A 49,520-nucleotide genomic window follows, 5' to 3' on the forward strand; every position below is an offset into this window, starting at 1 on the left:
ACCAGCGTGTGGGTGTCGACGTTCTGCAGGGGCTCGGGCAAACCAGCGCGGGTGTCCCCAATGACAAGGGCTCCGGACAGGCCGGCGGAGATCTGGTTCTCCACATCCCCCGGGGTGAATGGCGCCGGGTTCGTGTTGCCCGGCGCGGCCATCCCCAGCATTCCCGTCGTGGCATGCCCGCCGTGCATTCCGTTCATGTCATTCTTCGGGCATTCGGTGGACATGGCGTGGCTGTGGTACCAGTAGGTGCCGTGCGGATGGTCAGCCGGGATAGCCAGCCTGTAGGTGAAGGTCGCCCCGGGAGGGATGCACAAGGAGAGGTTGTCAGAGTCCCCTGAAGGCGAAACGTGCAGACCGTGGAAATGAAGGTTTGTTGCCACTTTCAGACGATTATGCAAGGTAATGGACACCGTCTGTCCCGGCTCGGCATTAATCGTCGGCGCCGTGAAGGAGCCGTTGTAGGACTGCCCCCAAATCTGCTGGCCCGACAGTTCGAAACGCGTCTTGGACGCCTCCAGCGTCACTGCCAGATTGCCATCGAACCCGGCCCCGACCGACGGCGGGTCAACCAGCACCGCTCCGGTATCCATCCCCCGGGTTTGCGCTGCCGCCAGCTCCATATGCCCCGCAGCTGACGAGGTTTTGCTGAGCACCCCCACAAGGCCCAAGGTGGTCAGCATGCTCACGGCCAGGACCACAGCAGGAACGAGCATTCTTAGATTGGGCACGCATTCCCGGCATTCCCCGGAACGGACGCGTGAACGGAAGAAATACATCAAAACTCCTGGACAGGGCCGCCGCGGACCCGGACGGAACCACCACGAGATGCTAACAAAGGTTAGCCTGCCCTTACCAATTCTTCCTTACCGTTCATCCTCCCGTTACCTTGACAAACAGTGAGAGCCGCCCCCGGGCGGCTCTCACTGCGCCTTCAGCAAGCTTGTTGTAGCGCCCGCGATCGGCAGTTCACCATGATTTTCCCCGCCACGTCTCAATCCGCACCTTCGAAGCGATCGGCCACCGTGAGCGTGCGGCCTGAACCGGGACCCGCCCACATCATCTGGCAGGGCGTCGACTCCGCCTCCTTCATCTGGGACTTCAAAGACCGGATCTACCCCACCTGAACTAGGCCCCTGAGAAGCCTTCTTCCGCGCCCTCTCGGCCCCCTAAAATTACGACTTGCCGACCCTCCCAAACCAGCTTCGACGCCACCTTTAGCAACGAGGACAGTGTCAACCCCGGGGTTAGAGCCCCAAGAGCCGGGCCTCACCTTGCGGTTTGAAAACCTTACCTGCGATGTGTATTCACCCCCCCGACGTAACCGGGCACAACCGGTGCGCATCGGATAAGCCGCCGGTCTTGATCAAAACCTGCGCTGACGGCGTCCCGTCCTTGGGGACAGGCTCTTACCTTTGGGGCAGGACACTGCTGCAATGGGGGATGCAGTGCCCTGCACTGTCAGGGTCGGCGCTACGGCGCCACCGACCCTGGCTACAAAAATGTTGCACCCCGGCCCTGCAGGGACGTCAAGAACCGGACGGCGCTGCTGGTTGATCAACCTTTGCGCCTACTTTGATCAGCACTTCATCCTTACTGCTGCAAGGCCGCACACGGAAGGAAGGCCCGAGTCCACGGACCCAGGCCTTCCTTTCGTAATGGGCGGTTCAGACCCGCGACCTGCCACGGACAAAGTGGACAATCAGGACGATGACGGCGACCACCAGCAGGATGTGAATCAGACCGCCACCGATGTTGGCGAGCAAGCCGAGCAGCCAGAGTACGGCGATAATGACGGCTATCCAGAGCAACATGGTGATCTCCCTTGTTCGTCCGCGGCCGCTTTTCTTTAGCCGCTTTTTGTGTGATGTGTTCACCCTAGGCTCGAACAAGGGCGGATAGACGCAACACGGCGGCCACAACGAACTTATTTGCCACACCTTTGCCCCGGTTGGAAGCCGAGTTACAGGCAGCGTACGGCTTGAAGGTGCGCAAGCAAAACAAGGAACAAACGGAACAAGAAAATTCGGGTGAACCCTACCGTGGATTGTCCACTCCTACTGCTGGCAGGAGAGCTATTCAGCGGCTAAGACAGGGGTGGCTTTTGGACACCGGGATGGAGCCATGGAGGAATTCCCAAGCCAGGAACATGATCCCGGCGGCGGCTCAGGCCCCGCGACAAAAAGGCAGTTCGGGTCAAGACCTTCCGGCAGCCTGCCCACAGATGGCGTCCGCTCTGCCGTGACCCAGGGGTAGGTCACAGCGGGTGCTGCGGGCAAGCGGTGTCAACCACGACATGAGTGCGCCAACCGTCATCGGCTCGCCGCACGTCTTGATGTTCGCGGCGCAGCGCGTGCGCCTGGACAATCAAGCTTCCCGGACCAGAGCAGGTTCAAATTCTGCGAGCGTCCGCTCGGCGAGCCCGAAGGACAGGGTCATGCCTACCCCGGAGGTAACTGAAACGACCGTGAGACCCGGTTCCACTTCACGCACGAGGTAGGACCCGACGTCGGAGGACGCATAGATGCCTTGCCACCGCTGGATGACCTTGAGGTCGCGGCCTAGGATCACCGATTGTTCATCCAGGAGGAGCTTGCTGGTGTCCTCATCCAGGAACGGGATCGCGGTGGGTGAGTAGGCGTGCGAGTCGCCCACTATCAGCGTTCCATCGGGTCGCTGGGTACACATGACGTTCGCCGCGATGTCCAGCAGTTCAGGACGGGTTGCGAGGACCTCGTCGTGAAGGCGGGCTGCGGAGGGCATGTCCCTGAAGGCCGGGTAGCGGAGCATGGAGGTTGCCGTCAGGACAGCCGGAGCCAAGTCAAGGCCCTCCGGTGCCGCGGTAAGGGCCATCTGCAGAGAGCAGCGCCGGATCTGGTGCTCGGCCGCAAGCGCTGGCCATAGGTAGTCCACGTCGTGTCCCACGCAGATAATCGCCCTGAGGGCTCGCAGGATCCCTCGCGACGTGCGGACGGTGACCGCTCCGCCGTCGTGGCTTGCTTCAAAGCCGATTGCCGCGGTGTTCCACCGCACGCTCCCGTCCTCATGGGCGTGGGCCCACTCGGCCAGCTTGGCCACGGTAGTGCGCGGATCCACCCGGAGATCATCCCGTAGCCACGCACCGCCGCGGATGCCTGCAGCATTGGGCCGCCCCGTCCTGCGTGCGGTCTCGTCCGCGTCAAGAAGCACCACCTGCCCCGGCTCGCGCGAAGCCGAGAGTTCTTCGAGCACGGTGAGCTCGGTCGTCGTGCGTGCAATCACCACAGCCCCGGCCTCGCTGGCCCAAAAATTGGCCCGCGCCGCCATCGCCAGCCAGTGGCGGCGTGATGCCTGGGCTATGTCGTAGAGTTCGCCGGACTGGGCAGTGATGCATGCGTGGCCAAAGTTGCGCACGGAGGCGCCGACGGCCTCGTAGTCGCGGTCAATGACGATGACCCTAAGGCCGGAGACCAGTGCCAGGGAAGCGTGCGCTAGCCCGACGATTCCGGCACCAACCACCACTAAGTCAGCATCGAGCCGTGATTCTGGAGCGGAAGCAGGGAGGATCGCCTCTGGCGGCATCTGCGCGTTCATACCCTTGACATTCTGGCGTTACCGGCGCGGGATCAAGCCTGCGCTAATGCTGTTGGGCAAAGTTTGGACAGGATTTTCCTTGGAGTCACGCTGTTCATGGACTATTTGGGTCTTCGTAGCCTGTGCGCGGTCCCCATGTGACGCCCAACGAATAGCATCAGGTTGTGGGTGCCCGGCCCAAACCCGCCCGCGTCGAACGACGGGCCCAACAGACTATTCCGGATGGCCGGGCCAGTCCGGCCGGGTACTGTCGAGCGAAAGAAGACACCATGAGCATCACCCTTGTCGTCTGCGACATTGCCGGCACCACGGTTGATGAACACGGGTCCGTGTACCGGGCCCTTGCGGACGCCGTTGGCGAGGTCGCCGGAACACGCCCCAACGAGTCTCAGGTCCAGGATTGGATGGGCGCCGACAAGACAGAAGCCCTCGCTGGCCTTACCCGTGTTGTGGGCGGGGAACCGACAACTGAACTCGTCGAGCGCGGCGTCGATCACTTCAAATCTTTGCTGTCCCGCTACTATGCAGCCCGCCCGCCCGTCGCCCTCCCCGGCGTCGAGGAAACGCTCACCGACCTCCGGGGGCGCGGGATGAAGATCGCCCTCACGACGGGGTTCTCCCGTGACGTGGCCTGCCCGCTCCTGGCCAGCCTCGGCTGGGTTGTCGCGCCACTGGAGGAAACGGACGACGCCGGACCGGCCAGCCTCCTGCTCGACGCCGTTGTGTGCTCCGACGAAGTCGCGGCCGGCCGCCCCGCGCCATACATGATCCACCGTGCCATGGAACGCACGGGCGTCCAGGACGTCAGGCAGGTCCTCGCCGCGGGCGACACCGTCAACGATCTCCTCGCCGCGACCCGCGCCGGCGTGACCGCCGTCGGGGTCCTGACCGGCAAGCTGGGGCGCAAGGATCTCGCGGCCCACCCCCACGACCACATTGTCAGCGGCGTCCAGGACATCCCCGAATTACTCAGCTGACAACCCACCTCGGGGGCGCGTCACGGGGTGCTTGACACAGTTGCCGGGCGCTTGCCACGCGGCGCCGGGCACCCGTTTGTAAGAGTTCGATCTTTGTTAACGTTTCCCACCCAAATTCAGTACAAAAATTTCCCGCCCGCGGAACAAAGTTTGCGTGTACCCGACACATATCCCGGAAGGCACCCCCATGTCACTCGCCACTGCGAGCCGCGCCGTCAAGGCCTCGGCCATTGCGCTGACCGCGATCCTCGCCCTCAGCGCCTGCGCCACCTCTGCCGGAAACACGGCCACACCCGGGGCCGGCACGTTCGCCAAGGACTCCAGCACACTCATCATCGGCATGGTTCCCGACGAGAGCTCCGCAACCTCCACCTGGCAGCCCGTTGCCGACTACGTTGCCAAAGTGACGGGCAAAAAGGTTGAGGTCAAGGAATCCTCAAATTACGCCGCGCTGATCGAGGCCAGCGTCGCCGGCCAGGTGGACGTCGTCTCGTTCTCGGCCTTCACCTACCTCCAGGCCAAGGCCAAGGGCGCACAGTTCACACCGGTAGGCGCCACCGTGGACGCCAGTACGCACCAGCCCGGCTACTACTCAAACGCCATCGTTCCGGCCGCCTCGGATATCAAGGACCTTGCCGGGTTTAAAGGCAAAAAGGTTTGCTTCGTCAACGAAAACTCGACGTCCGGCTACCTGTTCCCGCAGTACCTTCTCCACAAGGCCGGCCTCACGAAGGGTGACTACACGCCCGTGTTTGCAGGCAAACACGATGTCTCGGCACAGAAGACTGCACAGGGCAAGGAGTGCGACGCGGGCTTTGCGCAGGAAATCACCGTCACCACCACCGGGCCGGCCGCTGGCCTGTTCAAGGCCGAAGACCTCAAAGTGGTTGATAAGGCCTTCGTTCCCGGTCCGCCCTTCTCAGTAGGCGACGCCCTCCCGGCCGACCTCAAGTCCCAGCTGAAGGAAAAGTTGTCCACCGTGACAACTGCTGACCTCAGGGCCGCCGGCATTACCACCTCGCCGGCATTTGAGAAGTTCTTCGGCGAAGGCTACAAGCCGGTTGACGACGCGTACTACAACAACCTGCGCGACCTCTGCAAGACGCTTCCCGACGTCAAAACCTGCGAAGGCGTCTGAACATGTCCAACGCTCATGCCGTCGAAATCGACGGACTTGTCAAGCTCTACGGCGGAACCCGCGCGCTCGACGGTGTGAGCCTCACGGTCGGGGAGGGCGAAATCGTTGTCCTCCTCGGCCTGTCGGGATCCGGCAAATCAACCCTTCTGCGCCACATCAACAAGCTCGATGTCCCCACCGAAGGCCACATCCGCGTCCTGGGCGAGGACGTCGCTTCGCTCCGCGGCAAGGGGCTGCGACACCTGCGCTCCCGCATCGGCGTCGTGTTCCAACAGTTCGAGCTCGTCGGCTCACTTTCGGTACTCGAAAATGTCCTCACCGGTACCCTTGCACGTCTCAGCGGACCTCGCTTGGGCACCTGGATGTACCCTAAGGAACTCCGTACCGCAGCGCTCGGCCACCTCGACCGCGTCGGCCTTGCCGGCCGCGAGCACCAGCGGTCCGACACACTATCAGGGGGCCAGCAGCAGCGCGTCGCGATCGCGCGGGCCCTGATGCAGTCCCCCGAGATCCTCCTTGCCGACGAGCCCGTAGCATCACTGGACCCCGAGTCCTCACAGCAGGTCATGGACCTCATCCGCGAGATCGGCCGGGAGCGGGGCCTCACGGTCCTTTGCAGTCTCCACCAGGTGGAGCTTGCGATGTCCTGGGGCGACCGCCTGGTTGGACTGCGCGCGGGCAAGGTGGTCCTGGACACGCCCGCCTCGGGCGTCGATAGAGATTCCGTCATGCAGATCTACAGCGCGGTCGCGCCCGGGGTGCCGGCCGAGCTGGCGGCGCTGGACGCAACCGTCCCGCATCTCCGGCAGGCGGTATCGTGACAACCCTCGCCACTCCCCAGGCCCAAGCCAAGATTCCACGGGTCGGTGGCGGACCTGGCCGTCGCCGGGCGGCCTCACTTACCATCGCGGGCGTGCTGGGTTTCTTCGCTGCCGCCGCGATCGTGGCGTTCGCGACGCTGGATTTTTCAGGCGTCCGATTTCAGAAAAGCATCACTTCTGCCCAACGCTTCTTCGCGCGCATGTTCCCCCTCGACTTCTCCGAGCCCGGGGAACTGCTCCGACTCACGGTCCTAACCCTCGCCATTGTCATCTGCGGGACCGTCCTGTCGGCCATCATCTCGGTACCTGTCGCCTACTGGGCGGCCCGAAACACCAGCCCGCACCCAAGCCTGCAGTGGGTCGGACGTGCCACTACCGTGCTGGCACGCGCATTTCCCGAACTCATCCTCATCATCATTCTGGCCACGATGTTCAGCCTCGGCTCTCTTCCCGGCATCTTGGCCATCGGCCTGCACTCGGTCGGCATGGTCGCCAAACTTTTTGCCGATGCGATTGAGCAGATCGACGAGGGCCCCCGAACCGCTATCCGTGCAGCCGGGGGGACAAAAATGCAGCAGTTCGTCTCCGGCATCCTCCCGCAGGTGACGCCCAGCTGGATCGCTACGATCCTGCACCGCAACGACATCAACCTGAGGGCATCGGCGATCCTCGGATACGTCGGCATGCCCGGGTTGGGCTACGAGCTCTCTGCAAGCATCCAGCGGCTCGATTACAAACGTGCTATGGCTGTTGCCCTGCTCCTGTTCCTGCTCTGTGCTGTCATGGAGATTATCTCGGTCTTTATACGCCGGATGGTCCTGAACAGCGGGCACACGGCATCGGCGACGCCCACCCCATGGGAACGTGCCCGCGGGGCCCTAATGGGCTGGACCGCGGTCGCGGTAATTGCCGCCTCTGCATGCATAGCCCAGCCCAACTGGAGCGACTTCCTCACCATTTGGGCTGTCCTGCCCGAGCGCATCGCATACTTCTTCCCGTTCTCCACCGGCGAATACACCTGGCCCCAGGCCTTCGCCATGCTGTGGGACACCACCGCGATCGCACTCGCAGGCACGCTGATCGGCGTCGTTTTCTCCAGCATCATCGGTTCCCTTGCAGCGCGGAACGTGGCAGCCAGCAGCCCCGCTCGCGCCGGTGCCCGACTCCTCCTGCTGATGGTGCGAGGCATCCCCGAACTAATTCTCGCCATTGTGCTGATCCTCGTGACAGGCCTTGGCGGCAGCGCTGCGGCACTCGCCCTGGGCATCGGCACAGTAGGCCTGCTCGGCAAGCTTCTGGCAGACTCGATCGAGGAAGTCGACCCCGGCCCCGAACGTGCGCTCAAAGCGGTCGGGGCTTCCCGGCCGCAGGTATACTTCTCATCCACCATGCCGCAGGCATCGCCCGCGTTCATCGGACATATGTTCTACGCCCTGGACACCAACGTCCGCGCGGCAACTGTCCTTGCCGTGGTCGGTGCCGGGGGCGTTGGCCAAGCGATGTTCAACGCCGCCCAGCTGAGCAAATACAACGTCGTGGCCACCTTCACGCTGCTGGTCATCGCCGTGGTGCTCAGCATCGAGGGACTGGCAGTGTTACTCCGCAAATTGCTCTCCTACTAGCGCGTATCTTCAGACCTCCAGGCCCGGGAAATTCTATGTGTGACGATCACCCTTCCGACACCAGTCGACGCGCTGCACTCGGTTTCCTTGGGGCATCCCTGGCGACTGCACTGGCTGCATGTTCGACCCCCGGAACCACGTCCGCGAAAGATCCGGCCTCGGGAGCCGTCAGGACTGAGTCGTCGGCTGGCCCTGACGGGCCGGCAACGAGTCAGGCAGCAAGCCCCGCAGGATCGACCAAGGGCCCCCGGGGCTCCTTCGTTCCGGACTATTCTTTGCCTCCCATCCAAGGTGGCCTTGCTCCGGTGATCACCAGGATCCCGACCAAACAGCCCGTTGTGTTCCTCACGATTGATGACGGAGCGGTGAAATCCCCGGATAGCGTCCGACTCCTCGCCGAAAACGACTTTCCTGCGAGTTTGTTCCTGACGAGCAACACGGTCCGGGACAACCCGGCGTTCTTCAAGGCCTTCATGGAACAAGGCAGCCGGATCGAAAACCATACCGTCAGCCATAACGTGAACATGACCACGCAGTGGGGCTACCAGCGGCAACTCGACGACATTATTGGGATGCAGGATTTCGCCATGCAACAGTACGGCCGCAAACCCGCCTTGTTCAGGCCCCCGGGAGGCGCCTACTCCACGACCATGCGGCAAGCAGTCGCAGCCGCCGGACTCAAAGCAGTTATCACCTGGGAAGCCAAGGCCAACGCCGGCCGCATGGACTACCAATACGGCAACACCCTAAGGCCCGGCGACATCGTCCTGATGCACTTCCGACCCGAATTCCCAGCCGATTTCGCCGCTTTCCGTGCAGCACAGGACGCTGCCGGCCTGCAAGTTGTGCTGCTGGAGGACTTCCTCGGCGTAGCGTGATGCTCCCGCGTAATCCGATGCGGCACTCCGTCGCCGTTGCGGTTATTTAGGTTCCGGTGGGCACGCGAGGGCTGGGACGGGGGCGATTCGAGGGCCAGCCGCATGCCGACTAAGCAAGCACTTCCATAACCGTGGTGACCATCCAGTCCCGGAACGCCTACTGGACTCCCGCTTGGGAAAGAGTTTTTTCGCGTCCCGGGATTGGGCCGGCCCAGAGACCCGGACACACCGGTGAGCCGACGGGCGGTAACGTCCGCTTTTTGTTCCATGGCGGTTCATTGTTCAGTTCCCGTTGCGTCATGTTGTGCCCGGAAGGTTGGAATCTTGGTGACCCGCCAAGGGCCGTTCAGGTCTACCTGAAGTTGGGAGTTACCTTGAAGACGATCCTCCAAGGCAAGACCGCGGCGGCATCCAGGACCGCGGCATCCCGGGGCACGTCCGGTCTGCGGTCACCGGTGGCGTATCTATTTATCCTCCCGGCCATGCTGATCTTTCTGGTCTTCACCATCGGGCCGACCATTTTCACCTTTGTCGTCAGCACTTTCAAGTGGAACTGGTTGAACCCCGACCAAAACAAATTCGTGGGCGTGGCCAATTACCAAATGCTGGTGGACGGCTCGCAGGATCCACCGTTTGCCGCCACGTTGCTAACCTCTGGCTACTTCGTTAGTGCCATGGTGGTGGGCGGAACGGCAATTTCACTGGGACTGGCCATGCTGCTACGCCAGGCAAGACGAATCAACGTTGCCGCCCGCACCGCCGTCTTCCTGGCCCACGTAACCCCACTGGTGGCAACATCCATTGTTTGGGTCTGGATTTTCAATCCACGTTTCGGCTTGGCCAATCTGGTCATGAGTTGGTTTGGGATCCCCAACATTGACTGGCTCGGCAACTCCCGCTTTGCCATGCCGGCGGTGATCATCTACTCACTGTGGCACGAAATCGGGTTCACCACCGTGATCTTCCTCGGCGGCCTGACCACCATATCGACTGAACTGTCCGAGGCGGCCCGCCTCGACGGATGCAACGCCTGGCAGGAATTTTGGAACGTCACGTTCCCGCAGCTTCGACCCGTCGCCATCTTCGTCATCGTGGTCTCCTCCGTGGCTTCTCTGCAGGCTTTCACGCAGTTCTTCATGATGACCGGAGGCGGCCCCGGGTTCGACACGGCAACGCTGGGCTTCCAGCTCTACCAGCAGGCATTCGTATTCAGAAAAACCGGCTACGCCGCCGCGCTGGCCGTAGTTCTCTTCAGCATCACGGTGGCGCTCTCAATCCTGCAGCTGCGAACGACCCGCTCCCTTGGCCGGACTGTCTGAGACGTTGCGGCAAAACCCCTGCTCTACCACTCACTTCACCATCACTTGTAGGAGAACAAAATGACGCAGAACACGAAACCTCTGTGCACGGGCGGCCGTGGCCGGCTCCTTGCCACCTCAATCTTTGTTGCCGCTGGGCTGACGCTCAGCGCCTGCGGCGCCAACACGAGTGCCGGCACGGGCACAGACAGCACTGTGCCAGCCGACACCGGGGCGCCTGCGACCGTCACCTTCATGGAGGCAATGTCATCAGGCGCACAGAAAACCGCACTGGCTAAGATGACCAAAGACTTCATGGACAAAAACCCGAACATCAAGGTCGAGTTACAGGACCAGCCCGACTACGGAACTCTGCAGACGAAAATCAACGCCCAGACGGCCGCGGGAACGCCCCCGTCGATCGCGCAGGTGTACGGAAGCTGGGCCGATGAATTCGCCACAAGCGAAGTCATCGTCCCGCTGGACGACTACGCGGCAAAAAGCGATCAATATCAGAGCTTCTTCGCTGGCATCAAGAAGGACATGAAACTCGCGGACGGCAAAACCTGGATGTGGCCGTTCAACAAATCCGTCGTAGTCCAGTACTACAACCCGGCCATGGTGCCGGCGGCGCCCAAGACCTGGGACGAGTTCGCCGCAACCGCGAAAACAGCCTCCACAGGCAACACTGTTGCCCTGTCGATCGACCCGGGCAGTTCCTCAGGACCTGCCGGTGGCACCGCATTGTTTGAAATCCTGGCCGAATCGATGGGCGAACCAGTCTTCGCCGCCGACGGGACACCACAGTTCACCAAGGACGGCGCGGCCAAGGCGATGGACTATCTGGTCCGAATGAAGAAAGAGGGGTCCTTGGTGCTGGGGACCAACTACCCCGGCCAGGCCGCACTGGGCGGTGGCACCGGGGCGTTTGATGTCTCCACCGTGGCCAGCTACCCATTCAACCTGAAGGCAGTAGGGGACAAGTTCAAACTCGGTGTCGCCGCTCTGCCCTCAGGCCCCAAAGGCCCGGCCAACCAGTTGGCCGGCACCAACATTGCCCTCTTCGCCAAGAGCTCGGACGCCGAAAAGGCCGCCGCATGGAAATATATGCAGTTTCTGACCTCGCCGGAGGAAATGGCCTACTGGTCCGCTACAACGGGCTATCTGCCGGTCAGCAAGGACGCCATGGACCAGCCGGCGTTCAAGGACTACGCCGCCAAGACTCCGTTCGTGACCGACGCCACCAACCAGCTTGACGCAGCCACTCCGCTCCCCCCGAAGTCCTGGGTCAACAAAGCCTCCGGTGCCCTGGCCCAAGCCATCCAGGCCGCCGTGAACGGATCATCAAGTTCACAGGATGCCCTGGCCGCAGCCCAGGACTCGGCCATGAAGGCCATGAAGGGTTCCCAGTAACGGCTGTGGAAACAAAAACGCCCACGATGACCCCAAGCACAAGAACGCAAACGAACGCCTCGGTAGGACGCGCGGGCTGGCGCCCCGGGCCACCGCGTATCAGCAGGGGACCAGCAGGGCGCACCCCTGGCCGCCACAACGGCCGGGTGGGGCGGCTGCTGCAGCCCGGTGCCGCCATCGCCGTGGGACTCATTTTCCTGGTTCCCATCTTTTGGATGCTGATCACCAGCGTCGCATCGGACGCGGACGTCTTCACGTTCCCGCCCAGACTCTGGCCGGCCTGGGACTTTTCCAACTATGCCAAGGCCTGGGGCAAGAGCCCGTGGCTGACGTACTTCGGAAACACGGTGCTGATCGCAGGCAGCGTCGTCCTGCTGGTCCTGATCACATCGCTGCTGGCAGGGTTCGCGTTCGCCCTCATGCGGTTCCGCGGCAAGGGGGTCCTCTTCTTGCTGGTAATGAGCGCCATGATGGTGCCCCAAACCGTGCTGCTCATACCGAACTTCATCATGGCCCAAAAGCTGGGATGGTACGACACCTATCTGATCCAAATCGTCCCCTGGGGCGCATCGGTATTCGGCATCTTCCTGCTCCGCCAGTTCTTCCTCACGCTGCCCAAGGAACTTTTCGAAGCAGCCGAAATGGATGGCGCCGGCCCGCTCCGGATGCTGTTCTCGGTCGCTGCGCCGCTTGCCGCGCCCAGCCTCGTTTTAGTGGCGCTGAACTCCTTCATGGGTTCCTGGAACGCGTTCGTCTGGCCCTACATCATGACCAAATCCGACGCTGTCCGGCCCATAGAAGTAGGACTTCAAGCCTTTTACGGGACAGAGGGAACCGACTGGACAGGGCTCTGCGCGGCAGTCTCCTTCACGACGCTGCCCATCATCGTGCTCTTTCTGTTCCTGCAAAAATACTTCGTCACCGGCGTTTACGGCACACAGGGCAGTGTCCGTGGCTGACGAACCACAACACGATCAACACCCACGAACGGGACCTGGCATGACAACGATTGAATTCTTTGGCGGGATCGGAGTGATCGGATCCTCCAAAATCATGGTCTCCACACCCACCGCGCGCGTGCTCCTGGACATGGGCCTGGACATCCCGTCCGACCAGGACCTGTTCCGCGCCCCGGTGCGTGAACGCCCCGGCTTCGAACTGCGCGACCGCCTCGCCGTCGGGTATGCACCCGCCATGCCCGGCATCTATGACCCCGCTCAACTGGACCCGGGCGCAACCCTGGCCTGGTCCGATGACCGGCTGACCGCCGTGTTCCTGTCCCACGCCCACCTGGACCACGACGGTGCCCTCGGCTTCCTCAGGCCCGACATCCCCGTCTATGCGCACCCCGACACCGTACTGCTCGAAGCGGCCATATTCGCCTCCGGGACGTCCGGGCCCGGCAGCCAGCCGGAATTGACCCCCATGACCGGGACGGTCGCCGTCGGGGACATCACCGTCGAAGCTGTCCCGGTGGACCACGACATCCCGGGCGCCTGCGGATTCCTGGTCACCACACCCGACGGGACACTGGCGTACACCGGCGATATAAATTTCCACCGCGACGGCGCCAAACGCAGCCGGGGCTTCGTGGACCGGGTCGCCGGCGTGGACATGCTGGTCACCGAAACAACCATGCTCTCCTTCGACATGCCAGCCGACGCCCCCGCCCTGGAACCCCGAAGCGAAGCAGAAATACTCGATCTGTCCGCAGAAGCCATGACGCGCGCACCCGGGCTGGCCCTGCTGAGTATGTACGTCCGTGATGTGGATCGCGCCAGACGCCTGATCGCCCACGCAACCGCCCACGGCCGTGTTCTGGTCTGGCCCGGGCAGTCAGCGGCGCTACTGCACCACTTCGGCGTCGAGGGCGTCACCACCTGGGACCGCTCCCGTCCACAGACGCCCGGTCACGCCCAAGCCGTGGTCCGTGCCGAAGCGGCCGTCCCTGGGACAATCCGGACCGTAAGCCTGGACGCCGTACGGGCCTGCCCGTCCTCGTACCTGATCCAACCCGACGTCTCAGACGTTCCCAGCCTCCTGGACCTGCCGCTGACCGCCCCGCATCGGCCGCCGGGAACATTCGTACCGTACATCCACGCCCAAGGCGAACCACTGGGACCCTTCATGGCCAACTGGCACACCTACCTGGAATGGCTCGACCGGCTCGACATCACCTTTGTCAGCATCGGCTCCACCGGCCACGCCACCGGCGAAGCGCTCCACAAAATGGTCACGGACATCCACCCCGGCGTCGTCGTGCCCATCCACGGATTCCGTCCCGAAGCCCTCCAAGTGGACGTTCCCAGGCTCCTCCCCGAATACGGCGCCTCCTACACCCTTAAAGGCCAGAGGATCCGCTAGACGTGGCACCGCCTGGCGGAACCCTGTGACGGACCGGCGGACCCCGCAGCCAGGCCGCCGCTCCCCACCCACACACTCAGCGATGATCGAAAGTCTCCCATGAACCTCCTCCCGCCACCCCAGGCCAACAATGCCGCGGTCTTTGATTCACCGCTGCCACTGCTCGTTCTGGACTTCGACGGCACCATTTGCCTCGGAGACGGCCCCGTACACGCGTACGCCGAAGCCGCCGCCCGCAGGCTCCCCGCAGCAACCAGCGGACCTCTGCTCGAGGCCTTGGAACACTTCCTCAGCAACGGCCCGGGCTGCAGGCCCTATCCGGACGGTTACGCAGCCGTCGCGGACCTGTTCGGCCCGCACCTTCATGCCAATCAACTCAACGCCGCCTTCACCGAAAGCCGTCAGCGCCTGGCCTCAGGCGACGTGGCAATAACACCACCGCCCGGCCTCGCGGACTTCCTTGACAACCTCACAGGCCGTGCACTCCGGGTCGTCGTGACCAACGCGCCCTCCTCCGGGGTGAACGAAAGCCTCCGGACGCTCGGGCTCCAGGACCACATCGATGTCGTAAGGGCGGACGCCGGCAAACCCGCCGGGTTCAGTGAGCTGCTCCCCCAAATGCTCCGACACCGGGCGCACCACCGCCTGCTCAGCGTCGGCGACATTTGGGAAAACGACCTCCGGCTCCCCCATGAAGCGGGCTGCGCGACAGCCTACATCGACCGTCACAATCACCCAAGCGGCCCAACCACCCTCCACGGCCCCGACTTCCCGTCCCTGTATCCAGCCATAGACGCCTGGGCGGAGAACCCAGAAAGGTTCCGCGAACACCGCCCCACCACCACCGACCCGCAGCGCATCGTCGCGGACCACACCAACCACGACTGACCCATTTTGTCGTCCCGGTTTGGTGTCAGGCGTGCGTGGAGGAGCAGGTAGTGGATCAGTCTTGATAGATTCTTGTGCCCTTCGTGGGCTGCCGTAGCGGGTTGACTCCTACGATGGAGCCAGGAACGTGCCGCTGGGGCAGGGATCCAGCAATGGGAGATCAAGTTGGCGGCAGGAATTCCGGGGCTGGACGTCTGCCGTCCGTCGGCAACCGCGCCTTGGGTAACTGTGAACTCGACCAGCGAGACTCACCGACGCCCAGTGCCGTGCGACAAACAGGCACGCATGGCTCCCGTAACCGGCTGGGCGCTGCTGGGCCCGATCATAATCGCAGGTTTGTCCGGATGCGGAAGCCTGCCGGGCTCGGCAGCAGACCAGACTCCCACGCCGGCAGGTGCGACTTCGTCGGCACCTGCAGAGACCCACCTCCAACAAGCAGCCCGCTCGTGCGGTCTGAACGGCAGCTCCTACGGAGCAATCGGGGACGACGGTTACTCGATAACCCTGCAAAGCAAGCCGAAAAAAGGATCCCGCGGCGGTCTCAGCCTCACAGAAATCGATTGCGTTCTGGACGTAGTCAAAGTCCCCAATGCCATCGCGAGCCAGATGGACGGGACGCGTGCCCTAGACGGGACGCAAGATGCCACCTGGGACAAAATTTCTGCGACCTGGACGTACCATCCGGACAATGGGTTTCGGATAATCCTGACGGAGTTGAAGTAGTTAAGGGGCCTTGCGCTTCGCCAATTTCAGCACTTCACGCAGCGCCTATCGGGCCAGCGCGTCCGGGAGCCGCACGTTGCCCCGCCTTGTTCCCTTAACCGTGGCAGGAGGGCGGATGCCTGTACTTCGGTAAAATGCCGGGTCAATGGTGCGTAAAGTCATCGCTGGCACTCAGGCGTGGCCGGGGCTGAGGCGGCCCACGCTCAGCCAGCGTGCATGCAACATGATGATGGCTGGCGGGAGCGTGCGGCCCCGCCGAAAGGCGTTTTGGGTCAGGAGCTGGGCCGCGTGCTATCCGTTGCCGACGGCGGGCCCAACTGCGTGCGATGGCGTCAAGGGCCGCGTCGTAAGATGCGTCCCAGTCCATGCCGGGCGGCCCGACCTGCGCCAGTTCCAGACTTCCGAGGCCCTGGACCTGGCCCCGTATTGCCGCGTCCGCTATGTCCACCTGTGCCGATGGAAGGGCGCCGGCGACATGTGCGGCCAGGACGGCTTCCTTGAGGGGCGTCACGGCGTCGGCCGTGGTTTCCGGGCCGGGTCCGCACTTGGTGAGCCTGTCTGCCACGGGCCCCATTCGAGGGTCCTGCTGCGTTTGGCGGCGAGAGCATTGCCGGCACAGGCCGTTTGGGCCGTTTGTGTTTGCTGGCGTTCACGGCAATGTCCTACGGTTGCCCCGCATGCTTAGGACCGCATGGCCGGGGATGTGCATTTTTCAGGAGATAGCTTCGAGAAGGCGGAAGACGCATGGAGATCGGCAGGGTAGAGCCGAGCATAGGAGTGACCGCGGGCAACCGGGAAAGCATGGAGCTGAAACTGGATGCCGCAGTTGCGGAAGTCCGGGAACACGCCGTGCGTGACGGTCGCAAGGGAATCCTGATCACCCGCCACGCGCCGGGGTCGTTACCGTCGCGCTCAGCGATGAAGTTCCCTACGGGCTGACCCAGGAACGCGACATAAGAAACTAAATATTTCCACTCTCGTGCACGCGGCCCATGGTAAGCCGGACGCACCCGCTGTGCCCTCCCCAAATCCCCCCGGAACTCACGCCCTTTGGCTGTCCCTGGACCTCTGTGGGACGGCGGCCGCCGACCTTGCCGGTGGTCGGCCGGCCACCGGCAAGACGGGCGTGTACGGGCCTTGCATGGGCCCGGTGACACCGGCTGGGGCCAGATCTAAAATTGGTCTATGCCTTCGACGACTGTGGTTGAGATTGAGCGCAAGTTCGACGTCAAGGAGGGCGCCGCAGTCCCCCGGCTCAAAGATCTGCCCGGTGTGGCGCGGGTTGATGAACCCGCCCGACAGAGGCTTGAGGCCGAGTACTTTGACACCGTGGATCTGCGCCTGGCCCCGCAGCAGATCACCCTGCGCCGCCGGACCGGCGGGAGCGACGCCGGCTGGCATTTGAAACTGCCCGCGGGTCCCGGTGAACGGAACGAATACCACGAAGCGTTGGGCCAGGACGGTGATGGGGTACCCGAGCCGCTCCTGCGCCTGGTCCGCGTCCATGTCAGGGACAGCGCCCTGATCGTCGTGGCCCGGCTCAGCACCAAACGGACCGTTTACCGGCTGCGGAACAAGAAGGGGAATGTCCTGGCCGAGTTCAGTGATGACCAGGTGCACGCCGAGACCCTCGTCCCGAGGCCAAGCAGCCAGCACTGGCGCGAATGGGAGCTTGAACTTACCGGCGGCCCCCGGACGCTGCTCGACGCCGGGCAGGAACTGCTCGCCAAGGCCGGCGTCCGGCCCGCACCCGGGAGTTCCAAATTGGTTCGTGCCCTGGGCAAGAATCTGCCCGGCTCGTACCCGGCACTGCCAGCCAAGCTCAAGGGCGCCGGCGGCGCTGTGCTGCTCACCTACCTCGCCGGGCAGGCCCACACGCTCACCGAGCAGGACCCGCGGGTCAGGCTCGACGAGCACGACAGCGTCCATAAGATGCGGGTCGCAACCCGCAAGATCCGCTCGGTCCTGGCAACGTACCTCAAGCTTTTCAAAGACACCGGGACGGCAAAAACGCTGCGCGGTGAGCTGAAGTGGCTCGCCGGTGTCCTGGGCCAAGCCCGCGACGCGGAAGTCATGCACCTACGCCTCAAGGACATGATCGCCCACGAACCGGTGGAGCTGGTCATGGGTCCCGTCGGCCGCCGGGTCGACCTCGAATTAGGTTCCGAATACCAAAAAGCCCACACGCAGGTAGTGGAAGCACTGGACAGCAAACGCTACTTCCAGCTCATCGAACAACTCGAGTCCTTCCTCACGGCAGCAGCACTGACCAAACACGGGACCGGGACCGCCCGTAAAGTCATTCCTCCGCTGATCCAGTCCGACATCAGACGGTTGAAGCGAGCTGTCAGGGAAGCCAAAAAGCACCCCGCGGGCACCGGTGACCATCCGGCGCTGCACGAGGCCCGTAAAGACGGCAAACGCCTCCGCTACGCCGCCGAAGCAGGCAGCCCCGTCAGCCCGAAAAAAGCCGCGCGCCTGGCAGAGGCAGCCCACCAGGTCCAAAAGATTCTCGGCGACCACCAGGACAGCATCGTCACGCGCAACGTACTGCGCCGCCTGGGAGCCGAAGCCTTTGTTCACAACGAAAATGGCTTCAGCTTCGGGCGCCTGCACGCACTTGAAGAGTCCGCAGCGCTAACCGCCGAACACCGCTTCCACCAGGAATGGAAGGACTTCCCGTCCGTGAGACTGCCCTAAACGAACCAGCCGCCCACAGACAGCTGATACCCCCGGGCCGGAAAGCGCCCCGCGCCCCAACCGGAAGCAATCCTGAGGACAAACCAGCCCCGCCGGCGACTGAACCAACGTCACCTTCGGTCAGGTCAGAGCAAGTAGTGTTTGGACCTTCCGGGGACCATGTCCTTGACCAAGGCGGTCTTCCCGGTCACGGTGACGGTGAACCACTGGCCCGAAGCATGATCCAAACCCGCGAACCGCCCTGGTTCGGTCGGGATCAGCTCAATGGTGGCGTTGTCCCGGGCGTGGAACAGATTCCACCGGCCGGCTGTTCTGTTCCCGGCCAGGTAGCTGCAGGTCTGGAAATCGTAGATGTGGATGCGATCCGCGGAGACCTCCCCGCTCATCACCACGAACCCTCCGGTGTCCACGTCCCTGATCAGCCTGGCACTGGAGGACGTACAGATACGCCCGGTCACATAAGCGATTGCCCGCTCACGGTCTTCGATCAACAAGGCCTCCAACAGCTCTCCAGCGCCTCCACGGCGAGACGTCCGACCGGTCAGCTCTTTGTGCCGTCGGCGGCAGGACCCACAGACCGGGTCTCTGCAGTGTCCGGCCGATGCTGATGAGACAGGCCAACGCCACCCGAACAACGGGTAACGACGGAATGAAAGAATTGATTTTCACCCCGCTTGCGCCGACGAAAAAGTCACCTCCCCGCCCGGGAGGTCACCACCTGCCCTGCACAGTCCCGGCAACAGCAAGCTTTGCTCCGGAATAGCTGCCACCGGAGCCGGTCAACCGATGAAAATCCGTTCCTCCGGTACTGAAGCTCTCACCCACCCCACTCCCACCTGCTCATCTTTCCGACGCACGCGCCGTCCAGTCAGGTACACCCAAACCTGACGTCTGGCAGCAAGTATAGGAGCGTCAGAATAGGGCACGAACAGCTTTCTCTGCACTCGGATGGAGGGTCTTAGACTCCAGCCGGACGGTCATGTTGCAGAATACTCTTACATTGGACAAGTATGCTGCGGACCGCAAAGCGCTCACCGTCTCTGCACCAGCACCTCGGTCCGGTGGCTAGTGAAGCGGGCGCTTCATCCAGAATCAACACAAACGGCTGCGCCAGGAAAGCGCGCCATCGTCAGCAGCTGCTTCTCAGAGACCACCGCCCAGGCGCCCATCGGAACCCGTCAACCCACCCTTTAGGTAATACTTGGACCGTCCACCTAGTAACGAGCGAGGAGAACAACACGCAATGACATCCCGTGACCCTTACGAGGAACTTCCCCAGCTTCCGGCATTTCAGATAACCAGCGCCGACATCGAGGACGGTCACACTCTTTCCCCAGCACAGCGCAGCGGGAAGATGGGCATTGAAGGCGGCCAGGACCGGTCCCCGCAGCTGTCGTGGTCAGGCTTTCCGGCGGAGACCAAAAGCTTTGCGGTCACCATTTTGGACCCCGATGCGCCCACCGGCAGCGGTTTCTGGCATTGGGCTGTCTTCAACCTGCCGGCGTCCACCACCTCCCTGCCTTCCGGTGCAGCGGAGAGCGGGCTGCCCGAGGGTGCTGTGCAGTTGGCGAACGACGCAGGCTTCCCCGGCTTCGTGGGCGCAGCGCCGCCCTCCGGCCACGGCGTGCACCACTACCACGTGGTAGTCCACGCGCTGGATGTGGAGAAGCTCGACATCCCCGCTGAAGCCAGCCCCGCCTACCTGGGGTTCAATATCTTCTCGCACGGCATCGGCCGCGCACGGCTAGTCGGCACTTTCGAGCAGCCCTAACCCCCTGTCGGCACGCCGCAGGTGCATGTCCGGTTGCCACGGACGTGCACCTGCGGCGTTTCAGGAGGTAATGGAACCGAGCAGGACCGCCGCCTACGACGCGAGCTGCTCGCCTCCCATGGGTGCCCAACCCAACGCCGGACCCAGCTTCCCCGCTATGTCGGTAAGAATCTGGACGTAATCCTCGTGCTCAAAGCTGAACGGCAGCGCGAACGCCACCTCATCCACTTCCTGGAATCCGGCGTGCGCGTACAGCTGCTCGGCGACCTCCTCGCTGGTCCCGATCAAATCCTGAGCGAACATCATGCCCCTCGGCCCCTGCGGAGCAGCGGTGCGGGGAGTGCGTTCGTCGACGTACCGCTGGTACTTCTCCCGCTGGGCCGGAGTCGCCGAGTCGGTAGGGATCACCACCAGGCCCTGCGACACCCGTGCCCCGGCATTTCCAGCCGCAGCGGCAGCCTCGCGGAAGGCCCGGATCTGTGATTGCTGGACCAGGGCGAAGTCCGGCTCCTGGTCCTTGTCGGGAAAGATCACGCTGCTGGACAGCAGGTTGAACCCGTTCGCCCCAGCCCACACCGCCGACTTCGTGCTGCCGGCCCCGTACCAAAGCCGCTCCCGCAGCCCGGGAGAGTTCGGCTCCACGCGGTTGGAAAACTCCTCAACCACGCCCTGCTTGCCGGAGAACTCACGCACCGGCTCCCCAGCAACCAGACGCGCAAACCGCTCCACGCGGGCGTAGCTGAAGTCCTCCACGTCAGCCGTATCCGGGTAGAGCTCATGCTTCACCGTGTCGTACTGCATCGGCTCCCCCACGCTCACGCCGGGGTTGATGCGTCCCCCGGCGAGCAGGTCCACGGTGGCCAGGTCCTCGGCCAGGCGCAATGGGTTTTCCCAGCCCAGCGGCGTCACGGCAGTACCCAGCTCGATCCGGGACGTCCGTTGGCTGGCCGCCGCCATCACCGCCACGGGAGAAGAGATCCCGAACTGCAGATGCCGGTGGCGCAGCCAGGCACTGTCGAACCCCAGCCGCTCCCCCAGCTCAATGATCTGCAGGGTGGATTCGTGGCCCGCAGCCGGATCAGCGGGGTCAAACAGGCCAATGGTGAGGAATCCCAGCTTGCGCAGGGGACGTTCGGGGTGCGGCATCGGCTTCCTTCAAAGCGGCGGACGTGGCTGGTTTCAGACTAGGCGGAAGCCCCATAAATGACCCAGCAATCATTGACGACTATGACGGCCTTGTGGTTAGGCTCGCCTCAGGCCAGCGACGGCGCCGGCACGGGAGGAAGATATGTCACTGCAGGAAATCGAGTTCACGTCCGCCAACGGCCGCGACACCATCCAGGCCTGGGTCTACGAACCCATCGGCCAACCCAGGGCGATTGTGCAGCTGATCCATGGGCTCGGCGAGCACTCCCGCCGCTACCTGCACTTCATTTCCACCCTGGTGGACGCGGGATTCATCGTGGTGGCCGGCGACCACTCCGGGCACGGGCGCACCGCCATGCAGCAGGGCACCTGGGGCGACGCCGGAGACAATGCCGCCAGCGTGGTGGTTGCCGATGAACTCACCCTGCAGGCCAAAGCCAGGGAGGCACTCCCCCACCTTCCGTACGTGGTGTTCGGACACAGCTGGGGATCCATGATCGCGCGCGGCATGGCCGTCAATCCAGGTGCACAGCTTTCCGGTTTGATCCTTTGTGGCATCGCCGCCCAGATGCGGGGCATCGAGAAGATGGTCAACCGCGCCGAACTGGCGCGGCTTGCCACCGGCGAGCGCGGCGCCCAGCCCGCGCCGCAGGAACTGGTGGCCCAGTTGTTCGACGGTTTCCTGGGTCGCTTCAGCGAGGGCGCCGGTCCCACCGCCTGGGTGGCTCTCGACGCAGACGTGGTTGCCGACCACGGCCGGGACCCCTTCAACAACTTCGGCGCACCGCTCAGCGCCCGCTTCCTGCAGGGCTTCGTGGACCTCTACGACCAAGTCACCTCCGACGACTGGTACAAACAGCTCCCCGCGGATCTTCCCGTCCTGATCCTCGCCGGAGACCAGGACCCCGTCACCAACTACGGCGAAGGCGCCTACCATGTGGCCAACCGCCTGGCAGATTCAGGCCACGCGGACGTCCGCACCCGGGTGTTCCCCGGCGTCCGGCACGAGGTGCACAACGAACCCACCACCCGCGCCGAAACAGAACGCGAGACCGTCGAGTTCATCCAGCGGGTGGCCGCGGCCTAACGGCCCCAAAGCACCTCCTCCGGAAGGTACGACGGCGGCACCCACCTCGCCGCCGTCGTCGCCCCTTCCAGCTGGATTGGTCAGGATGATGCGCCAGAACCCGCGCGGACGGCTCAGAACTCGTAGGCCGGAGCGCCGATGGGAACAATGCGGTTGGGTTCGCGGCCAAAGCCTTCGATCACAAGACGGTCGTCGTAGGCCTGGACGGTGGCATACGAGGTGATGGGGGTGTCGACCATGCCCTTGAAGTTGACGAAGTGGGTCCCGCCGGTAAAGCCGTAGTTTCCGGCGTGGTTGTGGCCGTTCAGCCACGCGACGACATTGTCATAAGAGTTCAACAGCTCCACCAGTTCGGTGTCGTTGTAGGCGTTGTGTTGGTTGACCGGGAAAATCGGGTGGTGGGCCGTAAGCACCACCTTTTCGCCGTGGTCGCGGGCGTGTTCGAGGGTCTGCTCGATCCAGGTCAGCTGTTCTGCGCCGACGCCGCCGTTCCATGTCTGGCCGTTTGGCTTTCCGGCTGCGACCAGGTCCGCACGCATCTTTTCCGCCAGAGCGTAGTTGGCGGAGTCTTTGGGGTTGCCATAGGTGCTGATGTCATTGGTATCCACGACGATGAATCGCCACCCGTCCCGCCGGAAGTGGTGGTAGGACGCCGGCATGTTCATCGTGGACAGCAGCTGCTCGCGGGGCATCTGGAAGTCATGGTTGCCCAGCACCTGGTACTTGGACATGCGCAGCGTTTCCCATATCGGCATCACAGCATCGAAGCTCTCCGGGAACTCGTCCACAAAGTCGCCCAGATGAACGGCGAACCGCAGGTCAGCCTCGTTGAGCGTCGCCACCGCTTCCTGCAGCTTTTCAATGGAGCGCCGGTAGAGACGGACCGGGCCGTCGGGCTTGTCCGCATACTGGCAGTCGGCAATTACTCCAAACCGCAGCAGCGGCTCTGCACCTTTCGATGCTGCTGAAGCGGCCGAAGGCATTGCAGCAAAAGCTGCTGCGGCTCCGGCGCCAAGGCCCATAAAAGCCCGGCGGCTGTGCTCGTAGACGTTGCGGGACAACGGCGAATCGATTGGCATGAAGGAGCTCCGGCCATGGTCGGGAATGGATTAAACCGATTCCATCGTCGTTCGGTTACGCCCTGCGAACGAAGCGAAGGCCTCCGCATTAACCCGAAGGAAATTCGGGCAGGTCACGGGTCCGAACAGGTGGACGACGTGACTTTAGAACCAGGGCCACCCTGCAAGTGGTAGGTTCGGGCGCATGGAATGTGTCGTGCTGTACACCGTGCGTGAGGGCGTCGATCGCTCCCGGGTTATGGAGACCTACCCGCGCCACAAGGCCTACTACGAGGCATTTCACGCTGACGGCGGCGGCCTCTTGGCCCTCGGCCCGTTCCAGGACCCCGACCCTGGCGGCAGCTCGATGGGCATCTTCACGTCTCGCCAGGAAGCGGAACGGTTCGTCGCCGGGGACCCCTTCGTCACCGAAGGGCTGGCCGAACCACGGCTCCTGGAGTGGAACGCCGTGCACCTCGCGTAGGACAGCCTGCCAGCCACTGCTCCCACACCGTCAGCTGCAGCGTACAGCTCCTAACGGAAGGGCGAGAAGGTAGTCCTGGCGACACGGCTTGCGGCAGCTCATCCGATGACTACTGGCGCGCCGGCCGGGACCTGTATACGTGCCCGGGCAGCAGCGGAATTCCTTCGAAGAGCTGCGGGACGGACACCAGCCGGTAGCCCTGTCCCTGCAGGCTGCTCATCAGTTCCCGTTGACCGGAGATGGTGGAGGGCTGGACATCATGCATGAGCACCATGGCGCCCGGCGTGACTTCCTTGAGCACTTTGGGCACGAAGGCCGCCGGATTCTTGCTTTGCCAGTCCAATGAATCGACGGCCCAGATCATCAGTGGCTTGCCCACTGCGGCCTGGACGGCGGCATCCGCCGCACCGTATGGCGGGCGCATGGTGGCTGGTGTGGAGCCTGTGGCCGCCAGGATCGCGGCGTCGGTCCGCTCGATCTCTTTTTTGACGGCGGGCGGGGACAGCTTGGTCAGGTAGGGGTGGCTGAAGGTGTGGTTGCCGATTGCGTAGCCTGCGTCGGCCACCTGCTTTGCGGTCGCCGGGTTGGCGGTCGTGTTGGACCCGGTCATGAAGAACGTGGCCTGGGCGTTTCGCTCTTTCAGGATGTCCAGTAACTGTGGTGTCGTGTGGGCGTCCGGCCCGTCGTCGTACGTCAATGCAGCGCACGGGACGAGGTCGCAGTTCACGTGCCTGGATGCCGGCGCGGTGGTGGGACGCGGTGCCGCGGCAGCATTCAGCTGCGCAAGAGCCTGGCGGCCATAATCGCTGAGGACGGCCGCCGTATCCGCGGCATTCATCGTCATGGTCTCCGTATGACCCGGCATTCCGGGCAAGCCTGCGGTAACGGTCAGTTCCCCGGCGGGGTTGAGGACGAGGTCCGTCGGAGCTTCCTGAGGTGCGGGTGCGGCAATGCCTGTGGGGATTCCCGTGATGCGCGCCCGGATGGCGGGTAGGGCGTCAGGCCTCAGCAGTTCCGTGCCGCTGTGGACCGCGCCGGAAGCCAAGTCGGCGTAGACGGTGGCGGACCTGAGGGCACCCGTTCCGTCGGGTCCGGCATCCATCACTTGTTCACGGACGACCAGCATTGCGCCCTTGGCCTGAACGGGTCCGGCAGAGACAGTCATTTCCCGGCCCTGATGCTGCCCGGCGTTCAGTGCCATCGCGGGCCGGTAGCGGCCACCCCCCGGGGCAGCCGCGTCAAGGAGTCCGAGCAGCCAGGCATCCATATGCGCGTTGAGCGCGGGCAGCCCGTCAACGTAGGTCCAGGACGCATGGACGTGGTGGGCCCCAACCTGGGCGGTCAACGTCATCGCGTACCCGCCCGGCACCTCGGCGGGTTGATCCAGGACATCCGATAGGGGCTGTGGCATCGGGACCACCCGTGGTTGGCTCGAAACCCGTTCATGGGGATGCAGCATCACCAATGGAGCGCTGGCCGTACTGCCGCCACAGACGAGTGCCACTACACAGAACGAGGCCAAGAGGAAACGCAGGCAGGCGGCGCCAACGCGTGGGCTGCCGTGCCACAAACGCTGCCCCATCCCCGATCTCCTTCGGTCCAGACGCTGAGAAAGCAAACACCAGCATCATAAGGGGAGGCGGAGAACTGTCAGCACGGGGACACCCTTGCTCGCCTAAATGGTCACGTTGAGCCCCGCCGTATAGCCTGCTGCAGCTGAGCCGGTCATGGTGGCCAGCTGGTAGATGCCGCCGTCGTCGCCGAACACGTTGTCCGACTTCAGCGTGGTGCGGGTCATGTTCGTGATGCTGCGCTCGTACCCCGGGGTGGCGTAGACGGTGTCGCAGGCGGCCTGCGGCAGTGCGATCTGGGAGACAGCCAGGACCTGCCCGGCCGCCGTTGCGTTGTTCATCGACTGGAATACCTCAAAGTGGATGTGCGGCCAGCGCCCGGAGTAGGCCCCGGGGAAGATCGATGTGAAGGTGACCTGGCCGTTGGCATCCGCTTGCTGCACGCCCCTGAGGTAGTTTTCGCTCTTCAGGCTTGAGTCGTACATCGAGTACTTTCCGTCCCGGTCGCAGTGCCAGGCGTAAACCGCGGCGCCGGCCAACGGGGTGCAGCCGTTGGCGTTGTCCAGGAGGGTCAGCGTGAACGTCAGCGGAACGCCCTCGGCCTTGGCGGACGCGGTTCCGAAGCTTGAGGTGATGTCCCGGCGCACCACCCCGGACGCTTCCAGGACGTTCGGCCCGTTGGAGCCGTCTCCGGGATAGGGGCCCGCGGTTTCCTGGGGGATTTCCACTCCGCATTCGGCGATGGCGCGCGTCAGGGTGGGAGCGGCTGAGGATGTGGCGGAGCCCGAGGATGCCGCAGAAAAACTGGCGGTGGCCGTGGATGTCGCCGAAGAGGTGGAGCCCGTGTTGCCGGCGGGCGTGCATGCGGCGAGCGCGGCGACAGCACCGCTGGCACCAAAGAACAGTCCCAGGGTCCTGCGGCTCATCAGGGTGTTCAGGTCGAACTCCAGCCCCCGGTCGTGCTCGGGGTGCGGCTGATCAACGTCCAGCTGGTCGGGAGTGCGTGAAGTGGTCATGATCCTAGGAAACCGCATTGGGCTATGCCGTGGACTGGTTGTTTCTGTGCCGTTGCTGTGCGTCCGGTCGGAGCTTCCGGCAGGGCGTCGCCCCGCATGGAAAGGGCCGACGGCGGCACTCCCCCGCCGCCGTCGTCGTCTGTTCCAGCGGAGCCGGTTCCGGCGCCCCGGGCAACGGAAAAGCACCGGCTGATGCCGTGCGCCCGACTTTCGGGTTTCCTGTTGCGATGGAGTATGCAGGAACATCCGCCGGCGGGTCTGGTGCGGGACGCCCGCGGCCGCCGGCGGCCTAGAGCGTCCTGGGATCTTCGGCGTACATCTTCAACCTGATGTTCAAGGCGTCGGACATGTGGCGGGCCGCGATCTCCCCCGCGCGGGCGGAGTCGCCGTCCCCGATGGCGGCCAGCAGGTCGACGTAGTCCGCCAGCACCACCGGCCACCGTCCCGGGTAGGTCAGGGTGGTGAGCGTGTACCGGCGGACCTGCTGGTCCAGGCGTTCCAGCAGTCCAATCAGCGACGGGCTGTGCGTCGCACGCCACAGCTGGGCGTGGAAGGCGCGGTTGGTTTCGGCGAGCGCACGGCCGTCGCCAGGGTCCAGCTGCTGCATCTGCGTCAGCAGCCCCATGAGCAGCTGACGGTCCAGGGCGGTAGCCTTGACGGCAGCCTTGGCCGCGGCGGCCTGCTCCAGGATGATCCTCGACTCGTAGATGTCGATGATCTCTTCCGCCGAATGCGTGCGGACCACTACCGCCTTGCCGCGCCGTTCGACCAGTCCGTCCTGTTCCAGCCGCTGCAGCGCCTCCCGCACCGGCGTCCGGGAAGCCCCGTACCGCTCGGTGAGCTTGGCCTCCGTGAGCGGCTCGTCAGGCGCAAAGACGCTCGCAAGGACGTCCTCACGGAGCCGCTGGTGGATGGGGGTAGCCAATGTTTCCCTCTATTTTCATTCGGGTTTGCACACCATTGTATACAATGGTGTGCAAAGTAGAACCCGCGGGGTCTTCCTGACGGCGGCATAACTACCAGGGGGCCGCATCGAGTCAGGAGGGCCGGCCCTTGGCGATGGACCGGAACACCTCCGCTGCCTGCTGTGCGGCGGGGCTGAGCCGCCGGTTTGCCAGGTGGGCCAGGAGGATCCGGCGCTTCGGGGACCCGGCGAGCGGGACCGCCACGACGTCAGGCCGCAGGGCGGTCAGCGCCAGCCTGGGTGCCAGGGCGATCCCGATACCCGCAGCCACCATGCCTTGCGTCTCCTGGTAATCGTTGGCCGCGAACGCGATCCGCGGCTCGAACCCCGCGTCGCGGCACACCCGGCTGAGGACGTCGGCCACGGGGTGCTCGTCGCGCACCACCCATTCCTGGTCGCTCAATGAGCCGATGCGGACCGAGCCCAGGTCCGCTATGGGATGGTCGCGCGGTACCAGCAGCACCGTTGGGTCGTTCGTCAGCCTGACCAGGGTCAGATCAGGATCGTCAATTTGCTGCCAGGGGTAGTCCCAGAGCAGCGTGAGTTCGATTTCCCGCCTCCGCAGCCGTTCCAGCAGGCCGTCCCGGCGGGCACTGACAACGGTGACTGCCACCTCCGGGTGGCGGGCGCGGAATGCCAGCACAACGTCCGGCATCAGCGATGCTCCTACGGTGGGAAAGGTCCCCAGTCGCAATTGCCCCCGTCGAAGGCCCGCGAACTCCCCCATTTCGGCACGGGCAGCTTCAACGGTCCTGTCGATCTCATCTGCGTAATGCAGGAGGGCGTGTCCCGCTTCGGTCAGGACCACACCCCGGGGGTGGCGTTCGATGAGGACCACACCCATCTCCTGCTCGAGTTTGGCTATCTGCTGCGAGACCGCCGACGTGGTGAAGGAAAGGGCCGCAGCAGCAGAGGTCAGGGAGCCGGAACGGCCCACCTCGCGGAGCACATGGAGCCGGTGGAGATCGAGGATTGCCATGCACTGAGTTTAGCAAAAGTATACGATCATCCATTTACTTTTGATTGTGCTGAAGGCTCGTATCCCTGATCGTAGAAGTACAAGGTGCCGTGAAGTAGGGCACCTGCAAGTTACGAGGGAGAAATACAGTGGGACTCAAAGGACATTGGTACCGGGGCGGCACCAGCAAGTGCTGGCTCTTCGATGCCAGGGACGTGGCCCTCCACGCCCCCACCCGCGAGGAAATCCCCGCACTGCTGTCAGCCGCTTTCGGCGCAGCGGACGCGCGGCAGCTGGACGGCGTCGGGGGCGGAACGTCCACAACGTCAAAAGCTGCAGTCATCTGGGCAACCCCTGGCGCCGAGGCAGACCTTGACTATCTCTTCGCCCAGGTGGGAATTGGTGACCCTACCGTTGAACTCGGCTCCAACTGCGGCAACTGCGCCACCGCCATCGCCCTGTTCGCAGTCCAGACAGGCGTGGTCGCCGCCCGGGACGGCATGACCAAGGTCCGCATGCGCCACGTCACCTCCGGGGCGGTGCTCACCGGAACCGTACCCACCCCGGGAGGGCGCATTCCCAAGTCGGGTTTGGCCAGGGTTCCCGGCAGCAGCGCAGCGGGCGTTCCCGTCAATCTCTCCTTCCACAGCCCCTGGGGCAAGAACACGGGCGCACTCCTGCCTACCGGCAATACGGTGGACCAACTCGAGGTCAACGGAAGGACCCTGAGCGCAACGATGGTGGACGCCGGCGCCCCCGCGGTCCTCGTCTCAGCCGGGGATGCCGGCGTCGATCTTTCCTCGATGACCGATAGCCTCACCGGGCACCTGCCCACCCTCATTGCGGCGCGGGCATCAGCCGGCCTCACGATGGGGCTGCGGAAGCCTGGGGATCCGCCGCAGAACGCTGTACCGAAGGTTGGCGTTGTGGCGCCCGCCGGCGACTACATTGCAGCGGACGGAACAACCATCACTGCGGACAGCCACGACGTGCGGGTGCGGATGCTGTCCATGCTCGCGCCACACCCTGCGATCGGCCTGACCTCAGCCGTGGCAGTTGCCCTTGCCGCCTCGCTGGAGTCATCGGTGGTGGCCAATGCAGCGGGGCCATCACCCTCCACCGGAACCCTCCGTGTCCTGCGGATCGGTACGCCTGCCGGCGTGATCACCGCCGACATCGTCTCCGATGACACGGGCACCGTCAGCGAAGTGGCCCTCCACCGGGCAGCCCGGCACATCGCCACCGCAGATATCGACGTGGCCCCCGCCACAGAGCTGTCCGCCTAAACCCCACTCTTTGCCCCATCATTAATGGGGCCGCACCAACCAGGAAGTTGTTCAATGAAGATCAAATCCATCCTCGGACACCTGTATGTCCAGGTACTTATCGGAGTCGCCCTCGGCGTCGTCGTGGGCGCGTTCTGGCCCGACCTCGGCGCATCCCTGAAGCCCATCGGCGATGGCTTCGTCAAGCTCGTGAAGTTCATGATCGCCCCCATCGTGTTCTGCACGATCGTCGGAGGCATCACATCACTGCGGGACACCAAGAAGGTGGGCCCCACCCTCATCCGTTCGCTTGGCCTCTTCTACGCACTGACGGCACTCGCCCTGGCCCTGGGCCTGGCCGCCGTGACCCTGTTCCAGCCCGGCGCCGGGATGCACATCGATCCCACACACTTGGACTCCTCGGTGGCGCAGAAGTACACCACGCAGCTGCCCAGCAGCAACCCCGTGGACTTCATCCTGAGCATCATCCCCACCACGTTCGTTGGCGCCTTCGCCGACGGTGAAGTCCTGCCAGTGCTGGTCATTGCGCTGCTGTGCGGCTTCGCCTTCAGCAAGCTCGGTGCACCCGGCAAGCTGGCACTGGACGTGGTCAACAGCTTCAACAAGCTGCTCTTCATCATGTTCGGCTACATCATGAAGGTCGCCCCGCTGGGCGCCTTCGGGGCCATGGCCTTCACCGTCGGCAAATACGGCGCCCATTCCATCGGAAACCTCGGCATGCTGATCCTTGCCTTCTACGCCGCCTGCATCGTCTTCGTGGTGGTGGGCCTGGGCGTCCTGGCCAAGATGACCGGTTTCAGCCTGTGGCAGATCCTCCGCTACTTCAAGGACGAATTCCTGATCGTCCTGGCCACCTCCTCCAGCGAACCTGTCCTGCCGCGCCTGCTGTCCAAGCTCGAACGGATCGGCTGCGACCGCAGCGTTGTAGGGCTCGTGGTCCCCACCGGCTACTCCTTCAACCTCACCGGCACGGCCATCTACCTCACCCTCGCGTCCATGTTCATCGCCCAGGCCTGCGACATCCACCTCAGCTGGGGCCAAATCCTGCTGATGCTCGGCATGATGCTGCTGACCTCCAAGGGCGCGGCCGGCGTCACCGGAAGCGGTTTTGTGGCCCTGGTTGCGACGCTGACGGTCATGCCCACCCTCCCCGTAGCCGGCGTGGCCCTCATCGTTGGCATCGACCGCTTCATGAGCGAGGCCCGCGCCCTCACCAGCACGGTCTGCAACATCGTCTCCTGCGTTGCGATCGCCAAATGGCAGGGTGAGCTGGACATGGGCAAGCTCCGGTCCGAACTCCAGGCCGGCTTCGTGCCCACCGAAGCAGAAAAGGTGCAGCCGGCCGAACCGGCCCTGGCGCACTAGCCGGCCGGAAGGCCACCATCCCAGTGTTGCCCGGGATCCCAGCAGGGGTCCCGGGCAAACCCTTGCAGGGGGTGCTACTTCACAATCCCCAAGGAAAGGACCCCAATGAGTGAGCGCCAAACGGAGCAGGAAACAGCAGAAGACTGCGACGCCGGCACCTGTTTCTACTGCCAAAGCCCGGAATCCGACTAGGGGCAGCAAGGCCCTACAGCCACTGCTCCCACACCGTCAGCTGCAGGGTGACAGTGCCCCCGAAGCCGGACCGGACGGGAGCACCACCCACAAAAGGGTCGACGACGGCACCCACTCCGCTGCCGTCGTCGTCCCTTCCAGCAGAGCCAGCCTTCCCGGCAGAACCGTTCGTTCCAACGAGGCCAGCCCAGCGCATCAGGCGCGGACCGCCCCGACAGCCCCGTCGGACGAACGAACAGGCGTCTCCAGCCCCAGGTGTTCACGCAACGTGCTGCCCCGGTACTCCGTGGGGTACACGCCGCGTTCCTGCAACTCAGGGACCAGATGGTTCACGATGTCATCCAGCCCGGTGGGAACCAGCCACGGCGAGATGTTGAAGCCGTCCACCGCACCAACGCGGGCGTACTCGGCCAGCTGGTCTGCCACCGCAGTGTAGGAGCCGGTGAAGGTCGCATCCACGCGGGCCGTGCGGGACGTGACGAACTGCCGGATGGACAGCCCCTTGTCCTTGGCCTCCGCCCGCCATTGGTCCGCCAACTGCCGGGCCTTGGCCCCGTGGAAGCCGCTGCCGCGGGTCTCTGAGGTCTCCTCCACCACGGGGTCGATCTCCGGCAGCGGTCCGTCCGGATCGTACGCCGACAGTTCGCGGCCCCAGAACTGTTCCAGGTAGGCCACCGCCTGCTGCGGGCCGATCTGCAGGCTCCGCACCCACTCCTTCTTCTCGAGCGCCTCAGCATCCGTGGCGGCGAGGATGAATTCGCTGGCCGGCATGATCTGCACGGCGTTGGCCCCCCGCCCCGCGGCCAGTGACCGCTCCACCAGGTCCTTGCGGAACTCCACGGCGTCGTCGAACTTCGGGTGCGCAGAGAAGATCACGTCAGCCTGCCGTGCCGCGAAGTTCCGGCCCTCCGGCGAATCGCCGGCCTGGAACAGCACCGGCCGGTACTGCGCACTGCGCGGCAGCCGCGGCGTCACATCCACCGTGTAATGCTGCCCCTGTTGGAGCACCCGGCGGGCAGGGCCGTCCGGTGTCTCCCACGAGTCCCAGATCCGTTTGGCCGTCTCCACGAATGCTTCGGCGTGCTTGTACCGGTCGGCGTGGTCCAGGTAGCCGCCGCGGCGGAAGTTCGCTCCGGTCCAGGCATTGTCGGTGGTCACGATGTTCCACGCCGCACGGCCGCCCGAGATCAGGTCCAGGGAGGCGAGGCGGTGCGCCAGGTCGGCGGGATCGTTGTAGGTGGTGTTCTGGGTGGCCACCAGGCCGATGTTCGTGGTCACCGATGCCAGGGCGGCGAGCATGGTCTGCGCATCCGGCCTGCCCACCACGTCCAGCGCGTGCGGGCGGCCCAGGTGCTCCCGCAGGCGCAGCCCCTCGCCCAGGAAGAACGCGGCGAACAGGCCCCGCTCCGCGGTCTGGGCGATGCGGCGGAACGATTCGAAGTCCGTCTGCGAACCCGATTCAGGTGCTTTCCAGATGGTGCCCGCGTTGACGCCCTGGAAGAAGACCCCGAACTGGATCTGGCCGCTCGGAGTGAAGATCTCGGATGTAGCACGGGTGTGCTGTGTCATGGTTTTCCCTTACTTTCCGGCGCCGGCAGGCGCAGCGGTAGTTGCGTAGCGGCTGGCTGGCCGCGAAAGCCCCAGCAGGTCACGGAAAGTGCCGTCCGGGGTAGGCGGACGGAGGACGCCCCGGCGACGCAATTCGGGCAGGACCAGCCGGCCCAACTCCTCCAAGTCAACAAAGAGCGACGCCGGGTGGAGGCGCACGCCGTCCGCCTCCTTCAGGAGTTCCGACAGGAAGTCAGTGAGACCGTCTGCGGAACCGGCGTAAACAGCGCGGCCATCGTCCAAGCCAGCCACACGCTCACCCGCAGCCTGCCCGCGGGAGTCAAGAACGACGTCGAGCTCGGCAACCACCGCAACAGGCGCGCCAATCCGGCCACGCACATCCCGGACCTCCGCAGCCAGCAGCTCAGCAGTCGGCGAGGACACCAGCACGGCATCCACAGCGTCAGCGGACACTTCACCCAGCAGTGACGCGGGTGCCAGCACCGGCAGCTGCCCCTGCAGCGGCCGCGGAATGATGGACGGCCCCTTCACGGAGTAACCGGCACCGGCAAATCCGGCAGGCGTCTCAAAATCCACCGCTGTATCAAAGTCGACATAGTGCAGTCTGTCCACGTCGAGGTACCGGCCCGTGGCCACATCGCGGATAACGGCGTCATCCTCCCACGAGTCCCACAGCCGGCGGGACACCTCGATGGATGCAGCTGCCTCCTGCCCCAGTGCGGCGCCGGTCACGGAGGAACGTCCGACGGCGGCAGCCGCCGCAGGCGATTCGGCCGCCGTCACGATCCACCCGGCCCGCCCGCCGGACACATAGTCCAGGCTGGCCAGCTGGGTGGAGATGTGGAACGGCTCGGTGTAGACGGTGTCCACCTCGGGGACCAGGGCGATCGTCCGGGTCACCGGACCGGCAAAGGCCGCACGTTGCAGCGCATTGGCCCGGCCCGGCGCCGGAGCGTCGGTGAAGGTGCCGGCGTGGAAGCCAGCGGACTCGGCGGCCAGCACGGCCCGGGAGATCTCGGCACCCTCCCAGCCCGCGTCGTCGAGCTCGATGGCCAGGAAGCCCGGCGTAAAAGAGTTAGTCACTGCTGGTCCTGACGTTCGTAGGGAATCTTTTCGCCGGCCTCGACGGACACGGGGAGCCGGTTTTCCGCCGGCGGCAGCGGGCAGGTGGCCAGGTCGGTGTAGGCGCACGGCAGGTTCACGGCCCGGTTGAAGTCCAGCACCACGGACCCGTCCGCAGCAGGAACCACGGAGAGCGAGCGGTTGGCGGCATAGGTGGTCGAGCCCGAGGTCTGGTCCGTGAACAGCACGGACAGCGAGCCCGGGGCATGGCCGTTGAATGCGGTCAGCGCCAGTTCCTGGCCTGCCAGCTTGAAGCGGATCTCACCGGGCGCCTCGTACACATGTTGGATACCTTCGACGGCGGCACCCACCGTGGTGGGCCGCGGCGCCTCGAACGGCACAAAGGTCCCGCGCACGGCGTACGCTGCATCTGGTGAGTAAGCGGGCGTGCCCTGGTAGGCCTGCAGCAGCGGGTTTTCAGGATGACGCGGCCGCACGATGTACTCGCCGCCGCGCTTCGCCACCTCGATGAGCGTCTCGCCGGACACCAGGTTGATGCCGCCGCGCTCCTCGATGGGGCCAAACTCCAGCGTTGCGCCGGAAGGAGTGTTCAGTTCCCTGCCGTCCTGCTGCAGGCTGTCGCCAGGCTCCAGAACCACGCGGACGACGTCGCCCTCCACGCTCCAGGCGCCCGGCGCACCGTCCAGCCGGGCGGCGTCGCTGCCCAACCAGTGCAGGTGGGTCACCGCCAGGAAACCGTGGGGGTGGGCGCGCTGCCGTTCGTGGGCGGCGTGCCATTCCTGCCAATCGGCGTCGAAGGACTCGAGCGCGGTGTCGGTGTGTGATGCGTTCATGATGCCTTCCCTGCCGGTGACGCGGTGGCCGTGGCCTGCGTGGCCGCGTAGTTTTCCTCGCTGATGGTCTTGGATTCCGGCAGGGCTTCCTCTGACAGGCCCCAGCGTTCCAGCACCTTGCCGTACGAGCCGTCCTTGATAACGGAGTTGAGGGCCTCGGAGATGACCGGCGCCAGTCCGTTGCCACGCAGCGTGGTTGCGGCCACCAGCGTCTCGGACGGCCAGCCGGCGTTCACCTTGCCCACTACCTTGAGGTCGTCCCGGGTGTTCTCCCGGTACACGGTGGACGGGTACGGCGCGATGTTGAGGTCCGTCCGGCCGGAGGCGAGGGCCAGGATGGTGTCGGCGTCGGACGAGTAGTACTGCAGCGTGGCCGGCGCCTTGCCCTTGGCCTCGAGTTCCTTGTTCCAGGCCAGCAGGATCTTCTCCTGGTTGGTGCCGGACCCCACGGAGACCTTCAGGCCGGAGATGTCGTCCGCGCCCTTGATGTCGTAGCTTGCGGATTTCTTGGCCTCAAAGCCCATGTAGGCGGCGCGGTAGCTGGCGAAGTCGAACAGTTTCACCCGGTCCTTGTTCACGCCCACGTTGGAGAACACGGCCTCAAAGTCGCCGGACTGGGTCTTCAGCGGCCAGTTCTCCCAGGACGTGACCCGCACGTCGAGTTCCAGGCCGAGTTTGTCCGCCACCAGCTGGGCGATGTCCAGTTCGGACCCGATCGGCGTCTTGTCGTCCGTGGCGTGGAAGGACAGCGGGATGGACCCGGCAGTGGTGGCGACGGTCAGCTTGCCGTCCTTGCCGATCAGCTGAGGGACCTTGGCGGCGAGCGCCGCGTCCTTGTCAGCCCGGATCCGCTGCTGGTCCGGGGAGGTGTTGTAGACCACGCCGTTGCGTGCCGCCGTCGTCGGCGTTCCTCCGCTGGGGTTTCCGGCGGCCGAGGCGCCGGGGTCTGCGCACCCGGCCAGCGCTGCGGTGCCGAGGAGTACGACGGCGGGAAGCACCGCGCGAGCGCGGCTGCGGCGATGGCCGCGGGTGGGGAAAGCCATGGGATGCGTCCTTAGATGTTGAAAGCCGGTTCGAGCACCTTGGAGAAGAAGCTCCGGGTGCGCGGTTCCTGCGGGTTGCTGAAGATGTCCTGCGGGGTGCCCTGTTCCACGATCTGGCCCTGGTCCATGAACACCACGGTGTCCGCCACGTCGCGGGCGAAGCCCATCTCATGGGTGACGATGATCAGCGTGGTGCCGGACTTGGCGAGTTCGCGGATGACGTCCAGGACCTCGTTGACCAGTTCCGGGTCAAGGGCGGAGGTGGGCTCGTCGAACAGCAGGATCTTGGGGTCCAGGGCCAGGGCGCGGGCGATGGCCACGCGTTGCTGCTGCCCGCCGGAGAGCTGGCGGGGGTAGGCGCCCGCGCGGTCCTTCAACCCCACCCGGTCCAGCAGTTCCTGGCCGCGGCGGCGGGCTTCCTCCTTGGTGCGGCCCTGCGCAACGACCGGCGCCTCCGCCACGTTCTCCAGCGCGGTGAGGTGCGGGAACAGGTTGAAGTTCTGGAACACCATGCCGATTTCGGTGCGCTGCTTCAGGATCTCCTTCTCGCGCAGTTCGTGCAGCCGGTCGCCGCGGACCTCGTAGCCCACCAGCCGCCCGTCGATGGTGATGTGGCCGCCGTCCACCTTTTCCAGGTGGTTGATGGTGCGCAGCAGGGTGGACTTGCCGGAGCCGGACGGGCCCACGATCACTGCCACGCCGCCCGGTTCCACGGTGAGGCTGACGCCCTTGAGGACTTCCGTGGCGCCGAAGGACTTGCGCACGCCGGTGATCTCCACCAGGCCGCGGGTGGCAGGAGGCGCGGTCAGGGTTTCGGTCATCAGATGTTCCTCCGCGTTGGGGCCGGCGCGTGGGTGGCGAAGAATTTACGGGCCTTCTGCAGGGGCGTCAGCGGCAGGGTCCGCACCGCGCCCTTGGAGTAGTGCCGTTCGATGTAGTACTGGAAGACGCTCAGCACGGAGGTGATCACGATGTACCAGAGCGTGGCCACCAGCAGCAGCGGCAGGACCTGCTGGGTGCGGTTGTAGATGACCTGCACGGTGTAGAACAGCTCGGAGTAGGCCAGGACGTAGACGATCGAGGTGCCCTTCACCAGGCCGATGATTTCGTTGAACGCCGTGGGCAGGATGGCGCGCATGGCCTGCGGCAGGACGATCCGGGTGGAGCGGCGCCAGGCGGGGATACCCAGTGCCGCAGCAGCCTCCAGCTGGCCCTGGTCCACGGAAAGGATGCCGCCGCGGATGATTTCCGCCGAGTAGGCGGCCTGGTTCAGGGTCAGACCGAGCACTGCTGCCGCAAACTGGCTGATCAGTGTGGTGGTCTGCACCTCGAAGAACCGGACGTCCGTGAACGGGATTCCCAGGCTGATTTTCTCGTACAGGTAGCCCAGGTTGTACCAAAGCAGCATCTGCACCAGCAGCGGCGTGGACCGGAAGATCCAGGAGAACGTCCAGGACACCGAGACCAGCAGCGGCGACGCGGAGAGCCGCATCAGCGCCAGGATGAAGCCCAGCACGAACCCGAGAATGCCGGAGATGACGGTCAGCTTCAGGGTTTCAACCAGCCCGTTGACCACGGACTGGGCGGTAAACCATTGCGCCACCACGCCCCACTCCCAGCGGGGGTTCGTGGCCAGCGACCAGGCCACGGCCAGGACGCCAAGCGCGACGACGGCCGTCCCCACCCAGCGCCACGGATGCCTGGCTGCCACCACGCGGTACGACGAATAGTCCGCGGCCTGCCGGGCGGCCGCAGCACCCTTGGACGGCGGCGCTTCCCGCGGTGCTGCCGGCTGCTGCTGTTGGGACTGCGCCACGGTCGTTGCTGCTGAACTCATGTGCCACCTCGCCTCTCGTCGTGGGTTTCAGGTTGGGCCGTTGCCTGGGTTGGGACCCTTTGGCCCGTTGCTGGCTGCAAATCTAGGACCGGCCGGAACGGCCCAGCAAGGCGGCAGGTTGCAATACTTCACGGGACTTCGCACAGCGTCATGAGTCGGTTTTTTGCGTCCCTTAACGCGCTGTGACGCGCAGTTAACGGCCGTGACAAGGCGATCGACCGCCGTCGTCAACGCTGCCTACCATGGGCACTCAATCCCCCCTCCACGCCGTCAGGAGCCAGCATGCCAGCCACCATCCCGGCCATCGTCTTCATCGGCGGCGGACCGCGCACGGCAGGAGTGCTGGAACGGATTGCGGCCAACCGGCCGGACGTCTTCGCTGGCCCGCTTCAGATCCACGTGGTGGAACCGCACGTGCCCGGCTCGGGGCGCATCTGGCGTTACGACCAGGACCCCGGCCTGCTGCTGAACTCCATGGCGGCGGACATCACCATGTTTACCGACGGATCGGTGGACTGCGAGGGCCCTGCCACTCCCGGTCCGGGGCTGGCCGAGTGGGCCGCCAGTGTGCTGGACGCCTCCATCATCGACGTGCCTGACTTTCCGCAGCAGCTGTGGGACCAGCTGCGGTCGATGGCGGGCACCACCTTTCCCACCCGCCAACTGCAGAGCCAGTACCTCGAGTGGTTCTTCCGCCGCGCCGCGAGGTCCCTGGGCCGCAGCGTGACGGTCCACCGCACCACCGCCACGGGCATCACCGCACTCGTCGGCGGCGGCCACGGGGTGGAACTGGCCAACGGCCGGACGCTGCGCGCGGACATCGTGGTGACGGCACTGGGCCACACCGACTCCCGCCCGGACGCCGTATCCGCCAGCTTCGCGGACTTCGCCGCCCGGCACGGCGGCTACCACGCTTCACCCAGCTACACCACCGACGTCGACTACTCCCCCCTTGCCCCCGGGCAGGACGTGATCGTCTCCGGCATGGGCCTGGCGTTCGTGGACCTTCTGGTCCTGCTCATGGAGGGACGCGGCGGCAGGTTCGAGGAGGTGTCCGACGGCGGGCTGCGCTACCTTCCGTCCGGGCGGGAACCACGGCTGTGGGCCGGGTCGCGCCGGGGGGTGCCGTACCACTCCAAGATCTCCGCAACCCTGCAGGGCCAGGCACCCGGGCCACTGCAGTTCTTCACGGCCGCTGCCGTTGAATCCCTGCTGCAGCAGCACGGCGAACTGGACTTCCACCAGCACCTCTGGCCGCTCATCGCCAAGGAGGCCGGACACTATTACTACCGCGAGCTGTTGACGGGGAGCCCGGAGCGGGGCGCCATGGACTGGGAACCGTTTGCCGCGCGCTACGAGGGGCTGGACTGGTACAGCCGCGAGCGCGCCGAGTTGGTTGCCGCCGCGGTCCCGGACCCCGCACTGCACCTGAACCTGGAACGGCTGGACCGGCCCTTCGACGGCCGCGCCTTCGCGGACCACCGGGAGGTGCAGGACGCCATTGCCGGGTACATCGAGGACGACCTCGCGCTGCGCGACAGTCCGGACCACCCGGAGACGCTGGCCCTGTTCCTGGCCCTGCTGCACGTGTACATGGAGGTGGGCCGCGTGGTTCCACCGGAGCGGCTGAACGCACGTTCCCAGCGGGTGGTGCACGGCTGGTGGCACGGCTTCTTCAGTTTCGTGGACTCCGGGCCGCCGCCGCACCGGCTCCGCCAGATGCTGGCACTGCACCGGGCGGGACTGCTGCAGTTCCTCGGCCCCGGCCTGGAAGTCACCGCCGACGAAACCACCGGGCTTTTTGTTGCTTCGTCCGATCAGTCCGGGGTGGCTGTCACGGCCAAGGCCCTGATCGAGGCGCGGCTGCCGTCCACGTCGGTGGCGCGGTCGCTGAACCCCGTGCTCGCCTCGCTGCACGCGAGCGGCCTGGGCAGCGAACAGCAACTGCTGACCGCCGACGGCATCCACTCCACGGGCAAGCTCCTGGTTTCCCATCAACACCATCTGGTGGGAGCCGACGGCAAACCCCAGCCCGCCCTCTTCGGCATCGGCCCCGGAACGTCCGGCTGGGGCGCGGGGGCCTTCGCCCGGCCCAAGACCAACGCCGCGCCGTTCCGGGAAAATGATGCCCTGGCCCGGACCATCCTGGCCGTGGCAGGCAGCCTCGCCGCTGATCCGTCAGCCACAATATCTCCAGAACCAGCCGCTGTCGGAAAGAACTGAACAGTGACAAGGAAAGACCAGTGACAGCAGAACCTGAACTCCGTCCCCTGACACCAAGGCCACTGGACCACGCCGCGCTGGAAGTCCTCATCCTGCCCATGCACGATCCGCGCGTCCGGCCGCTCCTGGACGAACTCGCCGTCGAATATGACACGCGGTACGGGGACCTGTTCGGGCGTACGGCTGCCGCGGAGGAGCTGAACCGCTACCCGGCGGCCGAATTCGAAGGCCCCTCCGGCGCCCTGCTGATCATCCAGGGGGACGGCGTGTCGATCGCCGGCGGCGCGTTCCGCCGGTACGACGGCGCCACGGCGGAACTCAAACGGATCTGGACGCACTCTGCCTACCGCCGTCGTGGTTTGGGCCGGGTGGTACTGGCCGAGCTCGAGTCCCTGGCCGCCGCCCGCGGCTACACCAGGCTGTACCTCACCACGGGCCCGCGGCAGCCGGAGGCCAAGCACCTCTACCTGAACACCGGCTACCAGGCGCAGTTCAGCCTCGACGCCGATCCGGAAACCATCGGGCCGCTGGTATTCACCAAGGACCTACCAAGGAATTGACCCCCCGTCTCACCGCAGTCAGGCCGGCCGCCGCTAAGCTAGCGCCATGGCCACGAAAACCACAGCAGAGAAGCTTGCCACCATCCAGAAGGGCTACACGCTGGAAGGCGCCACCATCGAGCTGGGAGCCGCGATCATCGACGGCGAGCTCCACAAGGACGCGCCGGTGCGGTTGCCGCTGGCCATGATGAACCGGCACGGGCTGGTGGCCGGCGCTACCGGCACAGGCAAGACCGTCACGCTGCACATGATGGCCGAACAGCTGTCCACCGCCGGCGTCCCCGTCTTCCTGGCCGACATCAAAGGAGACCTCTCGGGCCTTGCGACCGCCGGCGTCGGGAGTGACAAACTCACCGCCCGGACCCAGGGCATCGGCCAGTCCTGGCAAGGCAAGGCGTTTCCGGTGGAGTTCCTCGCGTTGGGCGGCGACGGCAACGGCGTGCCGGTCCGAGCCACGGTGACGTCGTTCGGGCCCGTCCTGCTCTCGCGCATCATGGAACTGAACGACACCCAGGAATCAAGCCTGCAGCTGGTCTTCTACTTCGCGGACAAGAGCGGGCTGAAGCTGATCGACCTCAAAGACCTCCGAGCCGTCATCCAGTTCCTCACCTCGGACGAGGGCAAGGACAAGCTCGAGGAACTCGGCGGACTGTCCAAGGCCACCGCGGGCGTGATCCTGCGGGAGCTCGTGAACCTTGAGGCACAGGGGCTGGAGAAGTTCTTCGGCGAGCCCGAGTTCGATACCGCAGAACTGCTGCGCACGGCCCCGGACGGGCGCGGCGTAATCACCTGCCTGGAGCTGCCCACCCTGCAGACCAAGCCCATGCTTTTTTCCACCTTCCTGATGTGGCTGCTGGCAGACCTGTTCGAAGACCTCCCCGAGGCCGGCGACCTGGACAAGCCCAAGCTGGTGTTCTTCCTGGACGAAGCACACCTGCTGTTCAACGGCGCCACCAAGGCCTTTTTGGACGCCATCACCACCACCGTCCGGCTGATCCGGTCCAAGGGCGTGGGCATCTTCTTCGTGACCCAGACTCCCAAGGATGTCCCTGCTGACGTGCTGGGGCAGCTGGCCAACCGGGTACAGCACGCACTCCGCGCGTTCACACCAGAGGACGCCAAGGCCCTCAAGGCCACGGTGTCCACGTTCCCGGTGAGCGACTACGACCTCGAGGAGACGCTGACCTCTGCGGGCATTGGCGAGGCCATCATTACCGTCATGAATGAGAAGGGCGCCCCGACGCCTGTGGCCCTCACCCGGCTCCGGGCACCCGAATCCCTCATGGGCCCCAGCGAGGAGGCCCTGGTCCGCAGCACCGTGGCCGGCTCCGCGCTGCTGGCCAAATACGGGACCGCGGTGGACAACCCGTCCGCCTACGAGAAGCTCACGGGCAAGGCGGCCGCACCGACCGGGCCGGCGGCGCCCGAACCTGTCACTGCTTCTCCGGGAACCCCTGCCGCCTACGACGTGGACGCCGAAGCCCGGCGGATCGAGGAGGAGATCCTGGGCAGGCCCAGCAGCAGGCGGCCGCAGGTCCCGGCCCCCGCGGACCAGACCCCCGGGCCCCGTCAGCCGGAACCGCAACCGCAAGCGGGCGGCATGATGGACGATCTCGGCGGGGTACTCGGTGGCGCCCTGGGCGGCGGCCTGAAGAGCATGGCACGCTCCATGGGCACACAGCTGGGACGCGAACTGCTCCGCGGAGTGTTCGGCACTTCATCCCGGCGCCGCCGCCGCTGACCCTGCCACGGGTGTCCCGGGAGGCCGCCCAAGGCCCCCGTTGATGCTGTCCCGGCGCCCCGCCGTCGGGCCTTAACTGGACGTTGCCCGCCGGATTAGGGGGGACACCAACTTTAGTGTGCGTCCGCACTGCCGTTACTGTAAGAAACGTGCAGATGAGTCAAGCGTTGGTGAGGATAGCGGCCGGATGGCTGCTGGGCCTCATGCTTGCCGTCGCCGGAGTCATCGTGGCCATCAACATTGTGAACAATACCGTGGCGAGCCCGCAGCAGCCGGTCAGGGAGTACCTGGATGCGCTGAAGAGCGGCGACGGCGGGCGTGCGCTGGGGATCCTGCGGGCCGCGGTCCCGCCCAGTAACGCGGCCATGCTGGACGGCCCCGGATTGCAGACGGCGGCGTCCCGCGTAACCAACCTGGCCATTGGCGACCCCCAGGAACGCCCAGGGGACCAGGTCATGGTGCCCCTTGAGTACACCATCGACGGCAGCCGCCTGCGCACGGATTTCGTGCTGCAGAAGACCGGAACCGAGTGGCTGTTCTTTAACACCTGGGCTTTCGTCCCGTCGAGGCTGCCCACCGTCGATATCACCGTGGTCAACGGCAACGAAGCCGATGTCAACGGCGTTCCGGTGAACATGCCCAATGGCCGCAACTCCTTCGCCGTGTTCTACCCGGGCGAGTACGAAGCCTCCCTTGATGGGCAATACTTCTCGGCTCCCGCCACCCGAGCCACCGTCACGTCCAAGGACACCCCTGCGGCCCCGCTTAACCTGCTGACCCGGGCCACCGACAAACTGAAGAACGACGTGGCTGCCAAGGTCAGGGAATTCCTGGACGGCTGCGCGGCGGAGGCAGTCAAGGAGCAGAAACTCCAGCCGGACTGCCCCTTCTACTACACCAGCAACAACAGGGTCCAGGACGGCAGCATCCGGTGGACCGTGACCGAGTACCCGGGTGTCTCCGTGGAGCCCTTCGGCGGGCGCTGGGTGGTGGCACCGCTGGACGGCAAGGCCAAGGTGGAGGCGCTCCAGCAGAACTCCTTCACAGGGGCCTGGTATCCCCTGGACGCGGAGGTGGACTTCAGCTTCACTACCCGCCTCGACGTCGCCGGTGACACCGTGAAGGTCACCCCGATGCTGAGCTTCTAGGTTTCGCCGGACCTCCCTGTCCCGGACTGGCCCAGTTTTGAAGCCAGGCCTGCCGTGTTCTCCACTGCCCTAAACCCAATCGCGCCGAAAACTGGGCTGGTTCGGGTGCGGCCACCGCAGTGACCCCCGTGCCAGGACCTCCCGGACCTGCGCCAGGACGGATTCTGAGGCGTAGACCACGTCATCGTAAAAGAACCTGAGTACGGGCAGGCCCTGACGTATTGCCGCGTTGTCCCTGCGGCGGTCCTTTTTGAATTGCCGTGACTCCAGGTGGAAGGCCAGTCCGTCGATCTCCACGATGAGGAAGCCTTCCAGGAGGAAGTCCACGCGGCCGACGCCACTGATCCACACTTGTGTTTCCGTGTGGATACCAGCATCCCGGAACAGGGTTTCCAGGAGGGAGTCTGCGCCTCGTTCGACCTTGGACACAACATTGCGTGCCTTGCCTGACCGGTTGCCCTTCAGGTGCTGCAACAATGAGGACGGCTCAATGTCCCCTCTGTTGTAGGCACATTCCACCATCACCAACGATTCGAGTTCGGGTAGGCACAGCAGCGCGTGAAGCAGGACATCGGGAAGTGCTGCAAGGGTCCGGTGAGGGGGCCGCTGCGTCAGGGGAAGCCGGTGGCTGATACAGCGGACGGTACCTCTTCCGTTGTTTTGCCAGTAGTGAGGCCGGGCGGCCGGTTGAAGCTGCCATAGTACGTAATGCGGGGCGGCCGATGCGCATGTCAGGAGGCTACGGGCCCGTCCTGCGCCCACCAGTTCCATGTCAGCATCCGGAACGGCCAGCAGTCCGCGCTCCAGCCGCACCACCGAGCCAGTCCGGATTGCACGGTTGATGTCTGTCTCCGTTGCCCCGGCGGCGGCCACGTCACGCCGCAGCAGCACCCCTCCAGACGACTTGAGGATTTCTGCAGGTTCCATCACGCCACAATGTCTGCTCCGCGTGGCCGGCGGCAGGCATCCGCGGCGCCATGTGGACAAACAAGCTCCCCGAACTGGCCCAGTTTTCGGGCTGCTGAAACGGACCTGGCCCCGGTCTTCAGGCTTCAACAGTCTGAAAACCGGGCCAGTTCGGCAAGACCTGCGGCGGGTCAGTCCATGCCGCGCAGGTCCAGGACGAGCTCGGTGTCGCCGTCGGCCTGCAGGACCACGGGGATGCCCCAGTCCTGCTGGTAGAGGTGGCAGGCCGCGTGGTCGGGGATCTCGCCGTCCTCGGTTTCGGGGCCGTCGCAGGCCGCGGCCCGGGCGGTAATGTGCAGCACGCCCTCGGGAACGTCCGGGGACAGCTCCACGGTCCGGAGCAGCCCCACGGAGGTGCCGCCGCCGGCCACGATCAGCTCCGGCGGGGTGGAGGAGATCTTCAGCTGCGTGGGGTCACCCCAGCGGTCATCGAGCTTCTGCCCGGTGGGAGCCTCGAAGCGGACGGTCAGGTCCAGGGGACCGGGTGCCACAGGGCTCTTGGGGCGGTGGGTCTGGGAGGCACCCTCATCCACCTGCTGCGCTTCCTTGGGGATGGGGACGTAGACCAGCTGGTGCTTGTTGGCCTCAACCACCACCAGCAGAGGCTCCGATCCGGCAGACTGCGTGTGGTCCACAATCACGTCGGAGGGCTCAGCGAGGCCGCGGGCCAGGGTGGACACGGTGCCGGTTGAGGGGTCGTAGCGGCGTACGGCACCGTTGTAGGTATCCGCGATGGCCACGGAGCCGTCAGGCAGTACGGTCACCCCCAGCGGGTGCTGCAGGCGGGCCTCGGCAGCGGCGCCGTCGCGGAAGCCAAAATCGAACAGGCCCTTGCCCACCGCTGACTCCACTGTGATGGTGCCGTCACCGCCGATGACCAGCTTCCGGAGGGCTGACGTCTCGGAATCGGCAACCCAGACGTTGCCGTCGGCGTCTTCGGCCAGGCCGGAGGACTGGGCGAACCAGGCCTCGTGGGCAGGACCGTCGAGGAGTCCCTCCAGGCCATTACCGGCAATGATCGCCACGGCGCCGGCGACAGGATCGAAGCTGAAAATCTGGTGCGTGCCGGCCATGGCCACCACCACGGCATTCAGCTTCCGCGACCACACCACATCCCACGGCGAACTCAGCGCAACGTCCAGCGCATCGTTGCCCAGCGAGCCGCTGAAGCCGGCGCCCTCCTCGTCCACGCGGGCAGGGCCGGTTTCCAGCAGCCGCTGGATGCCGTTGCCGGCCAGGGTAGAGGCCTTTCCGTCCGTGAGCGAGAGTCCACGGAGGCGGTGGTTGACCGAGTCAGCAATTACGACGTCGTAGCCCGCCTTGGCTGCCACATCTTCCGGCAGCAGGACCAGGCCTTGGGGGTCGTTGAACTGGGCACTGGCGGTGTCCCCCGCGGCGGGACCATCGGCGTAGCCCTTGATGCCCGAACCGAAGGTGCCCAGGACGGTGTGGAAGTCCGTCCCGAGCTCCACCAGGCGGTGGTGTCCCGTGTCGGTGACCAGCCAGGAACCCTTGTCCGCAGCGTCCGCCGCCGCGGCACCTGCCGCCGTGCCGCCGTCGTCCGTTCCCTTCAGGGCCGTGGAACCGCGCCCCGGCGGCAGGAACAGAGCCTTGCCGGGGAAGCGAAGGGTGCCGGATGTCGCTTCGGGCGCCACGTAGGGGCCGGAGCCGCGGTGGAGGGTGCCCTTGGCCTCGTGTTCGGCGATGAGCTCGGGGATGAGCACGGCGAGTCCGTCCGCGTGGCCTTCTCCGGAGAGATGCGCCACGATGTAGCCCTCGGGGTCGATGACCACCAGGGTTGGCCAGGCGCGGGCGGTGTAGGCCTTCCAGGTGTCCAGCTCGGGATCATCCAGCACAGGGTGGTGGATCTCGTACCGCTCCACGGCGGCGGCCAGCGCCACCGGGTCGGCTTCGTGCTCGAACTTGGGCGAGTGGACGCCCACGGTGACCAGCACGTCCGAGTACTGCTGCTCCAGCGGGCGCAGCTCATCCAGGACGTGCAGGCAGTTGATGCAGCAGAAGGTCCAGAAATCGAGCAGCACGATCTTGCCGCGAAGGGCCTCGAGATCCAGGGTCTTGCCGCCGGTGTTCAGCCAGTTGCGGCCCACCAGTTCCGAGGCCCGGACCCGGGCATGCGTGCGTACGGTTTCGCTCATCAGCGTCCTTCCAGCTTGTTGCGGTCAGCCAGCTTGGCATCGCGTTCGGCCAATTTGGCAAACATATCGTTGTAAGCGGTCAGATCGGCGTCGTTATTCCTGTCCGCCGCGCGGTCCACGCGTCTGGTCTCCCGCTGGTCCGACCTGGACCACATGATGGCGACGCCGATCGCCACCAGCAGCGTGGGCACCTCGCCGATGCCCCAGGCCACCGCGCCGCCGGTCTGCTGGTCAACGAGGGCCGATGGTCCCCAGGCGCGGCCAAGGTTGCCAAAGTAATCCGCCGCCAGCAGCCCCGTGCCGCCCATGATGGACACGCCGAAGAAGGCGTGGAAGCCCATGGTGGCCAGCAGCAGGAGCAGCCGCATGGGGTACGGCGCGCGGCGCGGCAGCGGGTCGGTGCCGATCATGCTCAGCACGAAAATGTATCCGGTGAGCAGGAAGTGCAGGTTCATCAGTTCGTGGCCCACGTGCTCGCGCATGGCGAAGCCGAACAGGTCCGAGTAGTAGAACAGCACGATCGAGCCGGCGAAGTTGGCCGCGGCGAACAGTGGGTGCGTGACCACCTGCGAGAACTTCGAATGCACAAAGACCAGGAGCCATTCGCGCGTGCCGCGTGAACCGTCGCCTCGGGCCGGCAGCGCGCGCAGCGCCAGGGTGACTGGCGCGCCCAGCACCAGGAAGATCGGGGCAACCATGGTCAGGGCCATATGGTCCACCATGTGCGCGGAAAACAGGACACGGCCATAGACCGACGGCGGCCCGGACGTGATGTACGTCAGGACCACCAGGCCGATGACCCAGTTCAGGGAGCGGAACCACGGCCAGGAGTCGCCGCGGCGGCGGACCTTGGCCACGCCCAGGAGATAGGTCACCAGGCCGAAGAGGGCGACGCCGATCCAGAGCCAGTCCGGGCGCCATTCCGTGAGCCAGCGTTCGGCCGTGAGCTCCGGTGGCAGCTCATAGCCGCTGAGGATGAAGGCGGGCGAGGCGTTGGGCGTCAGCTCCGTTGGCTGCGGCGGGGCTGAGCGGCCCAACGCAACGGCGATGCCCGAGGTGGCACCCATGACCAGCAGCTCGGCCAGGACCAGCTGCCACAGCACCCGCCGCGAGGACATGGTGGAGCCCTTGCGGCCCAGCTGCGGGATGACCCATTGCCGGTGCATGAAGCCGATGCCGCCCAGCACCACTGCGGCCGCGGTCTTGGCCAGGATCAGCTGGCCGTAGGCGGAGCCAAAGAGATCGGACCAGTTGGTGACGCGGATGCTGGCATTGATGATGCCCGAGGCGAAGACCAGCACGAAGGCGAAGCCTGCCAAGGTGGAGAACCGCCGGAGCGTGGGCTCGGTGATATCAGTGACTGCCCCGGCCTTGGGTCCGGTCAGCATCCCGGACAGCAGGGCCAGGATGATGATGCCGCCCACCCAGGTGCTCACACCCACCAGGTGCAGGCCGAGCGAGTTGATGGCGCCCTCGTGGTCCGACGAGCTTGAGGAGTGCCCAATCAGGGCCGTGGGGACCAGGCCGATGAGGGCCAGGATGAGGGTGAGGAACAGGCCGCCGAGGGACCGGACGCCGAACAGCGCCGTGGTGACCACTGCGGCAATGATGATGACGGCAAGCCAGGCGCGGCCCGTTTCGATGTCCGTCATGAAGTACACCAGGGCCTGGGTAAAGGCGGGATCGCCCGACAGCCCCTGCCCGGCTACGTCGGCGTACGTGAGCACCAGGACCGCGATGGCGGACAAGGTCCAAACCGCGCCCGCCACCGCCGCCACGGCAAGCACGCGGGTAAAGGCCGGATGTTCGGGTGCCCCGCTGTCTCGTGGTGTGTCCCGGTCCCGGACGCGCCCGTTGAGGTTCTTGGCGTTGAGGCTTTTTGGAAGGATGCCGACGGCGAAGATCAGGCCCCCGACGACGGTCGCCAGGGACACGTTGTGGACTGCCTTGCTGATGGGCAGGCCCCAACGGACCAGGGCGCCGGGGTCGGCGACGCTGCGCACCGCTGCGGCGCCGGAGAAGACCAGTGCCGCCGCAAGGCCGAGGAAGAGTGCTGCGAGGCCTGCGAGCTGCCAGGGCACCGGGATCCCTCCGCTTCCGGCGTCCCGCGCCGCAGCTCCCTTGCCAGGATCGGACTGGGGCGGGATCGAACGTGGTTTTGCGGCAGAAGACACCATTCCATTGTCCGCTACGCCCGCCCGGGCGGCGAATCCGGGTTAAATGCCAAGGAGCGGCAACCCTGGGGTTGCCGCTCCTTTTCCAGCCCGCTGTATGCCGGAGGGAGAAGCTCTACTTCTTGGAAACCGCTGCCTTCAGCTTGGAGCCGGCGGTCAGCTTCACGCTGTGGCCTGCCGCGATCTGGATGGTTTCGCCGGTCTGCGGGTTGCGTCCGGTGCGGGCTGCACGGTCGGTGCGCTCGACGGCGAGCCAGCCCGGGATGGTGATCTTCTCGCCCGCGGCGACAGAAGTCTCGAAAACCTCGAACAGTGCGTCGAGGACGGAGTTGACGGCAGCCTGGCTGGTGCCGGCCTTGCCTGCTACCTCTGAAACAAGTTCACTACGGTTCTTAGCCATTTATGTCCTCCTGGACTGTTCTGATTCTGGAGCCTGCACGCGGCATGCGCGCAGGCCACTGTTCGAAAACTTACCAGCTTGGACCGTTCCGGACCGCAAATTCCGCGTGTTTCCGGCACTTTTTGAGGTTAATCACCGATTCTTGGGGCATATTTCGCCCACGGAGAACGCCCCATCACGTCCTGCAGCTTCTCCCTGCACGCTCCATCACGTCGCGCAGGGTTTTTCAGGACGCTTCATCAGTTCCGGTTAGAGTTGGGCAGTTGTGCCGCGGTGGTGACGGGACGCCCGCTCACGTTTGGCATGGTTTCCGGGGATGCCGGTTCGTGGTTGGCGTGTTTTCGGGGGCGGGCTGTGTGGGTGTGGTGGGTTTAAATGTGGGAGGCCCCAACCATGTTCTGGTTGGGGCCTCGACCTAATGATTGTCCGGCGGTGTCCTACTCTCCCACACCCTCCCGGGTGCAGTACCATCGGCGCTGTGGGTCTTAGCTTCCGGG

Annotated in this window: 41 protein-coding genes, 1 rRNA gene and 1 pseudogene; 21 read left to right on the forward strand and 22 right to left on the reverse strand. The window is 65.2% G+C overall.

From position 1 onward, the window contains the following. Nucleotides 1-713 (reverse strand): multicopper oxidase domain-containing protein (locus tag IEW19_RS18820; RefSeq protein ID WP_188573115.1); only part of this gene is annotated, 713 nt, incomplete at its 3' end. A gap of 278 nt (nt 714-991) precedes the next feature. Here IEW19_RS18820 and IEW19_RS24295 point away from each other — a divergent pair. Further along, nucleotides 992-1,115, forward strand: a pseudogene (locus tag IEW19_RS24295) (sugar phosphate isomerase/epimerase); the annotation flags it as partial. Nucleotides 1,116-1,664: 549 nt separating this feature from the next. Here the strand turns inward: IEW19_RS24295 and IEW19_RS18825 are convergent. Together IEW19_RS18825 and IEW19_RS18830 are read right to left on the reverse strand one after the other, a co-directional pair. Next, nucleotides 1,665-1,811, reverse strand: a complete 147-nt coding sequence (locus IEW19_RS18825; RefSeq protein WP_188573116.1) for a lmo0937 family membrane protein — start codon at nt 1,809-1,811, stop codon at nt 1,665-1,667. A 553-nt stretch (nt 1,812-2,364) separates the two neighbouring features. Continuing rightward, nucleotides 2,365-3,570, reverse strand: a complete 1,206-nt coding sequence (locus IEW19_RS18830) for a TIGR03364 family FAD-dependent oxidoreductase (protein WP_229748587.1) — start codon at nt 3,568-3,570, stop codon at nt 2,365-2,367. A gap of 269 nt (nt 3,571-3,839) precedes the next feature. Between IEW19_RS18830 and IEW19_RS18835 the strand changes: the two genes are divergently transcribed. The 10 genes from IEW19_RS18835 to IEW19_RS18880 all read left to right on the forward strand — a co-directional run bounded on the left by IEW19_RS18835 (nt 3,840) and on the right by IEW19_RS18880 (nt 14,969). Next, nucleotides 3,840-4,547, forward strand: coding sequence for a phosphonatase-like hydrolase (locus IEW19_RS18835; RefSeq protein WP_188573117.1), 708 nt, complete (start codon nt 3,840-3,842; stop codon nt 4,545-4,547). A gap of 187 nt (nt 4,548-4,734) precedes the next feature. After that, nucleotides 4,735-5,685: a phosphate/phosphite/phosphonate ABC transporter substrate-binding protein gene (locus tag IEW19_RS18840; protein ID WP_188573118.1), complete on the forward strand. Its 951-nt coding sequence runs from the start codon at nt 4,735-4,737 to the stop codon at nt 5,683-5,685. A gap of 2 nt (nt 5,686-5,687) precedes the next feature. Beyond that, entirely contained in the window at nt 5,688-6,506 is an 819-nt protein-coding gene (gene phnC / locus IEW19_RS18845) for a phosphonate ABC transporter ATP-binding protein (RefSeq protein WP_188573119.1), read from the forward strand. Next, entirely contained in the window at nt 6,503-8,128 is a 1,626-nt protein-coding gene (gene phnE / locus IEW19_RS18850) for a phosphonate ABC transporter, permease protein PhnE (RefSeq protein ID WP_188573120.1), read from the forward strand. The genes phnC and phnE overlap by 4 nt, the downstream gene beginning before the upstream one ends. Before the next feature lie 305 nt (nt 8,129-8,433). Further along, a complete protein-coding gene (locus IEW19_RS18855; RefSeq protein ID WP_229748588.1) occupies nt 8,434-9,006 on the forward strand; it encodes a polysaccharide deacetylase family protein in 573 nt (190 codons plus the stop codon). Nucleotides 9,007-9,488: 482 nt separating this feature from the next. After that, nucleotides 9,489-10,325: a carbohydrate ABC transporter permease gene (locus IEW19_RS18860; protein WP_188573122.1), complete on the forward strand. Its 837-nt coding sequence runs from the start codon at nt 9,489-9,491 to the stop codon at nt 10,323-10,325. A gap of 60 nt (nt 10,326-10,385) precedes the next feature. Beyond that, nucleotides 10,386-11,717: an ABC transporter substrate-binding protein gene (locus tag IEW19_RS18865; protein WP_188573123.1), complete on the forward strand. Its 1,332-nt coding sequence runs from the start codon at nt 10,386-10,388 to the stop codon at nt 11,715-11,717. A gap of 146 nt (nt 11,718-11,863) precedes the next feature. Continuing rightward, on the forward strand, nt 11,864-12,676 hold the full coding sequence (locus tag IEW19_RS18870; protein ID WP_229748589.1) for a carbohydrate ABC transporter permease: 813 nt from the start codon (nt 11,864-11,866) through the stop codon (nt 12,674-12,676). A 40-nt stretch (nt 12,677-12,716) separates the two neighbouring features. Beyond that, nucleotides 12,717-14,081 carry an MBL fold metallo-hydrolase gene (locus IEW19_RS18875; RefSeq protein WP_188573125.1) on the forward strand — a complete coding sequence of 455 codons (1,365 nt, stop codon included), beginning with the start codon at nt 12,717-12,719 and terminating at the stop codon, nt 14,079-14,081. A gap of 99 nt (nt 14,082-14,180) precedes the next feature. Continuing rightward, complete coding sequence (locus IEW19_RS18880; RefSeq protein WP_188573126.1) at nt 14,181-14,969, forward strand: HAD family hydrolase; 789 nt, start codon at nt 14,181-14,183, stop codon at nt 14,967-14,969. 865 nt (nt 14,970-15,834) lie between these two features. Here the strand turns inward: IEW19_RS18880 and IEW19_RS18885 are convergent. After that, a complete protein-coding gene (locus IEW19_RS18885) occupies nt 15,835-16,257 on the reverse strand; it encodes a hypothetical protein (protein ID WP_188573127.1) in 423 nt (140 codons plus the stop codon). Nucleotides 16,258-16,877: 620 nt separating this feature from the next. Here IEW19_RS18885 and IEW19_RS18890 point away from each other — a divergent pair. Continuing rightward, nucleotides 16,878-18,392, forward strand: a complete 1,515-nt coding sequence (locus IEW19_RS18890) for a CYTH and CHAD domain-containing protein (protein ID WP_188573128.1) — start codon at nt 16,878-16,880, stop codon at nt 18,390-18,392. 125 nt (nt 18,393-18,517) lie between these two features. Here IEW19_RS18890 and IEW19_RS18895 read toward each other — a convergent pair whose 3' ends face one another. Beyond that, nucleotides 18,518-18,883, reverse strand: a complete 366-nt coding sequence (locus IEW19_RS18895; protein ID WP_188573129.1) for a hypothetical protein — start codon at nt 18,881-18,883, stop codon at nt 18,518-18,520. Nucleotides 18,884-19,635: 752 nt separating this feature from the next. Here IEW19_RS18895 and IEW19_RS18900 point away from each other — a divergent pair. Next, nucleotides 19,636-20,163, forward strand: a complete 528-nt coding sequence (locus tag IEW19_RS18900) for a YbhB/YbcL family Raf kinase inhibitor-like protein (protein ID WP_188573130.1) — start codon at nt 19,636-19,638, stop codon at nt 20,161-20,163. 93 nt (nt 20,164-20,256) lie between these two features. On the opposite strand, the gene IEW19_RS18905 is transcribed toward IEW19_RS18900, so the two are convergent. Then, a complete protein-coding gene (locus tag IEW19_RS18905; RefSeq protein ID WP_188573131.1) occupies nt 20,257-21,309 on the reverse strand; it encodes an LLM class flavin-dependent oxidoreductase in 1,053 nt (350 codons plus the stop codon). A gap of 142 nt (nt 21,310-21,451) precedes the next feature. Here IEW19_RS18905 and IEW19_RS18910 point away from each other — a divergent pair, with 142 nt between their 5' ends. Next, nucleotides 21,452-22,396, forward strand: a complete 945-nt coding sequence (locus IEW19_RS18910; RefSeq protein ID WP_188573132.1) for an alpha/beta fold hydrolase — start codon at nt 21,452-21,454, stop codon at nt 22,394-22,396. 113 nt (nt 22,397-22,509) lie between these two features. On the opposite strand, the gene IEW19_RS18915 is transcribed toward IEW19_RS18910, so the two are convergent. Then, on the reverse strand, nt 22,510-23,475 hold the full coding sequence (locus IEW19_RS18915) for a metallophosphoesterase (protein WP_188573133.1): 966 nt from the start codon (nt 23,473-23,475) through the stop codon (nt 22,510-22,512). A gap of 184 nt (nt 23,476-23,659) precedes the next feature. Here IEW19_RS18915 and IEW19_RS18920 point away from each other — a divergent pair, with 184 nt between their 5' ends. Then, nucleotides 23,660-23,938 carry a YciI family protein gene (locus IEW19_RS18920; protein WP_188573134.1) on the forward strand — a complete coding sequence of 93 codons (279 nt, stop codon included), beginning with the start codon at nt 23,660-23,662 and terminating at the stop codon, nt 23,936-23,938. Nucleotides 23,939-24,047: 109 nt separating this feature from the next. On the opposite strand, the gene IEW19_RS18925 is transcribed toward IEW19_RS18920, so the two are convergent. The 4 genes from IEW19_RS18925 to IEW19_RS18940 all read right to left on the reverse strand — a co-directional run bounded on the left by IEW19_RS18925 (nt 24,048) and on the right by IEW19_RS18940 (nt 28,468). After that, complete coding sequence (locus IEW19_RS18925) at nt 24,048-25,349, reverse strand: polysaccharide deacetylase family protein (protein ID WP_229748590.1); 1,302 nt, start codon at nt 25,347-25,349, stop codon at nt 24,048-24,050. Nucleotides 25,350-25,613: 264 nt separating this feature from the next. Continuing rightward, entirely contained in the window at nt 25,614-26,525 is a 912-nt protein-coding gene (locus IEW19_RS18930) for an intradiol ring-cleavage dioxygenase (RefSeq protein ID WP_188573135.1), read from the reverse strand. Nucleotides 26,526-26,814: 289 nt separating this feature from the next. Next, complete coding sequence (locus tag IEW19_RS18935) at nt 26,815-27,450, reverse strand: GntR family transcriptional regulator (protein WP_188573136.1); 636 nt, start codon at nt 27,448-27,450, stop codon at nt 26,815-26,817. Between the two features lie 112 nt (nt 27,451-27,562). Further along, entirely contained in the window at nt 27,563-28,468 is a 906-nt protein-coding gene (locus tag IEW19_RS18940; RefSeq protein ID WP_188573137.1) for a LysR family transcriptional regulator, read from the reverse strand. A 128-nt stretch (nt 28,469-28,596) separates the two neighbouring features. Here IEW19_RS18940 and IEW19_RS18945 point away from each other — a divergent pair, with 128 nt between their 5' ends. Next, entirely contained in the window at nt 28,597-29,733 is a 1,137-nt protein-coding gene (locus IEW19_RS18945; RefSeq protein ID WP_188573138.1) for a PrpF domain-containing protein, read from the forward strand. A 54-nt stretch (nt 29,734-29,787) separates the two neighbouring features. Further along, a complete protein-coding gene (dctA, locus tag IEW19_RS18950) occupies nt 29,788-31,098 on the forward strand; it encodes a C4-dicarboxylate transporter DctA (RefSeq protein ID WP_188573139.1) in 1,311 nt (436 codons plus the stop codon). A 387-nt stretch (nt 31,099-31,485) separates the two neighbouring features. Here dctA and IEW19_RS18955 read toward each other — a convergent pair whose 3' ends face one another. From IEW19_RS18955 to IEW19_RS18980, 6 genes are read right to left on the reverse strand one after another with little or no spacing between them, the layout of a single operon-like run. Beyond that, entirely contained in the window at nt 31,486-32,859 is a 1,374-nt protein-coding gene (locus IEW19_RS18955; RefSeq protein WP_188573140.1) for an NtaA/DmoA family FMN-dependent monooxygenase, read from the reverse strand. Between the two features lie 9 nt (nt 32,860-32,868). Beyond that, on the reverse strand, nt 32,869-33,942 hold the full coding sequence (locus tag IEW19_RS18960; RefSeq protein ID WP_188573141.1) for an LLM class flavin-dependent oxidoreductase: 1,074 nt from the start codon (nt 33,940-33,942) through the stop codon (nt 32,869-32,871). Beyond that, nucleotides 33,939-34,775 carry a DUF1684 domain-containing protein gene (locus IEW19_RS18965; protein WP_188573142.1) on the reverse strand — a complete coding sequence of 279 codons (837 nt, stop codon included), beginning with the start codon at nt 34,773-34,775 and terminating at the stop codon, nt 33,939-33,941. Before IEW19_RS18965 ends, IEW19_RS18960 begins: the two co-directional genes overlap by 4 nt. Beyond that, on the reverse strand, nt 34,772-35,818 hold the full coding sequence (locus IEW19_RS18970; protein ID WP_188573143.1) for an ABC transporter substrate-binding protein: 1,047 nt from the start codon (nt 35,816-35,818) through the stop codon (nt 34,772-34,774). The genes IEW19_RS18965 and IEW19_RS18970 overlap by 4 nt, the downstream gene beginning before the upstream one ends. Before the next feature lie 11 nt (nt 35,819-35,829). Beyond that, the gene (locus tag IEW19_RS18975) at nt 35,830-36,639 is read right to left on the reverse strand and encodes an amino acid ABC transporter ATP-binding protein (RefSeq protein WP_188573144.1); all 810 of its coding nucleotides are present in this window, start codon (nt 36,637-36,639) and stop codon (nt 35,830-35,832) included. Continuing rightward, a complete protein-coding gene (locus IEW19_RS18980; RefSeq protein ID WP_188573145.1) occupies nt 36,639-37,655 on the reverse strand; it encodes an amino acid ABC transporter permease in 1,017 nt (338 codons plus the stop codon). The genes IEW19_RS18975 and IEW19_RS18980 overlap by 1 nt, the downstream gene beginning before the upstream one ends. A 282-nt stretch (nt 37,656-37,937) precedes the next feature. Here IEW19_RS18980 and IEW19_RS18985 point away from each other — a divergent pair, with 282 nt between their 5' ends. From IEW19_RS18985 to IEW19_RS19000, 4 genes are all read left to right on the forward strand, one after another. Then, the gene (locus IEW19_RS18985; protein ID WP_188573146.1) at nt 37,938-39,878 is read left to right on the forward strand and encodes an FAD/NAD(P)-binding protein; all 1,941 of its coding nucleotides are present in this window, start codon (nt 37,938-37,940) and stop codon (nt 39,876-39,878) included. Between the two features lie 20 nt (nt 39,879-39,898). Then, complete coding sequence (locus tag IEW19_RS18990) at nt 39,899-40,438, forward strand: GNAT family N-acetyltransferase (protein ID WP_188573147.1); 540 nt, start codon at nt 39,899-39,901, stop codon at nt 40,436-40,438. 46 nt (nt 40,439-40,484) lie between these two features. Continuing rightward, nucleotides 40,485-42,179: a helicase HerA-like domain-containing protein gene (locus tag IEW19_RS18995; RefSeq protein WP_188573148.1), complete on the forward strand. Its 1,695-nt coding sequence runs from the start codon at nt 40,485-40,487 to the stop codon at nt 42,177-42,179. 155 nt (nt 42,180-42,334) lie between these two features. After that, nucleotides 42,335-43,327, forward strand: a complete 993-nt coding sequence (locus IEW19_RS19000; RefSeq protein WP_188573149.1) for a hypothetical protein — start codon at nt 42,335-42,337, stop codon at nt 43,325-43,327. A 69-nt stretch (nt 43,328-43,396) separates the two neighbouring features. Here IEW19_RS19000 and IEW19_RS19005 read toward each other — a convergent pair whose 3' ends face one another. The 5 genes from IEW19_RS19005 to rrf all read right to left on the reverse strand — a co-directional run. Next, the gene (locus IEW19_RS19005; protein WP_188573150.1) at nt 43,397-44,254 is read right to left on the reverse strand and encodes a type IV toxin-antitoxin system AbiEi family antitoxin domain-containing protein; all 858 of its coding nucleotides are present in this window, start codon (nt 44,252-44,254) and stop codon (nt 43,397-43,399) included. Between the two features lie 170 nt (nt 44,255-44,424). Further along, complete coding sequence (locus tag IEW19_RS19010) at nt 44,425-46,449, reverse strand: NHL domain-containing thioredoxin family protein (protein WP_188573151.1); 2,025 nt, start codon at nt 46,447-46,449, stop codon at nt 44,425-44,427. Further along, nucleotides 46,449-48,626 carry a bifunctional copper resistance protein CopD/cytochrome c oxidase assembly protein gene (locus IEW19_RS19015; protein WP_188573152.1) on the reverse strand — a complete coding sequence of 726 codons (2,178 nt, stop codon included), beginning with the start codon at nt 48,624-48,626 and terminating at the stop codon, nt 46,449-46,451. The genes IEW19_RS19010 and IEW19_RS19015 overlap by 1 nt, the downstream gene beginning before the upstream one ends. Nucleotides 48,627-48,738: 112 nt before the next feature. Continuing rightward, nucleotides 48,739-49,023 carry an HU family DNA-binding protein gene (locus IEW19_RS19020; RefSeq protein ID WP_028271010.1) on the reverse strand — a complete coding sequence of 95 codons (285 nt, stop codon included), beginning with the start codon at nt 49,021-49,023 and terminating at the stop codon, nt 48,739-48,741. 424 nt (nt 49,024-49,447) lie between these two features. Further along, a 5S ribosomal RNA gene (rrf, locus tag IEW19_RS24395) occupies nt 49,448-49,520 on the reverse strand; the annotation flags it as partial.

Source organism: Arthrobacter liuii (assembly GCF_014639275.1).
In the GTDB taxonomy this organism is placed as follows: Bacteria; Actinomycetota; Actinomycetes; order Actinomycetales; family Micrococcaceae; genus Arthrobacter; species Arthrobacter liuii.

Bases quoted from the DNA above. Each gene is read 5' to 3' on its own strand.
- IEW19_RS18955 (WP_188573140.1), bottom strand. From the start codon at position 32,859: ATGACACAGCACACCCGTGCTACATCCGAGATCTTCACTCCGAGCGGC.
- IEW19_RS18940 (WP_188573137.1), bottom strand. From the start codon at position 28,468: ATGGCAATCCTCGATCTCCACCGGCTCCATGTGCTCCGCGAGGTGGGC.
- IEW19_RS18920 (WP_188573134.1), top strand. From the start codon at position 23,660: ATGGAATGTGTCGTGCTGTACACCGTGCGTGAGGGCGTCGATCGCTCC.
- dctA (WP_188573139.1), top strand. From the start codon at position 29,788: ATGAAGATCAAATCCATCCTCGGACACCTGTATGTCCAGGTACTTATC.
- IEW19_RS18835 (WP_188573117.1), top strand. From the start codon at position 3,840: ATGAGCATCACCCTTGTCGTCTGCGACATTGCCGGCACCACGGTTGAT.
- IEW19_RS18965 (WP_188573142.1), bottom strand. From the start codon at position 34,775: ATGAACGCATCACACACCGACACCGCGCTCGAGTCCTTCGACGCCGAT.
- IEW19_RS18890 (WP_188573128.1), top strand. From the start codon at position 16,878: ATGCCTTCGACGACTGTGGTTGAGATTGAGCGCAAGTTCGACGTCAAG.
- IEW19_RS18875 (WP_188573125.1), top strand. From the start codon at position 12,717: ATGACAACGATTGAATTCTTTGGCGGGATCGGAGTGATCGGATCCTCC.
- IEW19_RS18995 (WP_188573148.1), top strand. From the start codon at position 40,485: ATGGCCACGAAAACCACAGCAGAGAAGCTTGCCACCATCCAGAAGGGC.
- IEW19_RS18825 (WP_188573116.1), bottom strand. From the start codon at position 1,811: ATGTTGCTCTGGATAGCCGTCATTATCGCCGTACTCTGGCTGCTCGGC.
- IEW19_RS18905 (WP_188573131.1), bottom strand. From the start codon at position 21,309: ATGCCGCACCCCGAACGTCCCCTGCGCAAGCTGGGATTCCTCACCATT.
- IEW19_RS18910 (WP_188573132.1), top strand. From the start codon at position 21,452: ATGTCACTGCAGGAAATCGAGTTCACGTCCGCCAACGGCCGCGACACC.
- IEW19_RS19000 (WP_188573149.1), top strand. From the start codon at position 42,335: ATGAGTCAAGCGTTGGTGAGGATAGCGGCCGGATGGCTGCTGGGCCTC.
- IEW19_RS18970 (WP_188573143.1), bottom strand. From the start codon at position 35,818: ATGGCTTTCCCCACCCGCGGCCATCGCCGCAGCCGCGCTCGCGCGGTG.
- IEW19_RS18830 (WP_229748587.1), bottom strand. From the start codon at position 3,570: ATGAACGCGCAGATGCCGCCAGAGGCGATCCTCCCTGCTTCCGCTCCA.
- IEW19_RS18975 (WP_188573144.1), bottom strand. From the start codon at position 36,639: ATGACCGAAACCCTGACCGCGCCTCCTGCCACCCGCGGCCTGGTGGAG.
- IEW19_RS18930 (WP_188573135.1), bottom strand. From the start codon at position 26,525: ATGACCACTTCACGCACTCCCGACCAGCTGGACGTTGATCAGCCGCAC.
- phnC (WP_188573119.1), top strand. From the start codon at position 5,688: ATGTCCAACGCTCATGCCGTCGAAATCGACGGACTTGTCAAGCTCTAC.
- IEW19_RS18860 (WP_188573122.1), top strand. From the start codon at position 9,489: ATGCTGATCTTTCTGGTCTTCACCATCGGGCCGACCATTTTCACCTTT.
- IEW19_RS18840 (WP_188573118.1), top strand. From the start codon at position 4,735: ATGTCACTCGCCACTGCGAGCCGCGCCGTCAAGGCCTCGGCCATTGCG.
- IEW19_RS19005 (WP_188573150.1), bottom strand. From the start codon at position 44,254: ATGGAACCTGCAGAAATCCTCAAGTCGTCTGGAGGGGTGCTGCTGCGG.
- IEW19_RS18980 (WP_188573145.1), bottom strand. From the start codon at position 37,655: ATGAGTTCAGCAGCAACGACCGTGGCGCAGTCCCAACAGCAGCAGCCG.
- IEW19_RS19015 (WP_188573152.1), bottom strand. From the start codon at position 48,626: ATGGTGTCTTCTGCCGCAAAACCACGTTCGATCCCGCCCCAGTCCGAT.
- IEW19_RS19010 (WP_188573151.1), bottom strand. From the start codon at position 46,449: ATGAGCGAAACCGTACGCACGCATGCCCGGGTCCGGGCCTCGGAACTG.
- IEW19_RS18915 (WP_188573133.1), bottom strand. From the start codon at position 23,475: ATGCCAATCGATTCGCCGTTGTCCCGCAACGTCTACGAGCACAGCCGC.
- IEW19_RS18900 (WP_188573130.1), top strand. From the start codon at position 19,636: ATGACATCCCGTGACCCTTACGAGGAACTTCCCCAGCTTCCGGCATTT.
- IEW19_RS18865 (WP_188573123.1), top strand. From the start codon at position 10,386: ATGACGCAGAACACGAAACCTCTGTGCACGGGCGGCCGTGGCCGGCTC.
- IEW19_RS18880 (WP_188573126.1), top strand. From the start codon at position 14,181: ATGAACCTCCTCCCGCCACCCCAGGCCAACAATGCCGCGGTCTTTGAT.
- IEW19_RS19020 (WP_028271010.1), bottom strand. From the start codon at position 49,023: ATGGCTAAGAACCGTAGTGAACTTGTTTCAGAGGTAGCAGGCAAGGCC.
- IEW19_RS18925 (WP_229748590.1), bottom strand. From the start codon at position 25,349: ATGCCACAGCCCCTATCGGATGTCCTGGATCAACCCGCCGAGGTGCCG.
- IEW19_RS18985 (WP_188573146.1), top strand. From the start codon at position 37,938: ATGCCAGCCACCATCCCGGCCATCGTCTTCATCGGCGGCGGACCGCGC.